We start from the raw sequence: 57,337 nt of genomic DNA, 5'->3' as shown, positions 1-57,337 counted from the left end.
GTCGGCGGGCACATCATGTTCGGCAGCCATGGCGACGATCCGGTCGCGCAATGGACCCTCTGCCATATCGCTATATTCGTTGAACATCGGTGCGATAAACACCGGTGCCAGCAACAGGCCGATAAAGGCAAAACTGGCGACCACGCCCGTGCCCCATATCCACCAGCTTTTCGGCGCACGGCGCACCAGCGCAAAAATTGCCACCACCAGCAACGGGAAAATGATCAGCGAGATGACAAGGCCGATAAGCTGTTCGGAAAACCATTGGCCGTAGCTCTGGCTCATCAGATCATATTGCTTTTCGCGGATATAGCCGGTGTAGATGGTCCAGGGCAGGGTCAGCACCCAGCTCACCAGCAGATAGGGCAGCGTGGTGAGCCAGGTGACCAGCCAGTGTCGCTTGGTGCGACGCTCGGCCCAGCTTCGGAAGCGTGATGTCATCCGGGTACCGAGCAACAGGAAATCGATCGCCATTGTGACCAGCGCACCCCAGAGGATCAGCCAGTATCCGCCCTCGAAATAGGCGTTGGATTTTTCCAGCGCCTCGCCCTGCAGCGTGTCGATATAGGCGCGGCTCGCCTGTTCGACATCAAAGGCCGGGGCGGTTGCTTCCTGGGCCAGAGCTCCGGAAATCGGGGCAAAGCCAGCAGCCAGCAACAGGCACAGCGCCAACAGCAATCTGGCGGGAAGGGGGTGCGGCATCTCTATTCCTCATATTTGTTGTCGCCCGGCATTGCATATCGCAATTGCAGCGGCGGTCAACGCGGCTTATGGCAGGGGCATGTCCGACAATCCGCACGCACCGAACAAGGAACTGGCCGAGGCCGCGACGCCGCCAACGCCGCCCACCATCTATCGCAAGGACTATCGCCCGCCCGATTGGCTGGTACCCGATGTTGCGCTGAGCTTTGATCTCGATCTTGCCGAGACGGTGGTGCAGGCCGAGATGACGGTTGAGCGCAATGGCGATCATGACCGGCCCTTGCGGCTGGAAGGCGACGGGATCGAACCTGTCGAAGTGCTGGTCGATGGCGTCGCCTCGAATGACTGGCGGCTGGACGAGGGCGCGCTGCTGCTGCCGCTGTCGGGCGATGCGCACAAGGTCAGCATCACCACCCGGATCCAGCCGGACAGGAATACCCAGTTGATGGGGCTTTATGCCTCAAACGATATGTTGTGCACCCAGTGTGAAGCCGAGGGGTTCCGGCGGATCACCTTCTTCCCCGACCGTCCCGATGTGCTCAGCCGCTACAAAGTCGAAATGCACGCCGATAAGCAGCGTTTCCCGGTGCTGCTGTCCAATGGCAATCTGGTACGCGAAGAGACGCTGGAGGATGGGCGGCATCTGGCCGAATGGCATGATCCCTGGCCCAAGCCGAGCTATCTCTTCGCACTGGTGGCAGGCAATCTGGTCGCCAATCGTGACAGCTTTACCACCATGTCGGGCAAAGAGATTGACCTGGCCATCTGGGTCCGCCCCGGTGGTGGTGATTTGGAGCGCACCGGCCATGCTATGACGGCGCTGAAAAATTCGATGCGCTGGGATGAGGAACGCTATGGCCGCGAATATGATCTGGCCGTGTTCAACATCGTCGCTGTTGGCGATTTCAACATGGGTGCGATGGAGAATAAGGGACTCAACATCTTCAATTCGCGCTATATTCTCGCCGATCCCGACACCGCAACCGATAGTGATTTCGACGCGATTGAGGGCGTGGTGGCGCATGAATATTTTCACAACTGGTCGGGCAATCGCGTCACCTGTCGCGACTGGTTCCAGCTGTCGTTGAAAGAAGGCTTTACCGTGTTCCGCGACCAGAGCTTCTCCGCCGATATGGGCAGCGCCCCGGTCAAGCGGATCGAAGATGTGCGGGTGCTGCGCGCGGCGCAATTCCCCGAGGATGGCGGCCCGCTGGCACATCCGATCCGCCCCGACAGCTATATGGAAATCTCCAATTTCTATACCGCCACGGTCTATAATAAGGGTGCCGAAGTCATCCGCATGATGGCCACGCTGGCCGGAGATGAGGGCTTCCGAAAAGCCACCGATCTCTATTTCGATCGCCATGATGGCGAGGCAGCGACGTGCGAGGATTTTGTCCGCTCCATGGAGGATGGTGCCGGGCTCGACTTGACGCGCTTCCGCCGCTGGTATGAACAGGCAGGCACGCCGCAGGTCACGGCCAGGCTGGACCATGACCCGCAAGCCAAAACCGCGACGCTGACGCTGAACCAGAGCGTGCCCGCCACGCCGGGGCAGGCCGACAAGCAGCCCATGGTGCTGCCGCTCAGGACCGCTCTGATCGACCGCGATTCTGGCCGGCATCCGGGCGAGCAGTTGCTGGTGCTGGAAGAGGTGGAGCAGAGCTTTACCTTTGACGGTTTCGATGCGCCGCCGGCGCTTTCGATCAATCGCGGCTTCTCTACCCCGGTGACCTTGTCGAGCGGGCAGGATGTCGAGGCCCTGGCATTTCTGGCGCGGCATGATGATGACAGCTTTGCCCGCTATGAGGCGCTGCAGCAGCTGGTGACCGACCGGCTGGTCGCCGAGGCCAGTGACAGTAGCGCTGGCGGGAGCGGCGAGGTGATCGACGATGCGGCGCTGGTGCAGATATTTGCCGATATCCTTGCCGATGACCGGCTCGAAGAGGCGATGCGCGGCGAGCTGCTGACGCTGCCGAGCGAGAGCTTTGTTGGCGAGCAGATGGCGGTTATCCGGCCCGACCGGGTGCACCGGGCACGGCAGGCGATGCGGGCCCATCTTGGTGCGGCGCTGGCTGATCAATGGCAGGCGATTTATGACCGGCTCGCGCCGTCGGGCTTTGCCATGGATGGCGCGGCGCGCGGCGCACGGCGGATGCGCGGGCTGGCGCTGGCCTATATGGTGGCCGGTGATGTCGGCGATGCTGCGGTCACCGCCTATGCCCATTTTACCGCGGCGGACAATATGACCGACCGCCAGACGGCTTTGGCGGCACTGGCGGGTATGGAAAATATGCTTCGTGAACAGGCACTTGACAGCTTTTACCAGCGCTATAAGGGCAATGCGCTGGTGTTGGACAAATGGTTCACCATCCAGGCGCTGTCTTTCCACCCGCAGGTGCTCGATCATATCGCGGCGCTGGCCGACCATCCCGATTTTACCCTGGCCAACCCCAATCGGGTGCGTTCGCTTTATGGGGCATTGGCGGGCAACCCCTCGGCCTTTCATGATGTCAGCGGCCGCGGCTATGCGCTGCTCGCCGATATGGTGATCGCGCTCGACCCGAAAAACGCGCAGACCGCGGCGCGGTTCATCCCGCCCCTGGGCCGCTGGCGGCGCTTCGATAAGGATCGCGCCGGGCTGATGCGTAACGCGCTGGAGCGCATACACAGCGTGGACAGCCTGTCGCGTGATACCACCGAGCAGGTGGTGAAGAGCCTGGGCTGAGCACCGCATCATGGCCAAATTGCTGCAATGCGCTGCGCTCGATGGCATGGACGGTATCGTCCATGGTTTTACCACGCGCGCCGGGGATCTGGGCGATCAGGGCAATGTCGGTCTTGGCGGCGGCGGCGACCTTGCGCAGGCCAGGACCAATCGCGGGCTGTGGGCCGGGGCAATTATTGCCGATGCGCCGCTGGTCGGACTCTATCAGATTCATTCGGCTGAAGTGGCCGCCGTCACCGCACCATGGAATGATGATATGCGGCCCGAGGCCGATGCGATGGTCACCGACCGGCGCAATATCGTGCTTGGTGTGCTTGGCGCGGATTGCGCTCCGGTGCTGTTCGCCGATGAGGCCAGCCATGTCGTCGGTGCCGCCCATGCCGGCTGGCGCGGGGCGCTGGCGGGGGTTACCGATGCGACGCTGGAGGCGATGGAAAGGCTTGGCGCGCGCCGCGACACGATTATCGCCGCGATCGGCCCGTGCATCGCGCAGAAAAGCTATGAGGTCGATGACGGTTTCTATCGCAGTTTCTGCGAGGCTGATGCCGGGAATGACCGCTTCTTTGCCCCCGGCAGGGACGCCAGGCATCACCAGTTCGATCTTGAGGGCTATATTGCCGCGCGGCTGTCGGCGGCGGGGGTCACGACTGTCGCCTGTATGGGCGAGGACACCTATGCCCAGCCCGACCGTTTCTTCAGCCACCGCCGCGCCACGCATCAGGGGGAGGATGACCATGGACGCCAGATGGGGATGATCGGGCTTGTCTGAAGATGGTACCGGACGCAACCGCGCAGAGACTATCGGCCTGATTGCCGGGCCGGTAGCGATGCTGCTGACGCTGGTGCTGGCGCCGCCCGCCGACATGTCTGCCGGGGCCTGGGCGATGGCTGGGCTGACGGTGTGGATGGCGACCTGGTGGATGACCCAGGCGGTGCCGCTCACTGCCACCGCGCTGCTGCCGTTTCTGGTGATGCCGCTGACCGGGGTGATGGACGTCAACACGGCGGCCTCGAAATATTATTCGCCGATATTGTTCCTCATCCTGGGCGGCGCGTTTCTCGCACTGGCAATCGAGCGCACCGGGCTGCACCGGCGGCTGGCGCTGGCGATTATCCGCCGCGCCGGCAGTGGCAACGGTAAGGGGCAGGGGGATTCCATGCGGCTGATCCTCGCCTTCATGATTTCCACCGCGATCCTGTCGATGCTGATCTCCAACACCTCGACGGCATTGATCATGGTGCCGATTGCGGTCGCGGTGCTGGCAGCAGGCGGAGTAAAAACCGGTGAAACCGATGGTTTTGCCGGTGCATTGCTGATGGGTATTGCCTTTGCCGCCTCGATTGGCGGGCTGGGGACATTGGTGGGCTCACCGACCAATGCCATCGCCGCCGGACTGATCAACGAGACGCTGGATATGGAGGTGACCTTTGTCAGCTGGGCCGCTTATGGCTTGCCTGTAGTGGTTCTGGGCATACCTGTTTGCGCGCTGATTCTGTCGCGGGTGCAGCATTTGGGTCAAGACCGATTCGATGTTGCGGTGGCGCGCGATGCCATTGGCGATGCAGGCGCGTGGACAGGGCCGGAAAAGCGGCTGGTCCCGGTGATCCTGTTCGTCGTGATCGGCTGGCTGCTGTTGCCGTTGATCAAGACCTATGCGCCGGAGAAATCGCTGCATGATGGCAGCATCGCAATTATCGGCGGCCTGTTGCTGTTCATCCTGCCCGATGGCACCGGGCGGCCGCTGCTGGTCTGGAAAGAGGCCAATCGCGCGCCCTGGGGCGTGATCATGATGTTCGGCGGCGGGCTGGCGCTGGCGGCGGGGATTATTGCCTCGGGTCTGGCCGACTGGCTCGGCGCCGCGCTCGAGCCGCTCAATGCGGTGCCGCTGCTGGTGGTCGCAGTGGCGCTGGTCGGGCTGGTGATCCTGGTGACCGAATTTGCCAGCAATGTCGCTACGGCCAGCGGGATCATGCCGGTGGTGGCCAGCCTGATCCCCGCTATGGGGGTCGATCCTGTGCTGCTCGCCATGCCTGCCGCGCTCGCCGCCAGCTGGGGCTTCATGCTGCCCTCGGGCACCGGTCCCAATGCCATAGCGTGGTCGAGTGAACACATATCGCTGCCGAAAATGCTGAAGGCCGGGTTTATACTTGACCTGGCAGGGATTCCTCTGATGATTGGCGCCGTATGGGGGGCGGCCATGATCCTTTAGGGCGCCATATTCGACGCAATTCAGGAGCGATCATGGCCATGACCATTGCTATTGATCTGGGGACAACCAACAGCGCCGTTGCCATGTGGCAGGATGGCGAAGCCAAACTGATCCCCAACAGTCTGGGCGACATGCTGACGCCCTCGGCAGTCAGCGTCATGGAATCGGGCGAGGTCATTGTCGGCCTTGCCGCGCGCGAACGGCTGTCGACCCATCCCGAGCTGTCGACCGCGGCGTTCAAGCGCTATATCGGCACCGACCGGGTGGTGAAGCTGGGCAAGACCAAGTTCCGCGCCGAGGATTTGTCGGCGCTGGTGCTGGCCAGCCTCAGGGAAGATGCGGAGCGCTATCTGGGGCAGCCGGTAGAGGATGCGGTGATTACCGTACCGGCCTATTTCAACGATGCCCAGCGCCGGGCGACACGCCGCGCCGCGCAACAGGCCGGTCTCGAGGTCGATCGCCTGATCAACGAGCCGACAGCCGCGGCGCTGGCCTATGGCATTCACGAGCTGGATGAGGAGGAACCGTTCCTCGTCTTCGATCTCGGTGGTGGTACCTTCGATGTCTCGATTGTCGAGATATTCCACGGCATCATCGAGGTGCGGGCATCGGCGGGCGACCCGCAACTGGGCGGAATCGATTTCAACGAGGCGTTGATGCATTATGCGCTGGAGAAGATGCCTGAACAGCTGGCCGCGCATCGTCAGCATGACAAATTCCAGTCGGCATTGCGCGAGGCTGCAGAGCGCACACGCCGGGCATTGAGCGAGAGCGCCGAGGCCGAATTGCGGCTCAACTGGCAGGGCGAGGCCTTTGCCATGACCCTCACCGAGGCCGAAATGCAGGCGCTGGCCAAACCCTTGATCGAGCGGCTGCGCGAGCCGCTGCTGCGGGCGCTGCGCGATGGCAATATCACCGCCGAAGCGCTGCGCGATGTGGTGCTGGTGGGCGGCGCGACACGCATGCCGATTGTCCGCAAGGAGGTAACGCGGCTGTTCGGGCGCTTCCCCAATCACCGCCTGCACCCCGATCACGCGGTGGCGCTGGGGGCCGCGGTGTTCACTGGGCTGCGCGGCAGCCAGGAGGGGCTGAAAGAGATACGGATGACCGATGTCTGTCCGTTCACCCTTGGCGTCGACACCACTGAACGTGATCGGTTCGGCAACTGGCACCAGGGCATTTTCGCCCCGATCATCGAGCGCAACCGTACCATCCCTACCAGCCGCGTCCAGCAGTTCAGCACGCTCAAGGACGGGCAGGAGCATGTCGAATTCGGCATTTACCAAGGCGAGGCACGCAATGTGTCCGACAATGTCAAGCTGGGTCAGGTCAAGGTCAAGGTGCCGCGCAAGCCGGCGGGCCAGGTCGCGATTGACTGCCGCTTCACCTATGATCCCAATGGCCTGCTGGAAGTGGATATCGAAGTGCCGGAAACCGGCCTGAAGAAGCAGCTGGTCATTGGCGGTGAGGAAGAGGAGCCTGGGGCGCTGGAAAAGCGGCGCAAGGCGCTGGCGAAGCTGAAAGTGCATCCGCGCGACAAGGCGGAAAATGCAGCGGTGATGGCGCGGGCCCAGCGCTGCTTTGAAGGGCTGATCGGCGAACAGCGCGATATTCTGGGGCGCTATATCCTCGAATTTGAAGGCGCAATGGATCATCAGGACGAGCGTGCGATCGAGGAGGTGCGCGGCGCGCTATCCGAGCTTCTCGACGCCATTGACGACCAAAATTACCTCTGATGGCTGGTTCGGGCGGGTCGATATGGGAAATATTGGGCGTTGCGCGCGATGCCGACCGTGCGACAATCCGCAAGGCCTATGCCGAGAAGCTGAAAACCATCGATGCCGATGCCGACCCGAAAGGCTTTATGGCGCTGCGCGATGCCTATGAGGCGGCAATCGACTATCTGCGCTATGCCGATTACGAGCCGGTCTTCCCCGAGGATGGAGTGGCACCCGAAGATGTCGGGCTGGTCCCGGACGACAGCACGGATGGTGACGATGTCAGCGATGCCGGCGACCAGTCCGAACCGGGCCCTGCGGCTTTGTCCAACCCGGAGGATGCAGGCCTTGCACCCGATGCCGCCGACGCAGAGTCCGATCCGGTCGAGCAGGGCATCGGGCTCTATTATGCGATTGCCGATATCCTTGAGACCGAGGACATGATCAATGGCGGCTATGCCACCGAGGGTCTGAGCGAGGAGGAAGAGTTCGACCTGCGCCACAAAGCCCGCGATTTCTGGGACTGGCTCGAACAGCAGCCGGTGAGCATGGCGGCGCGGTTCGAGGATCCGATGGCCAATTTGCTGGCCCAGACCGTGCCGCGCTCCGATACGCTGATTGAAAAGGCGGTGCAGTTTTTCGGCTGGAACAGCGCCACCGAGCAATGGGACCAGAGTGATGCCATCGCCCATCTGCGCAACCGTGCAGGCATCATCACCATAGCGCGCGAACTGGCCCAACCGGATGATCCGCTGCACGCCGCATGGGAGGATATTACCACAGCAGGGCCGATCAACATGAACGTCCGGCGCAAGGACATGAAGGCGCTGTTCCGGCTGACTGGCAAGCAGTATCCACAGCTAAGCGGTTATTTCGATGCCGACAAATATGACCATTGGCGGCTGCGTGTCGGCCCGGTCGAGGCCGCCAGCCATGAGACCCAGGGACCCAAAGGCAAGGCATGGATCGTGTTTGCCATTATCGGTGTGTTCCTGCTTGCCGGGCGCGTGACAAGCTTTATGAGCGCTGATCTGCCCAACGCCGCTGGCGACATGCCGCTGCTTTCTCCTCCCGCGCCGTTTGAGGTGACCATCGATTCCAGCGATGAAACGGTTATCAGCCGGGCGCTGGAACGGGTCTATAGCCCCGGTCTGACGCGGGTCGAAGTACAGCAGGACAACCCGCCCCTTTATGCCGATCTGGAGCAGGCGCTGGCGGGAGTACGCGAATCGGACGGCGACTTTGACGCCTATGTCAAAGAAGTGGTTCGCCTCGCCAGTGATCATTATGACTATGCGGTGGAATATGGCGATGCCGCCTTTTACCGCGATCATCTCTCCCTCGAGATCGATCTGTTACAACACTATTATGATGCGCGCCGCTGCGCTGATTTTCTCGACGATGATATCCCGCCCGACAAGCTCCCCACAGAATTTTCCGACCGTCGCCGTGAACTGGCGGCGCGCGGAGTGCGCGAGGTTGTCGAGGATGAGGCCAATATTGCCTTCACCCTGAGCGAGCGCGACAATGCCGAGTTGCTGCGCCGTATTTCCAGCAAGATCAACCGCCCGGTCTCGGACTTTTTGCGCGACGTGCGCGGCGAGCGCGGCGGGCGGGCGCAATGCATTGCGCGGATCCATTCGATGACTGTGCTGCGCGACTGGCGCAGCGATGCCAGATAGTAATTCTGCCGCCGGAACTCGCCTGAATTCCCTTGCCAAGAATCCGGCCTCCTTCTATTTTCTTCGCCATCAGGGAGATGCGTCGCTGCGGAGGTTAGGGACGGGTGCCCTGAACCCATAGTTTCGGCTCCCGCCTTCCTGGGAGCGCTTTCGGGCGGTGTCGGTCGGCCACGACCCACATATCCGGCAGCGCCCCATAGGGAGGATATCTGCATGACCGATTCTATCGAAACCCCGACCCCGCGCCGCAAACCCAAGCCGGCCATCGAAGAGATTGCCGGGCGCAAGTTGAAGCCCGCGACATTGATGATGGGCCATGGCTTTGACCCGGCTTTGTCCGAGGGTTCGCTCAAACCCCCTATCTTCCAGACCTCGACTTTCGCCTTTGAGAACGCCGCCGCTGGCAAGCGCCATTTTGAGGGCATTACCGGAAAGCGCCCCGGCGGTGCCGAGGGGCTGGTCTATTCGCGATTTAACGGCCCCAATCAGGAGATTTTGGAGGACCGTCTCGGCGTCTGGGATGGCGCGGAGGATGCGCTCGCCTTTTCCAGCGGCATGACCGCGATCTGCGTGATGATGCTGGCGCTGTGCGGTTCGGGCGATGTGATCGTCCATAGCGGCCCGCTCTATGCCGCCAGCGAGGGCTTTGTCGCCAAATGGCTGAGCAAATACGGCGTCACCTATGTCGATTTCCCCGCCGGTGCGACGCGCGAGGAACTCGACGCTGTGATGGAGAAAGCCAGGGCCCAGGCCGAAAGCCAGGGCGGTAAAGTGGCTTTGGTCTATCTCGAAAGCCCGGGCAACCCGACCAACGCGCTGGTCGATATCGAGGCGGTATCGGCTGCGCGCGATGCGGTGCTGGGCGCAGATGGCCCGCCTATCGCTATCGACAATACCTTTCTCGGCCCGCTATGGCAGCGACCGCTCGACCATGGTGCGGACATTGTGGTTTACAGCCTGACCAAATATGTCGGCGGCCATTCGGATCTTGTCGCCGGTTCGATTGCCGGGGCGAAGAAATGGATCGACCCGGTACGGGCACTGCGCAACACCATGGGCGGCATTTGCGACCCCAATACCGCATGGATGCTGATGCGCTCGCTCGAGACGGTGGAGCTGCGGATGCAGCGTGCGGGTGAGAATGCGGCCAAGGTCTGCGAATTTCTCGCGCAGCATCCAAAGGTCGAAGGGCTGGGCTATCTCGGCATGATCTCGGACCCTCGCCAGCAGGACATTTACGACCGCCATTGTCTCGGCGCGGGTTCCACCTTTTCGGTGTTTATCAAGGGCGGCGAGGAAGAGAGCTTCCGCTTTCTCGACAGTCTGAAAATCGCCAAGCTGGCGGTGAGCCTCGGCGGCACCGAGACGCTGGCCAGCCATCCTGCGGCGATGACGCATCTCTCGGTCCCGGATGACCGCAAGGCGCAACTGGGCATCACCGATAATCTGGTGCGGATATCGATCGGTATAGAGGATCCCGACGATCTGATCGCCGATTTCGATCAGGCCTTGGCGGCAGTGTAATCACAAGGGGCGGAGCCTGACGCCCGCCTCTCTACATCCTGTCCTTCAGCAATATCCATGCTGCCATGGCATTGAGACCGGTATAGCCAAGATAGGCGCCGACTGCGATGATGAAGCCCTGATTTGCAAAGCTCATCGCCGCCAGCAAAACGGTATATTCGAGCAGATACCCACCCCACCCGCCGGTTGCGCGCTCGAAAGCCATGCGCGTCGACTGGATTGCCGGGTGCCCCGACTCCATGACCGCCTTGTGCATCGCGAAATTGGCGATGCCGAGGAAGAACAGAATGATGACAGCGATCATGAGACTGAGATAAACGCTGGTCAGATGCTTGCCTAGAGCCGTTTTGAATTTGATAAGATTGTCATCGCGAGCAGAAAAGGCATCAGGGAGGGGAATGACATGGATATCAGCGGCAAGACGGTGGTGATTACCGGCGGTGCGACCGGGCTGGGTTTGGCCATGGCGAAAAGGCTCGGGGCCGAAGGCGCGCGGATGATCCTGTGCGAGCCGCGCGAAGAGCGGCTGCAACAGGCGTGCGAGGCGTTGGCTGAAGCGGGTGTCGATGCGAAATATTGTGTCGGTGATGTCACCAGGGCAGAGGATATGACCGGGCTCGCCGATTTTGCCTGGGGCAAAAATGGCCGTGCCGATATGTTTATCGCCAATGCCGGGGTCGGGGGCGGGCGGCAATTTGCGCTCGATATGGATATGGCCGAGGCACGGGCGTTGTTCGAGGTCAATTTCTGGGGTGTGTGGAGCGGCATCAGCGAATTCGGCAAGCGTATGGGTGCGGATGGCCAGCCCGGCGCGGTCTATGCCGTGGCGTCGGAAAATGCGCTGTTCAACGCCATGCCGATGACCGGTAGCGCCTATGTCGCCAGCAAGCATGCGGTGCTCGGCCTGATGGAGGTGATGCGCCGCGACGTGCCGGAAAATATCACCACCGGGGTCATCATGCCCGGCTGGGTCCAGTCCGAGCTGACCGACTGGGCCCAGGATCTCGCCATGCCCGCGGACCGCTTTGCCGAAACAATCGTGCCGCAGCTATTGGCGGGCGAATTTTACTGCGTCAGCCACGCCTATAATGCCGAACGCATGCGCGAACGCTGGGATGCGGTCTATACTGCGTTCGACAACTATGCGCCGCGCTATGATGGCGATGATGAATATGATGTACAGCTGGCCTTTGCCAGGATGCGGGCTGCGGGTGACGGGTAAGACCAATGTTGACAAAGATGGCCCATGCAGCAGCGCGTGGCGCACATATCGGGGCGCTTCTTGTGCTCTTGACACTGGCCGGATGCGCACCGCGGACAAGCTATTATGGCATTGACCTTACACAGGCTTCGACAACGCCTGGTCCTGAACTTGTAAGGCGGCGAAATGCGGAGCTGTTGAAGGATCTGCAGAGTTTCATCTGCGCGGCCGAACGCCAACAGCGTGCAGCGGTACCGGCGGACCAGAGTAGCTCCGATCAGCGGTCATCATCAGTGCCAGCGCCTGCCACTCAAAAGTCTGCCTGTGCCGAAGGGGATATGGAGTCCCCGGGGCGAGGCTATGGCTCCAGCTACCGCCTGTCTGCGTTGCCCGACCTTGCGCGTGCGGCGATGGGCGGTGACAAATGGGCACAGCTTGAGCTTGGCATCCGCTTCGAAGAAGGGATCGGTGTTGCGCGTGATGTCAAGAAAGCACGCAGTCTCTATGCCAAGGCTGCGACTGATAGTGGCGGCACGATCTGGGTCTATTCGCCGCCGGTCGGGAATGGCACCCGCGGTCAGGTCATTCCGGTCGATACAGGACCAAAGCGATATGGGCTGGCAGCGGCCAAGCGGCGGCTGAAAAACCTGGATTGAAAACGCTCTGAACAGGCTATGATTTCGGGATTGCGTCGTTCCTGTCGGCCCCACACTATTGAAACAACATCCTCGGATCAGCCAGTTCAAACCCCTCGCCGGGTTTGCCCGGGGTGGAGTAGAAGCCCAATGTCGGGCCGCCGCGCGAATAGCCGATCAGGTCGCGCAATTCGGGTTTCAGCTGTTTGGCGATTTCGGGCGGGCAGGAGAGATACTGGTTTTCCTCCTGCCGCAGCCAGTTGAGCGCATAATGGATCAGCACGCCGAGGCGGTTTTGCTGGGTGCGGTTGGCACCGCCGCCATGGATGACGGTGCCCGAATAGATCAGCACCGATCCGGGCTTCATCTCTGCGGGCACAATTTCATGCGGCTGGGCCTCGCGCTGGGCGTCCCATGTCTGCGATCCGGGCACCAGCTGGGTCGCGCCATTGTCTTCGGTAAATTCGGTGATCGCCCAGATGGTGCTGAGCTGGGTCTCGATTCGGCGCGGAATATAGCCGCCCCATAGACCGCGATCGCGGTGCAGTTGCTGCGCGCTCTCACCGGGGCCGATGCTGATCGCCTGGGTGAAATGCAGCTGATAATTGTCACAATGGGGGCCGAGAAATTCGGCGCACATGGCATTGACGATAGGATCAAGCGCCAGTTCGCGACAGGCGGGCGAGCGCGCCAGCAGGGCGCCCATGCGCCGCGTCTGGAAACCGCTGAAATCATCCGCGCCCTGTGCGGTTGCGCCGAGATACGGGTCGAGCTCTTCACGGATGGTGGCGATCTGGTCGGCCGACAGCACATCCTCGATGATCACCGCAGCATCGCGTTGCAGCACATCATGGATAGCCTCTGTGCTGGCGGTGGCGGGGAGATAGGCCAGCTCGGGCAATGTGGTCGCTGTGGTCATTGGGGCATCCTCTCTGTTATGGTTATGTCCCGTCCGGGAACAGGTGACCCAGCATATCGCGCAAGCATTGCTGCTGACGCTTGGCGGGCCATAATTCTGGGTGCAGCGTGGCGCACAGACCTATGCCGTCCATCGCCGCGATCACGGTGCGGATATCGTGCCGCGCCGTTTCATCATTCTCGCGCTCGATGGATTCGAGCAGCAGCGTTTCCAGTCGGGCATAGTAAAGCCGGTAATGCTCGCTGATCGCTTCGGAGGTCTGCGCCCGGCCACAAAAGGCGAGCCAGACGCTCCAGCTGCGCTGTCTGTCCTCGCTGGTCGGCAGGGAATTGATAAAGCGCTCAAGCCGCCAGCCATGCTCATAGGCCTCGACCTGTGCGAACAGCCGCTGCCATGAGGCGTTGAACGCTGCCATCAGCAGCGCATCCTTGTCCTCGAAATAATAGGTGACCGCGCCGGTGGTCACCCCGGCCTTGCGCGCGACATCGGTGAGCTTGAAGCGATCGAGCCCTTTTTCGTGGATGGCATCAATGGCGGCAGCGGCAATGGCCTGCGCCTTTTCGGGGAGCGATTCGGATAACATAATAATGGTGATTATGTTTTTTGCGTGGCGTTGTCAAATGGGGTTACAGCGACATAAAACACAAGGGCGACGATTGCGTATTGATCTGGCCAAAACTGCATTGTCATTGCGAGCGCAGCGAAGCAATCCAGAGCGGCACGCACCTGCTCTGGATTGCCGCGTCGCTTCGCTCCTCGCAATGACGCTCACCCCCAATAAAAAAGGGCGCCCCTTGCCAGGGCGCCCTTTTCCTTGTCGCTTGGACGCGAAGAGGGGGGTTATACGTCGAAGCGATCGAGGTTCATCACCTTGTCCCATGCGGCGACAAAGGCATGGACGAAGGCCTCATGCGCATCATCGGTGGCATAGGCTTCGGCCTGTGAGCGCAGTTCCGAGTTGGAACCGAAGATCAGATCGGCACGGGTGCCGGTCCATTTCTTCTCTCCACTGGCGCGGTCGCTGCCGACAAATTCCAGCTCATTCGCGTCGGTGGCTTCCCATTTGGTGCCAAGGTCGAGAATGTTGACGAAGAAGTCATTGGTCAGCAGGCCCGGACGATCGGTCAGCACACCATGCTGCGAACCGCCCGCATTGGCGTCAAGCGCGCGCATACCGCCAACCAGAACCGTCATTTCCGGCATGGTCAGCGTCAGCAGCGCCGCCTTGTCGACCAGCAACTCCTCGGTCGAGCGATAATCGCTGCCGGTGTGATAGTTGCGGAAGCCGTCATTGCGCGGCTCGAGCGGTGCGAAGCTCTCGGCATCGGTGTGCTCGTCGGTCGCGTCGGTGCGGCCCGGGGTGAACGGCACGGTGACGTCCACACCGGCATCCCTGGCGGCTTTCTCCACTGCGGCGCAACCGCCGAGGACGATTATGTCGGCCATCGAAACCGATGTGCCGGATGCGGCGCGCACGCCTTCCAGCACCTCGAGTGCCTTGGCCAGTTCCGCCGGATCATTGGCGGCCCAGTCCTTTTGCGGGGCCAGGCGAATGCGCGCGCCATTGGCGCCACCGCGATGGTCGGTTCCGCGATAGGTGGAGGCAGAAGCCCATGCGGTCGCTACCAGACGCGAGACCGAGAGACCGGAGTCGAGGATCGCCTGTTTCAGCGCCGCCACATCAGCATCGCTCAGCGCACCCTGCGCTGCCGGAACCGGGTCCTGCCAGATCAGGTCTTCTGCCGGCACCTCATTGCCCCTGTAGCGGCTTTTCGGCCCCATATCGCGATGGGTCAGCTTGAACCATGCGCGGGCGAAAGCATCGGCGAGCTGATCAGGATTGTCGCGGAAGCGCTCGGAAATCTTGCGATATTCCGGGTCGACCTTCATCGCCATATCGGCAGTGGTCATCATCAGCGGCTGGGTCTTGCCCGGGTCATGCGCCATTGGCGCTTCGGGTGCATCCTGGCCCGCTTTTGGTGTCCACTGATGGGCACCGGCAGGGCTCTTGGTCAGCTCCCACTCATAGCCGAGCAGAACTTCGAAATATTCATTGTTCCACTTGTTCGGTGTCGGTGTCCATGGGCCTTCAATGCCACTGGTGATCGCGTCATCGCCCTTGCCCGAGCCATGACTACTGATCCAGCCTTGGCCCATAGCGGCCATGTCTGCGCCTTCGGGCTCAGGACCGACAAGGCTGTCATCACCGGCACCATGCGCCTTGCCGAAAGTGTGGCCGCCGGCGGTCAGTGCAACGGTTTCCTCGTCATTCATCGCCATGCGGGCAAAGGTGACGCGGATGTCATGCGCCGAACGGGCCGGGTCAGGCTCACCCGAAGGGCCTTCGGGATTGACGTAGATCAGGCCCATATGCACCGCGCCGAGCGGATCGAACAGCTCACGCTCGCCTTCAAAACGGTCCTCGCCCATCCATTCGGACTCAGGGCCCCAATTGACTTCTTCCGGCTCCCAGACATCAGCACGACCGCCGCCAAAGCCGAAGGGTTTCAGACCCATATGCTCAATCGCGCAGTTACCGGCAAAGACCAGCAGATCGGCCCAGCTCAGCTTGCGGCCATATTTCTTCTTGATCGGCCAGAGCAGCATGCGCGCCTTGTCGAGATTGGCATTATCGGGCCAGCTGTTTAAGGGGGCAAAGCGCTGCTGCCCGGTGCCCGCGCCACCGCGGCCATCAAAGGTGCGATAGGTGCCGGCGGCGTGCCAGGCCATGCGGATGAACAGCGGACCATAATGGCCATAATCAGCCGGCCACCAGTCCTGCGAGTCGGTCATCAGCGCGAAAATATCCTGACGCACAGCATCGAGATCGAGGCTCTCAAATTCTGCGGCATAGTCATAGCCTTCTGCCATCGGATCGCTCTTTTCCGAATTGGCCTTGAGCGGGCTCAAATCCACATTATTGGGCCACCACAGCTGGTTGGTCATATGGCCGACAATGGCCTCGACACTGGTATGGCCCATCATCGGGCATTTGCTTTCGTCATTCATCTGGGCTCTCCATCATTATATGGGCTTAAGGGTGTTTCGGGGACGAGTCTTTCTCTCACAGTGAACATATCGCACCGAATGATTTATCGATCCAATCAATTTTATGAAAAGCGTTAAGTGATTTTATCGCTAAATCATTCGCTCTCTTGTGACGCCCTGCCTAACCTACAAATCTGACAGAGCTGCGACAGAATAACGCCTGCTTATCCGCTATCTATTTGACCGCGAAAACCCGATGGATCACCCCGCCATCGCCGGTACGCGATGTCGAAACCGCGATGATATTGTTGAGCCATGCATAGCGCGCATCGCCGGTCTCAAATTGCGGTGCAGTACGGAAATAATAGCGATGCGCGCCTGCCGGGTCATCGGCTTTGGACTGGTCCATCGCATATTCCAGATTTTCGGGTGGCGCATGGAAGCGACCATTCCAGTGGAGATAGAGCACCGCACCATCATCGGTTTCCAGGCAGAAGCGGACGTCGAGATGAAAAGCGCCATCGCCGCGCAGGCGTACCCAGTCGGCACCTGCGCCGGGCAGGACCTTGCCTTTGAGTTTCGGTCCGTCAAATGTGCCGCCTGTGACGATATATATAGCGCGATGTCCTTCCGGCCCCGGCCCGACTTCGATCGGTGCCGGATCGAGCGTGACGCGGGCTTCAAACAGGAATTCGGTTTCAATCTCGCTCATGACAATCTTCTCCCTCTTTATAAATATACATGCATCATGCATATAAATAGCAGGTACCATGATTGTCAAAATATATGCGGCATGTATATTTATGGGCATGGATAATAGAAACAAGATGCTGGAAAATCTTATCGGCGCTTTTGCGCTTACGGTCACCGACAAGGTGCAACAGGCGATTGCGACGCGCTTCGACAAGGCGGGGGAAACCCCGGCGGCGCTTACCGCCATTGGTGCGGCACCCGGCCTGACGATCGGCGATCTGCAACCGGTGCTGCGTCTGTCGCAACCGGGCACGGTGCGGCTGGTCGATCGGCTGGTGGCCGATGGCTTGGCGGAGAAACGCAGGGGCGAGGATGCGCGGCAGGTGCTGCTTTACCTCACCGCCAAGGGCAAACGCCTGCGCCGCAGCTTGCTCGACCTGCGCCATGAGGCGATCGCGGAATTAGCGCAAGGGCTGGATGCAACGCAGCGTGAAACCCTTACCGGTCTGCTTGACCGGATGTTGCGTGATTACCCGACATGCGCAATGGACAAATATCAGGCGTGCCGTTTATGCGATCAGGATGCATGCAAAGCCTGCCCGATCCCGGCGCTTTGAGGTTCACAAGTCACGCCGCTTCAGTTGGAAGATTGGCCCTCTTTTCCGAACAGCTCCGTTACCGATCCGCCATTGGCTGCTAATATGTCAGTCACCTTTTTACGGCCTTCATAATAGACGATCGCCGGATGCGAATGCCCGTTTGCTATGAGCGTCCGATATTGCGCTTCCGTCAGGCTCGATTCCTGCGCGACATAATCGGCATAGCCTTCGACCTTCCATGTCGGTTGCATGGCTTCTCCCAATATACCGAGATGGTTGCGCATCAGTGCATGTACGCGTTCATGCGCGATGATGGCGGAGAGACTGCGGACACCACCAATCTCTTTGCCGTTGCGCACAATGCCCTTTCGAATATCGGTGCGATTGACCGGAATGACATCGGTAAAGGGGCGGTTGACCGCGAAGGCATCAGATGCGCCCAGCGAAAGCCATGACCAGCGCCATCCGCCCTGTGTCAGGACAATGACACTGTCATAGTCTTCGGTGAATAACGGGCTTGTGCGCAACAGTGCGTCGGACTGCTCCAGATGGTCAGCCAACTCTGCGGTTATCGGCATCTCGGCATAAACAGTGGTATCGCCAATCTTCTGGTGATGCGGAAAGGCAAGCAGCTGCGGCGCAAAGAGTGGGGAAACCAGGGCCAGTGCCAGAAGCGTCGATAGGGCGCTGATCCATCTGCTCATAAGTGAGCGCTGCTCGTTTCCCTTTCTTCCCATGTCTCAAACCCCTTCCAGCAATCCTTCTTTCCGGATCTTCTCCTGCCACACCAGAGGCGCGAGGTGGTGGACGCTGTTGCCTTCGGCGTCGACGGCTACGGTGACCGGCATGTCTTTCACCTCGAATTCGTAAATCGCTTCCATGCCCAAATCTTCAAAGCCGACGACCTTGCTGCCTTTGATCGCGCGGCTTACCAGATAGGCGCTGCCGCCGACGGCCATCAGATAGGCCGATCCATGTTTCTTGATCGAGGCGACCGTATCCAGCCCGCGCTCCGCCTTGCCGACCATCGCCAGCAGGCCTTCACCGAGCATCATATCGGTGAACTTGTCCATGCGGGTTGCGGTGGTGGGGCCGGCGGGGCCAACCACTTCCTCGCCCACAGGATCGACCGGACCGACATAATAGATCACCCGGCCTTTGAACTCGACCGGCAGCTCTTCGCCCTTGTCGAGCATATCCCTGATCCGCTTATGCGCCGCATCGCGCCCGGTGAGCATCTTGCCGTTGAGCAGCAGCCGGTCGCCCTGCTTCCAGGAGGCGACCTCCTCCGGTGTCAGCGCATCGAGCTGCACCCGCCTGGCTTCCTTGCTCGGGGCCCAGTTGACATCGGGCCATTCGTCCAGCCTGGGTGGCTCAAGATAGGCCGGGCCGGAACCATCCAGAGTGAAATGCGCATGGCGGGTGGCGGCGCAATTGGGGATCATCGCCACCGGCTTGCCCGCCGCGTGACAGGGGGCGTCGAGAATTTTGACGTCGAGGATCGTCGACAGGCCGCCCAGCCCCTGGGCGCCGATACCCAGCGCATTGACCTTGTCATAGATTTCGATGCGCAGCTCTTCCATATCATTGCGCGGCCCGCGCTGTTTGAGCTGCGCCATATCGATATCGCCCATCAGCGATTGTTTGGCGAGCAGCACCGCTTTCTCCGCCGTGCCACCAATGCCGATGCCGAGCATGCCCGGCGGACACCAGCCCGCACCCATTTGCGGCACCATTTCCAGCACCCAGTCGACAATGCTGTCACTCGGGTTCATCATCTTGAACTTGGATTTGTTCTCGCTGCCGCCGCCTTTGGCCGCGACATCAATCTCCACCGTGCTCCCCGGCACCATCTCGACATGCAGCACCGAGGGCGTATTGTCGCCGGTGTTGCGCCGGGTGAAGGCGGGGTCGGCCAGGATCGAGGCGCGCAGCGGGTTTTCCGGATGGCGATAGGCCTGGCGCACGCCCTCATCGACAATCTCCTGCATCGAACGGCTGGTGTCGTCGAGCCGACACTCCATGCCCCAGCGGATAAAGACGTTGACGATGCCGGTGTCCTGGCAGATCGGCCGATGCCCCTCGGCGCACATCCGGCTGTTGGTCAATATCTGGGCGATGGCATCCTTTGCCGCAGCGCCCTGTTCGGCCTTATAGGCTTCGCCCAGGGCACGAATATAATCCATCGGATGATAATAGCTGATAAATTGCAGTGCATCGGCGACGCTTTCGATCAGGTCATCGGCTTTGATCAGGGGCATGGCGGATCTCCATCGCGCGGAATTGGGCAGGGGCTCTGCCCTGCTATTTGGCGGATAATGGCGTTACGGGCAAGCGAACGCCTGCCCATTGAACCTTTCTATCTCGATAGATTGTTTCGATAGACAGATACACTGTGGATAGTGTGCACGTGGATATTGCTGTCGGGTTTTCGACAGCCATGCAGAAAATTTCTCGAAACTGTCATTTTGCGCTTGCGATTTGGGAATGCCGCTCAACTCCACGCGTCGCGGCCTAACCGCATGAATCCGATGCGGTGAAGCGAATCGGGCATGCGACGAACCGAGTCCTTAAACTGTCATTTACCCTCTTGCGTTGGAAATCATTTCAGGCACTATAGGTGGTATAGAGCGGTTGGGGGCATACCAACTATAGTATGGCAGCCAATTTGGCTGACCACGCAAAACGGCTGCAAACAGCATTTTTGCGTCTACTTTGTTGCGTCCTGAAAGCCGCCATTCAAACGGGGTGCTTGGGGATAAGTTTTTACCCAGCCGTTCCGGTAAAATGCTATTCGGAGATTTCGCGCTCCGACTCGAACGAATGTGGAACATTGGGAGCGGTCATGGATTTTAGGGATACCACGGAAAGCGTCCTCGGCGAAGATGCTCAGGACAAGGGTGAGATTATGGCAGGTAGTGAAGCAAAAACGGACGGTGATGCCGAGGTAATGGAGCGTCCTCATGATGGCGCGATAAAAGCCGGCGGTGAACGTCCGGATCAGGGCAATGCGAGTGAGGCGATGCTGATAGAAGACAGCCCCGAAAAGACGGCCAAGAACGCGTCCGCCAAAAAGACGCCGGACAGCAAGAAGGTCAATGCGCGCCGGTTCACCATCAAGACCGACGATGCGCGCGACGACAATCTGACCGACTTCGGCAAGGAGACCCTGCGCGACCGCTATTTGCTGCCCAATGAGAGCTTTCAGGACCTGTTTGCCCGCGTCGCCGATGCCTATGCCGATGATCAGGACCATGCCCAGCGGCTCTATGATTATATCTCGAACCTGTGGTTTATGCCGGCAACCCCGGTGCTCTCCAATGGCGGCACCGGTCGCGGCCTGCCGATCAGCTGTTATCTCAACAGTGTCGATGACAGCCTGAATGGCATCGTCAACACCTGGAACGAGAATGTCTGGCTCGCCAGCAAGGGCGGCGGCATTGGCACCTATTGGGGCAGTGTGCGCGGCATTGGTGAGCCGGTGGGCCTGAATGGCAAGACCAGCGGCATCATCCCGTTTGTCCGGGTGATGGACTCGCTGACACTGGCTATCAGCCAAGGCTCGCTACGTCGGGGTTCGGCGGCTTGCTATCTTGATATCAGCCATCCGGAGATTGAGGAATTTCTCGAAATCCGCAAGCCTTCGGGCGATTTCAACCGCAAGGCACTCAACCTGCACCATGGCGTTTTGGTCACCGACGAGTTTATGGAAGCGGTGCGCGATGGCGCGGAATTCGAGCTGAAATCGCCCAAGACCGGTGAGGTGCGCGGCTCTGTCGATGCGCGTTCGCTGTTCCAGAAGCTGGTCGAGACACGGCTGGCCACCGGCGAGCCTTATATCATCTTCAACGATACGGTGAACCGGATGATGCCCAGGCATCATCGCGACCTTGGCCTCAAGGTTTCCACCTCGAATCTGTGTTCGGAAATTACCCTGCCCACAGGTCGCGACCATCTGGGTGAGGACCGCACGGCGGTGTGCTGTCTGTCCTCGCTCAATCTCGAAAAATGGGATGAATGGTCGGTCGACGACATGTTTATCGAGGATGTCATGCGCTTCCTCGACAATGTGCTGCAGGACTATATCGACCGCGCGCCCGACGAGATGCAGCGGGCGAAATATTCCGCTGCGCGCGAGCGTTCGGTCGGCATGGGCGTCATGGGCTTTCACAGCTTCCTGCAGGCGCGTGGCCTCGGCTTTGAAAGCGCTCTCGCCAAGTCGTGGAACCTCAAAATCTTCAAGCATATTCATGCCAAGGCGAGCGAAGCCTCGATGATGCTGGCCAAGGAGCGCGGCCCGTGCCCTGATGCTGCCGATCAGGGCGTGATGGAGCGCTTCTCCTGCAAGATGGCGATCGCGCCGACCGCATCGATTTCGATCATCTGTGGCGGTGCCTCGGCCTGTATCGAGCCGATCCCGGCGAATATCTATACCCATAAGACGCTGTCGGGCAGCTTCATTGTCAAGAACCCGCATCTGGAGAAAATCCTGCGCGAGAAATCCAAGGACAGCGCCAATGTGTGGAACTCGATCCTGGAGCAGGGCGGCAGTGTCCAGCATCTCGACTTCCTGACACCGGAAGAAAAAGAGAGCTTCAAGACCAGCTTCGAGATCGACCAGCGCTGGCTGCTCGAGCTCGCCGCTGATCGTACACCCTATATCGACCAGGCCCAGTCGCTGAATCTGTTCATCCCCGCCGATGTCGATAAATGGGACTTGCTGATGCTGCACTTCCGCGCCTGGGAGCTGGGCATCAAATCGCTCTATTATCTGCGCTCCAAATCGGTGCAGCGCGCCGGTTTCGCCGGTGGCGTCGAGGCGGACAACACCATCGACCCGAAACAGGTCGAGCTGGCGACCGCCGAGAGCACCGATTATGACGAATGTCTGGCATGTCAGTAGGACTGACAGGCTTCAATCTGTCGTCATCCCGGACCTGATCCGGGTCCGGGGCCGCATGCATCCGCCTTCATTGTCCCGGATTCCGGTTTTTGTGGGAATGGCAGCAGAAAGGCGTGCATGGTCGGCACATGAAGCGACCGGGCCTTATAGCGAAAACGTCAAGGGCTGAATGTAAACGTGCCGGAAACTGCTACCAACCTGGCTGACAGCATATTGATGGTGACGCCCAATTTTCCGCCTTTTGCCATGGCGGGGGCGGCGCGCACCGGGGCGCTGGCGCGGCACTGGGCGCAGAGCGGGCGGCAGGTGTCGGTGCTGGCGGCGGCCAATCCCGGCGCCCATGGCATCCACCAGCCGCTGGAAATGGACGGGGTGACACCGGAATTTCTGCCGATTGATCGCGACGGTCGCGATACCGGCGCGTCCGGGGGAACCACTGCCGACAAGAGCGGCGCGGAAAAGCCCAGAGCGACCATGCCCGGGCCGTTGCGGCGCATATTATGGGATTTGCAGGCCATGCCTGACCGCTACAATCCACACTGGGCCAATCGTGCGGCGGCGCGCGGCATCGCGCTGGCGCAGCAAAAGCCCCCGGCGCTTATCTATTCCTCCGGCCCGCCCAACAGCGCGCATATCGCCGCGGCGAAGATCAGGGCCGCCACCGGTCTGCCCTGGATTTCCGAGCAGCGCGACCTGTGGATCGACAATCCCTATACCAGCCATCACTGGCTCACCGAGATTTTCAACAATCGTATGGCACGGCGTATCCTGCCCGCTGCCAATGCCTTTGTCGGCGTTACCAAAGGCGCGGTGGCCGAATTGCAGCGCCATTTCGACGCGCCGGTCTGCCTTGCCTATAATGGCCTCGACCCCGATGACTTTGCCCCGGCAACAGGAGATGCCGCAACCCCCAAGCCCTATGATCCGGATCGGCTGACCATCATACATGCCGGGGTGATCTATGCCGGTCGCCGCGACCCGCGCGCACTGTTCGCCGCGATTGCGCTGCTTGGGGACGAACAGGCGGCGAAAGTCCGGGTGCTGTTCTTCCATGACGAATATGATTATGTCACCCGGCTCGCCAAGGACCATGGCGTGCTCGGCTCGGTCGAGTTTCGCGCGCTGGTACCGCGCGCCGAGATACTGGCGATCGAGCGCCGCGTCGATGCGCTGCTGGTGTGCCGCTCGCACGGTCCCGCCGGCAATGCCGTCATCCCCGGCAAGCTGTTCGAATATATCGGCGCGCGCCGGCCGATGCTGGCCACCGGGTCGGAGGAAGGCGAGGCGGTGGAGATCATTCGCGCCGACGGCTTTGGCCTGGTGTCGAACGACCCGCCGACCATCGCGGCGCAGCTCACCCAGTGGCTCGACCAGAAGGCGGCCAATGGCGGTCGCGTGCCCGACCTGCCCGAAGCCCCGACCCGCGCCTATGCCCGCGCGCTGCAGTTCGAGAAGATCGACGCGCTGATCGACCAGGTGCTGGGTGAGAAGGTGTCGCAGCCTGAAGCCGAAAGGGCCGTGGCGTGATGGAGTCTGTCTTGCTCTCACGGCCTGTTCGCTGGCGGTTCTGTTTCTCTCGCGGCTTATTCGCCTATCGGCGAATGCCTCCGAGGGGCGGCCTGACCGGCCGACGCGCGGTCGCGCTTGCGAACCCTGCGGGTTCGAGGTGCCGCAAAGCACGGGCCCGATTTTTGGCAATGCCGGAACCGAAAGGTTCCGCAAGGCCGACCGGCCGCCGGCCCTTAGGCCGCCCCCTCGGAGGCGTTCGCGCCAGCGAACAGGCGGTGAGAGAAAACAAAACCTCCACCCGGCGCTTGAGGCCGGACAAAAGACTCTATCCACAGCAACCCACAGTGAAAAGCACAGCGCACCAGCGCCCGCGCTTTCAATTTTCCGCAGAATCCCTATATTTTGAGATGTAATGAGGAGCCGTAACGATGTCCCTATTGGAAGCCCGCAAGACCTATAAGCCGTTTGAATATCCCTGGGCTTATGATTTCTGGAAACGCCAGCAGCAGATCCACTGGATGCCCGAGGAAGTGCCTCTGGGTGAGGATTGCCGCGACTGGGCGCAGAAGATCACCGAGCATGAGCGCAACCTGCTGACGCAAATCTTCCGCTTCTTCACCCAGGCGGATGTCGAGGTGCAGGATTGCTATCACGACAAATATGGCCGGGTGTTCAAGCCGACCGAGGTCAAGATGATGCTCACCGCCTTCTCCAATATGGAGACGGTGCATATCGCGGCATATTCGCACCTGCTCGACACCATCGGCATGCCCGAGAGCGAATATTCCGCCTTTCTCGAATATGAGGAAATGGCCGACAAGCATGATTATATGCAGCAGTTCAGCGTCGATAATGACGAGGATATCGCCCGCACCCTGGCGATGTTCGGCGGCTTTACCGAAGGGCTGCAGCTGTTCGCCAGCTTCGCCATGCTGATGAACTTCCCGCGCTTCAACAAGATGAAGGGCATGGGCCAGATCGTGAGCTGGTCGGTGCGCGATGAATCGCTGCATTGTGAGGGCATTATCAAGATGTTCCACACCTTCTGCGAAGAGCGCCAGTGCCTCACCAAGGCGGTGAAGGAGGATATTGTCGATATCTGCCAGAAGACCGTGCGGCTGGAAGATGCGTTTATCGATCTGGCGTTTGAGCTTGGCCCGGTTGAGGGCATGCGCGCAAAGGACATCAAGAAGTACATCCGCTATATCGCCGATTGGCGTCTCGGCCAGCTGGGCCTCAAGCCGATCTATATGATCGACGAACACCCGCTGCCCTGGCTCTCGCCGCTGCTAAACGGTGTCGAGCACGCCAACTTCTTCGAAACCCGCGCCACCGAATATTCCAAAGGCGCCACCCGCGGCAACTGGAACGATGTCTGGGAGACCTTCGACAACCGCAAAGCCAAAACCGGCGAAGCGGCGAATTGCGAGGCCGAGGATGAGGGGCCGGATATGTTCGACGCGGCCGAGGTTGCGGCGGAGTAAATTTCTACTTTGGCCTATCATTCTACTCCAATATCTCGAACATCGTTCGTTCTCACTGATCGGGACGCTTATCAGACTGCTTTAAGTATGTGCTCTAATTGGTTGGAGCGCACTGCAGGGGCAAAGCTACCCGAAGAAGCTGGCATGGGATTGGCGTTTGAATTTGCTGCTGAAAAAGCATTGGCAAAAATATCAGCTTCAAGCATTGACGATAATAAAGGCAAGGTATGGGCTGCAAAAGTCACCTACACAGGTGACAAGGCTGCTGATCGCCAGTGGGTTACTGACTTGTTTGTTGAAGCAAGAACGGGAGATGTAACTCGATTTGGTGCCCAGTTAGTGTGTCAACATGATTCCAAGGACACAGCTTTTGAGCCAAGCCGGCCTAGATTAGTACGGGATGTTATTGAAAAATTAGCTGCCGAAGCTGATGCTACCCAGCTATCAAATGATTTTATTGAAGTAAATGAAGATGGTGTTGAAGAGCTTGTTGATTTGTTGTGTCTTCCTGAAAGGAGGCTGCCTGTAGTTGTTGTGTCAACTGACGATGACTATGGTGCTCAATTCGAATTAGCAAAGCTAGCTTCGCGTATATCTGGTACCGCTCATCTCCGTAGCCTTAAGATAGAGCCTAGTTTTGAATTGACTCGGTTGGTTGGTAAGAAATTGTCAACCTTTAATGGTGGAGCTCGTATCTATCTTACCGGTTTAGACAGTCAACATGATGATCCGTACCGGCATCCTTTATGGTTACCTCCAAAGTCAGGGTGGAACCCAAACGCAGGCCGTGAGATTGCAAAGAAGGTGCTGCCATTAGGCTTTCGAGATTCTGAAAGTGGGACACGATTTTGGAGACTCGGTCTCTTAAGACAAGCTGCCTCTAGGGCCGCTGCTGATGCCATAAATCAGGAAGGAGAGGCAAAGCAAAGTGCAGAAATAGAGGCTCTGAAATTAGAACTAGCAAATACTATGGAGGAGAAAGAGACGGCAGAGTCGTTAATGGATGAAGAGGCTGCCAAAATTGATGTTTTAGAGAGTGAAAAGGCCTTGTTAAAAGAAGAAAACTACTCTTTACGACAAACAGTTGAAAGTCTGCAGAGCGGAGCAAATGCCGCCTCTATAGCAATCAATGAACACGACATTTATAATCTATACGAAGGCGAGCCATCACTAGAAACATCTCTGAATATAATATCAAGTATATTCCCTAATAGGGTGGTTGTCCTTCCTACTGCAATAGAAAGCGCTCGTGACTCTGCTATATTCAAGCACAAGAGAAAAGCGTTTCAAATGCTTTGGGATCTTTCAACTAGTTATTACTCGTCGCTACTAAACGGTAAGGGTGATGTGGATGCGAGGAAATGTTTTGGCAATAGTTACGCTCCAAAAGAGAAAGATACGATATCGCGAGAAGGAAAACAAAGACGTATATTCTCTTATAAGGGCCAATCTATTGAAATGATGAAACATTTGAAAATTGGAACTGCCGGCAACAAAACAGAGACGCTGCGTATCCACTTTGAGTGGATATCGACAGAGGGTAAACTTGTAATAGGTCATTGCGGAGCACATTTAAACTTTTGATCTTAAGTCGTAATGTTTGAGCTTCTATGAACACTAACTGACAACGATCATCCTGCTCCGAACCGTCATAGCGACCGGATGGCTACAGCAGCGCTTGAAATTTCTTCCCCGAGCCGCCCGGGTGACCGCAGAGACTAAACCCCGCCCAACAACACCCGCGAATACCAGCGGTGGAAGGGCATCAGCGCTTTGACCGTGGCGCGCTCTGGCTGGCCGACCCAGCTTCCGAACAGCAGCGTGGTGCTATCCCCATGATGCTGCACCGACAGCCAGCTTGCGGTGGTGCCGCGAAAATCCTGGAGCAGAATTTCCCGCTCACGCCGCTGCACGACATTCCATGCGGCAAAGCTCTGCGCCTCGGCGTTGGCCAGTCTGATCGCGTCCGCATCGGATGCGCCGCGCCCGATTAATCCGAGAATCAGGCGCTCGGGCCGAAACGCCCAACTGCCATAAAAGCGCGCGATAAAGTCGGCGAGGCTGACTTGGCCCGCAACGCACCGCGCAAAGCAGTCGCGATAGGCATGGGTCGGGCCAAATTCGGCCAGCAGGCTATCGGGTGGGACGGCGATCGAGTCTATCTTCGACATATCTAAGATATATCTTAAAACAATGCGCCATGCACGCAGTTTCTGCAAACCCTTTTCGCGCCACCCATGCGCCCTTACCGCCAATAATCATCCCGCTCCGAAGCGCGATAGTGGCCGGATGGCACCCAAACTGTCCTGCACCACGCCGCATAGCCTATCATCCGGGCCTGTTTTCTATCGCCCGTGCATCCGCCTGTGCCACCATTTCCCCTGGAGAGTGCTACCCCCTCGACCGCATGATGCCTGCGCGGCCACAAGCCGCTTAAATCACGCCGTTTTTTTCGCAGGACACAACCCAGGCCAACAGGGTGACAGGGTGTCACCCTGTGTCCCCTTTTGCCGGATTCACAGCCTTCCGCCGATTTTTGATCCAGCGCAAAGCGCGCGGGCGACTCGCCTGTCATGATGCGGGTATCAGAACAAAAACAGGAGAACAGCCCCATGTCCCATACGCCGCATGAACTGGCGGAGGAATTTCCCGCCGATGCCGCGATCATTCATCGGCTCAAGACCGAGGATGCGCATTTTGCGCGGCAGGCGGAGCGTTATCATGAGGTCAACCGCGCCATTCACCGCATCGAGGCGGAGATTGAGCCGTGTTCGGACGAACATGCCGAAGAGTTGAAAAAGCAGCGGCTGGCGCTGTGCGACGAGCTGGCCGCGATAATCGGCGCCGCACGGCAGGACGCCTGAGCAGCAATAAGGAGTCGAGATGATGAACTATATTGGCGAAATTGCAGAAAAGGCCCGCTTCCGCGCCGAGCAGGAGCAGCTGGAGGCGATGCTCGACGAGCTGGAAACCCGGCTGGCGCATATCGGCGAAGATCTGGCCGAGCCGCTCAACGCCGACAGTTCCGAACAGGCGGTCGAGATGGAAGATGATGCCGCGCTGCAGGGGCAGGGCGCGCTGATCACCCGCGAGATCGCCTCGGTCAAACGGGCACTGGAGCGGATTGAAAACGGCACTTATGCGATTTGCGTGAATTGCGGCAATCCGATCAACCCCAGGCGTCTGGCGGTGCGGCCAGAAGCGGCTCTGTGCATCACCTGCGCCTCGCAGGAATCGATCTGACTTGACTGGAGCATCCGGGCCGGACGGTGCACCCTCTGGCGAGACCGTCGCCTATAAGATCCTGACCGCCGATCAATGGGCGGCGTTTCAGGCGGCGGGGGAATTTGCCGGCGCGCCGATCGATCTCGCCGATGGCTATATTCATATGTCCGCGGCAGCGCAGTTGCAGGGCACGCTGGAGGCGCATTTTGCCGGGCAGAGCGGGCTGGTGATCGCCACCATCGATCTTGCACCGCTGGGCGATGATGTGGTGTGGGAGGCCTCGCGCGGCGGCGCGCTGTTTCCGCATCTTTATTACCGCTCTTTGCCCTTGTCCGTCGTCACCGAAACGCGCATCGTCGACACCTGACTTTTCCGGAGAGTATCGATGATCCGCCCCTTGTTCTGCTTCGCCGCCGGCCTGATGCTGACAGGCGCCCCGGTGCTGGCGCAACAACTGCCCGGGCTGCCCGAGGGCTTTATCCTCGGCCCGGTATTTGAGGATTTTGGCCCGCATGCCCCGGTCGACAGCGATGTGCCGCTGCCCGCCGATATACAGCTGGCCGTGGCCTTCGATGTCGCCAAAAGCGAGGAGGCCACGCTCAACCGCACGCTGACTTCGGCGGCGCGGTTCATCAACATGCATGTCGCCAATGGCGTGGCGCCGGAGAATATCCGCGTTGCGGTGGTGGTGCATGGTTCTGCGGTGTTCGACATGGCCGTGGACGCGGCCTATGCCCGGCGCTGGCCCGATCAGGCGAGCAACACCAATGCCGAACTGATCGCAGCGCTGATGCAGCAGGGGGTGGAAATCATCATCTGCGGCCAGAGCGCAGCGGCGCAGGGGCTGGAAAAGACCGAATTGCTGCCCGGTGTCACCATGGAGCTATCCGCCATGACCGCGCATGCCCGGCTGCAACAGGCGGGCTATACCCTTAATCCGTTTTAAATTTCGCACCGCCATACTATATCTGTTGTCACCGATGCTTTGGGGGACATTGCCCGCATGAGTGAAACGGATATGGCCAGGCCGCGCCGCACCATCTGGTCGCGGGCGCGCGAAATGGCCGAGCTGGCTCCTCCGGAGCGCAATCGCTATGTCGATTTCCTGCGCGCGCTATCGATCCTCGCTGTTGTCGTCGGCCACTGGCTGGTCGCTGCACCCTATATTGAGGATGGCGCGGTGCGTGGCGGCCATCTGCTCGGCATATTGCCATGGACACAATGGCTGACCTGGGGTTTTCAGGTGATGCCGCTCTTCTTTCTGGTCGGTGGCTTTTCCAATGGCGTATCCTGGTCCGCCAACCGCCGCAATGGAAGCAGCTATTCGCACTGGTTCTCCAGCCGTTTCCGCCGGCTGATCTATCCGGTGCTGCCGCTGTTCGCGATCTGGACCGGGCTGGCGATATTCGGCACGGTGATGGGGATTGAGCGCAGCATCGTCGCAATGGCGGCGGAACTGGCGCTGATCCCGGTCTGGTTCCTGTCGGTCTATATCATGGTCACCGCCGCTGTGCCGCTTTCGCATGCTGCCTGGACGCGCTGGCGCATGGGCAGCGTATTGGCGTTGATCGGCTGTGCCATAGCGGTCGATGTCGGTACTTATGGCTATGGCATCGGCTATATGAAATACACCAATTTCGCCTTTGTCTGGCTGGCGGTGCATCAGCTTGGCTACGCCTGGTGCGATGGCTATTTCGACCGGCCGCTGCGGGCGCTGGCCTTTGGTCTGCTCGGCTTTGCGGCACTGATGGCGCTGGTATTTGCCGGCCCCTATCCGGTGGCGATGATTGGCGTTCCGGGCGAACCGATCACCAATTCGATGCCGCCGACACTGGCGCTGCTGGCACTGGGCATCATGCAGACCGGCTTTGCACTGGCGTTGCAGCCATGGGCAAAGAAGATGCTCGACAATATCACGCTGTGGACCAGTGTGGTGCTGATCAACGGCATGATCATGAGTGTCTATTTGTGGCATTTGACCGGGTTTGTGCTGGTCATGGTCGGCGCCTGGCTGTTCAATGGCATCGGGCTGGATATTGTGCCCGGCAGCGGTGCCTGGTGGGCAGCACGACCGATATGGTTTGCCCTGTATATTGCCGCGACCTTGCCGCTGGTAATGGCGGTGGCACGGTTCGAGCAGGCAAAGGAAAACCCCAATGCTGCGGGCAAGGGTGATGTCCCCCATTGGCGTCTCGGCCTGGGTCTGGTGCTCGCCTGTGTCGGCCTTGCCTCGACCGCCGTACTCAGCATTGCTACACCGCAGGGGATATTGGGGGTAAGGCTGTGGATCGTCGTTTTGCCGTTTGTCGGCGGCGCCCTTGTGCGGTTTGGCAAGCTGTATGATTTCACCCAGAAGCTGCAGCGCTCGCGATAATGTGCCTCAGCACCAGTTTTCGCGACGGCCGTTCCAGCGATGTGCCAATCCCTCTTTGACCAGCGTGTCACCCAGGCTTTCGCCGCCGCGCGTCACCACCCATAATTCACGTCCATAACGGTCACGTTTGCGGTCAACGGATTTGAGCGAGAAGGGCCGGTTGTTGAGCAAATGGTGCAACCGCAGCTTGGCCTGCTCGCCCAGCCGGGCTTCCCTGGTGCAACCGGGCCTTCCGATTTCTGGTGTATTGATATCGGCAATGCGGATCTTGCGGCCCTGATACCAGAAGGTGTCACCATCGACGATGCAGTTGATGCGCGGCGACCGGGAACAGATGGCAAAGCGCGCACGCTCACCATCTACCGGTAGCTTGAGAGCCGTATCCGGGGCAGAAAACGGTATGATAACGCTAGCCTTGCCGCTCGGACCGCCATTGGCGAACCAGACGGCACTGAAAGCCGCGCTACACAAAGCTGCCGTGATGATGATAAATCGGGCCCACCCCATGGACGGCTTCCGGCGTGGCGGCACGGGCCGGCGGCCATCGCGCCTGCGGCGAAACCGAGAGACATTGTTAGACGCCATGCTGCAAGCCTAAGCCCGGCCGACTAAGGAAAGGCTAATGCCATTGCATCGAAAATCGAGACAATTGCCGACAGGGGTAAAAAGAACCTTAATGCGCAGCCCACCATATCGGCTTACCCGGTCGTAACCAGCAGAGGAGAGTCTGTATTCATGATTGCAGCCATTGCACCGGTTTCATGACCAGCGATGCCGGTGCTGCGATCGGTGGATATGGATGCAGCTCTGGTCGGTCCAGGCCTGCAATATGGGGTAAAGGCCATGATACCAGCCGATAATCTGGTGATCATCTATGCCAGCATTTCCTTTGCCGCCACGGCGTTGGCGGCGGTGCTGGCGACGCGCGACTGGCGTTTCCGCATGGCCGTCGATGGCTTCTTCGCCGAAGACGACGCGCAGCTTTCGCCCAAGCTGGCCCGGCTCAAAGAGGTCCAGCGGATGACCGAGATTGCCGATGCCGCCATTGCCGCGCGTCAACGCCGGGTGGAGCGCATCGCCCCGGACAGCTTCGGCCGCAGCCACAAAAAGACACCGGTTATCGATCGCCGCTAGGCCTCTAGTCTGGTATTTTCCCGGCTTCTCTCCGCCTCTGCGCAAACCCCAGCTTCCTACGCTTTTCTAATGCGCCAGCGACCGGTTGCGCCGTGTCCGCTCGCTGGCAGCAGCGACGTGACGGAGAGAAGGGAAATATTTTTTAAACCATGGCTGTTGACCCGCGCTTTACCAGCGCTGGGCATTCTCTGTTCAGCAACTGGGGAAATGGTGAGGAAATCAAGATGACACCTGATAATGCGTTTTATGCCTTTTCATCGATCTCGCTGGCCGCGATTCTGCTGGCCTTCATTATCGGGTTTCGTGATGTCCACCCGAGCGACATTCGCTATTTGCTGCAGCTACTCACCCCCGCATCCTGGGGTGCCCGGCGTGAGCTCAAGCACCAGCGGCTGGTGCGCAAGACCAAGATCGCAGATGAGGCAATGCAGGCGCGCGCGCGTGGTGAGCATTTCGTTCCGCCCAGTGATTATCGCGGCCGTTGATGCCCGCGGCGGTGAACCGCAAATGAACTGCGGTCGCGCCTCACTCCTTTCATCGTTCAGGCATTGCAGCTGGTCGCCGAAACGGCGGGCCTGACAGCCCGGTTTGTCATCCGTTCATCTCTGGCCGATTAGCCTTGCCGGGTTTTTGGCAGTGAAAGGATGGATGATGGCAAAGTTGAACAGCATTTCCGCAAGACATGTTCTTGCAGCAACCGCAGCTCTGGCAGTGACCGGGCTGTGTGTCCCCTCGGCGATGGCGGGGCACGGTTCCCGGGGTGCCGCTTCTTTCGATCCGGATGATGAGCTTGTGGTGCGCGGCTCACGGCTGCCCGTCGCTCCCAATAATGACAGCAACAAATTCTGGCTCGACTATCGCACCGATGTCAGCGAGGCCGAGCGGGAACTGGCCAGTGATCTCCGCCGCGCCACCGATGCCGAGGATCGGCGCGAAGCCTATGCCGAATATTATAACGAGCTGCGTGATGCCAAAAAGGACTATGCCGAGGAAATGACCGAGCGCGGCTATATCGTCCGCAATTTCAAACCGGATCGCCGTCGCCGCTATTCTCGGCGTTAATGCCGGTCCGGCTTATCGGGCTCCGCGATAGCTGTTTAAAGCGGGTCAGACCCGGCGGTACCATCGGTTGAGGCATCAGGCGCTTCGTCCTGCTCGGTCTCGGTCAGGTCGACAAAGGCGCCGAACAGGCCGATGACGTTGTTGCGAGCGTCAAAGCGGCAGATGCCGCGTGACAGCACGGTTCGCTCGTCATCGCCTTCGGTGACGATGCGGGCGCGATATTCGAAGTTCGATCCATCGGCCAGGGCCTTTTCGACCAGTTGCGAGACCCTTTGGCGGTCTTCATGATGATAGAAGCCGAGCGCTTGCCGTAATGTCGGTGGCCCCGCTTCTTTCGGGCGTTCATGGATGGCATAGACTTCATCAGACCAGGTGATCCGCTGGCTCGGATTGTCGAGTGTCCAGGTGCCGACACGACCGACCATGGCGGTCAGGTCATGCGATTTCTGGCGCTCCGCCATATCATCCTCGATGGTGTCGAGATGTGCCTGCATGGCACGCAGCCGCACCACCAGATAGATCATGCCCGCTATTGCGAGTGCGAGCAGGACAAGAAGCACAATCTCGAAAATACCGATACCCCTGGAATCACTCTGACCGATGTTAAATGGGCATTATTCGGCCAATGGCATGAAAAAATTGCTAAATGCCCGGAAATACGGCCATATATTGCGTTACATTTCTTCCGTTGCGGCTTTGTGGGTGTGGCCGTTCTCGACATAATGGGCGACGCCGAGACGCATTTCGGCGATTGCCGGTTCGGGCAGGTCGCGCAGATATTTTGCCGGACGCCCGGCCCAGAGCTGGCCTGCGGGCATGGTCTTGCCCGGGGTCAGCATGGCCCCGGCCGCGAGCATCGCATCGCTGCCAATAGTGCAGCCATCCATGACAATTGCACCCAGGCCGACAAAGGCGCGGTCCTCCAATGTGCAGCCATGCACCATCGCCATATGGCCGATCAGAACATCCTCACCGATCAGTGTCGGATAGCCTTCGGGGCGACCGGGACGGGGGCTGTCGCAATGGATGACAGTGCCGTCCTGCACATTGGTGCGTGCGCCTATGATAATGCGGTTCACATCAGCCCGAATGACGCAATTATACCAGATGCTGACCTCGGGGCCGATTTCGACATCGCCGATAATCCGGCAACCCGGAGCGATAAAGGCGCTGTCATGGATTTGCGGCGTCTTGCCATGGATCGGGATGATAGAGCTATCGGACATATCGGGCACCTTTGGCGGATAAGGGGAAGGATTTAGCCTTGCAGCAAGCGCGCCGCCACCGGGGCGTGATAGGTCAGCACCCCGGAACAGCCGGCGCGCTTGAAGGCGACCAGCTTTTCCATCAACAGCGCATCGCGGTCGCCCGCACCGACACTGGCGGCGGCCTCGAGCATCGCATATTCGCCCGACACCTGATAGGCGAAGACCGGCACATCAAAGGTCTGATGGGCACGGCAGATAATGTCGAGATAGGCAAGGCCCGGCTTGACCATCACGCTGTCGGCGCCCTCATCGATATCGAGCGCTATTTCACGCAGCGCCTCATCACTATTGGCCGGATCCATCTGATAGGTCTTCTTGTCGCCCTTGAGCAGCCCGCCCGAACCCACGGCATCGCGGAAGGGCCCATAAAAGGCACTGGCATATTTGGCAGCATAGGCCATGATTTGCACATTGGAATGGCCATCGCCTTCCAGCGCCTCTCTTATGGCGCCGACACGGCCGTCCATCATGTCGCTTGGCGCGATGATATCGGCACCCGCTCTCGCCTGGTTCAATGCCTGTCCGCGCAGCACCTCGACGGTGGCGTCATTGGTGACATAGCCCTGCCCGTCGAGCAGCCCGTCCTGGCCATGGCTGGTATAGGGATCGAGCGCGACATCGGTGAGTATGCCAAGATCATCGCCCACAGCGTCTTTGATCGCGCGGATTGCCTGGCACATCAGATTGTCCGGATTGAGCGCTTCCTCGCCGCCGTCGCTGCGCTTTTCCGGCTCGGTATTGGGGAACAGCGCGACACAGGGAATACCAAGAGCAACCGCCTCGCGGGCACGTTCGACAATTCGATCGACCGACCAGCGCGAGACGCCCGGCAGCGAAGCCACCGGTTCCTCATTGCCTGCGCCCTGGGTGATGAACAGCGGCCAGATCAGGTCTGCGGGAGACAATATGGTTTCGCGCACCATGTTACGCGACCAGTTATGAAGGCGGGTACGGCGCATCCGCACGGCAGGATAATGTGTCATATGAGCAGGATAGCCCAGCGCTTTGTGACAGGCCAGCCTAAGTTGTGCTTTGCGCGATCAGCCGGTCGATCTCGCGTTCGGGCTCTTCCGCCTCGGTGGGCGGCGCCAGGGCCTCCAATGCCGCACCCGGTTCGAGCGCCAGCAACTGGTCGCGGCGCGCCATGAATTTCTTCAGTTCATTGCCCGACAATGTCGCACGTGTCGTGAAGCGCACCGAGAGCGGGTTGATGGCCTTGCCGTTGCGATACAGCTCATAATGCAGATGCGGACCGGTGGAGAGACCGGTGGAGCCGACATAGCCGATAATCTGGCCGCGGCGTACCCGCTGGCCATTGGAGACGGCGATGCGGCTCATATGGGCATAGCCGGTAGCGAGGCCACCGCCATGGTTGATCTTGACGAACTTGCCAAGGCCACCCCTGCGCGCGGCATAGGTGACGCGGCCATCGGTGGCGGCATAAATCGGTGCCCCGCGCCTTGCCCTGAAATCGACACCGGCATGCATCCGGCGATAACCCAGTATCGGGTGACGGCGCATGCCATAGCGCGAGGAGACGGGGCCATTGACCGGACGCGCCAGCTCACCGCGCTGCTCGCCGACACCTTTGGGGTCAAACCACTGAAAGCGGCCATTTTGCTGCCAGTTGACCAGCTCGACTTTGGGCGTTTCACCGCGATGGAGCGCCGCATACATCAGCTTGCCGACCTGCCGTTCGCCGGTCTCGGCGCGCTTATAGGCGACGACAAAATCGAACTCGTCGCTGGCGCGGACATCGCGACCGAGCGAAATCTGACCTGAAAGTGCCTTGAGATATTCCTGGATGGCTTTGGGCGGGGCGCCGGCAGCGCGGGCCGAGCGGTACAGGCTGTCGCCAACCCTGCCGCGGATACGCAGCGGTGTGCTGTCGACGGTGATCGGCCTGCGGATCAGTGCAAAGTCATTGCCGCCGGTGTCGACATTGCGCACGATTTCGAGATTGAGATCGAACCGGGCACGAAAGGCCAGGCTGTCGACCGGGCGCGCGACATTGCGCGATGGACGACGACCGAGGACGATATCCAGCCGGGTACCGGGCTCAATATCGTCGAGTGCGATGGCATCTTCCACCAGTCCGGTGAGGATCTGCGCCTGGTCGCCGCCAATACCGGCGCGGCGCAGCACCCGACCGAAACTGTCGCCATTGCCCAGGGTCGCGGCGAGCGCAATGCTCGGGCGTTCCGGGCTGGAATTAAGCGCGATCACCGCGTCAGTGGCGCCCATTTTGCGGCCGGTGTCACTGCCCAGTGCCAAAGGCGCAATCAGCTGGGTGCGCCATTCATCGCGTTCCGATGTGGTCAGTGCGGTCGCCGGGCGGGCCTTAAGGCTGCTGAAATCGGGCCAGAAGCTGATCGCCGCGATCATCAGTACCAGCATGGTGACAAGGCCGCGAAACCATTGCGGGCTGCCGATATCGGCGCCGAGATCGGGAGCCCAGTCCACGCCGCGCAAACGGGCGATGATGTCGGCGCGCCAATTGCCTGTCAGGAGTGACGGATTGGCTTCAAGCGTTACGCTGTCGGCCATGGCGAGTTGCCCCGCGCCCATATCGGGACCGGTGTTGTGCGCAGCGCCATGCGGACCATCAGCGTGATACATGGCGGATGCCGGGCTCCATGGTCGAAAGGCTGCTATTGTGGATGGCGATTATCGCCATGCGGGATACCTCATAATTATGCGGAATCTTTGTGAAGAAAGTGGGTTAAAGTCAAATTAACACGCGAATCGCCTCGCGATGCTTGCGCCGGGCTGTGGCATTTGCCCGACAAACAGCTTTTCCGGTACTATTTCCGGCGAGTCGAGGCCTTTGTTGCCGGATATTATGGGCAGCCGAAAAGCCGGGTATTTCCTCATCTCCGCGCTTGCACTGACGGCGTTCAACCCCGACATAGAAGAGACAGTCATGGCCCATCGTGATCCGTCCTTCACCCGCCTGCCGGCCTCCGAAAAGGTTGTCGCCGTGCTCGGCCCGACCAATACCGGCAAGACGCATCTCGCGGTCGAACGTCTGTGCGGCCATAGTTCTGGACTGATCGGCTTTCCGCTGAGGCTATTGGCGCGTGAGGTCTATGACCGGGTATGCGCCGTAAAGGGACCGGAAGAAGTAGCGTTGATTACCGGTGAGGAACGCATCGTACCCGATGGCGCGCGCTGGGTATTGGCCACGGTCGAGAGCATGCCGATGAGCCGGGACTTCGCCTTTGTCGCAATCGACGAGGCGCAACTGGGCGCCGATCCGGAACGCGGTCATGTGTTTACCGACCGGCTGCTCCACGCCCGGGGCCGCGAAGAGACGATGATTCTCGGTTCGGACAGTCTGCGGCCGATGATCGAGGCGCTTTTGCCCGAGGCGGAAATCATCTCGCGCCCGCGCTTTTCGACGCTGAGCTATGGCGGCCACAAAAAGCTGTCGCGCCTGCCGCCGCGCACCGCGATTGTCGCCTTTTCGGCCGAGGAGGTTTACGCCACCGCCGAACTGCTCAAGCGCTTTCGTGGCGGTGCAGCGGTGGTGATGGGGGCTCTCAGCCCGCGCACCCGCAACGCTCAGGTGGACATGTTCCAGTCGGGCGAAGTCGATTATCTGGTGGCCACCGACGCTATCGGCATGGGCCTCAATATGGATGTCCATCATGTCGCCTTTGCGGCGCTGCGCAAATTTGACGGGCGCCGCCAGCGACGGCTGACCATCGCCGAAATGGCCCAGATTGCCGGGCGTGCCGGACGGCATCAGCGCAACGGCACCTTTGGCACGCTGGCCGCCTCGGGCAGCGAAGCTGCGCATTTGAGCGATGATGAGATTTCCCGGATAGAAGGGCATGACATGCCGCCATTGTCCTCGCTCTACTGGCGCGAGGCGGAGCCGGATTATCATAATGTCGCAGCGCTGATCGACAGCCTGCAGTGGCGGCCCGGGCATGACATGCTGCGCGCTGCACCCGAGGCCACCGATCTCGCGGTGCTGCAGCGACTGGTCGAACAGGGGGTAGTCACGGCCGATGCGCACGGCGCTGCTTTGGTGCAGCGGCTCTGGGCCGTTTGCGGCCTGCCCGATTTTCGCCAACTCGGGATTGATCATCATGCGCGCTTTGTTGCCGGACTGTGGCGCTGGCTCGAACAGGGGATGATCCCCGTCGATCATGCGGCGCGCAAGCTGGACGAGATCGACCGCACGACCGGCGATGTCGGTATGCTGGCCGGTCGTCTCGCCGCCATTCGCAGCTGGGCCTATATCGCGCACCGTGCCGATTGGGTTGCTGATCGCGCGGCGCTGGCGGCTCGCGCGGAGGATATTGAGGAGCGGCTGTCCGAAGCGCTGCACAAGGCGCTGACCGAGCGTTTTGTCGACCGGCGCGCGGCGATATTGATGCGACGATTGGCGCAGGACAGCAGCCTGATGGCGGTCGCTATCGAGGATGATGTGGTGCAGGTCGAGGGCGAGCCGATCGGACGTCTTGACGGTTTTCGCTTCGTTGTCGGCTCGGCTGCCAGGCTGGCCGACCGCAAATTGCTGCTGGCTGCGGCCGAGCGGCATCTGCCGCGGCTGTTGCAGGGGCGGGTGACGATGCTTGCTGGCGATGATGATAACCGCTTTGTGCTGTCCGATGCCGATGCGCTGTGCTGGCGTGATGCCCGGGTGGCGCGGCTGCAGCGCGGCGCGGCGATGCTGCGCCCGGCCATTGTGCCGGATCGTTCGCTAATGGCACTCGATGCCGCAGCACGCCAGCAGATCGAGGCGCGGTTGCAACGCTGGCTGGATGGCCGGATCGCGCATGATCTCAAACCCTTATTGGCGCTTGCGGGACTGGCTGACGATCCCGAGCAGCCGGCGACTTTGCGCGCCATGGCGCTGCAACTGTGCGAATCGGGCGGATGTCTCAGCCGCAAGGGCACGGTGCCGGAATTGCCGCAGGCGCTCGATCCCGATCAGAAAAAGCTGTTGCGGCGTCACGGCGTAGTGTTCGGCACCTATGACATTTTTGTCGCCCGGCTGAATGCCGTGCGGGCGCGGCAATTGCTGCGGCGGCTGGTGGCGCTGTGGGGGCGCAGAGACTTTGCCAAGGACGATGCAGGCGCGTCGCTGGCTCCGGTGCTGCTGGCTGCGGCACCGGATGATCCCGCTGCGGCGCATGCTGTGATGGGTTATCGCCGCTTCGGCGGACAGCGCTTGCGGGTCGATCTGTGCGAGCGCCTGGTCCGGGCGGCGCATGAGGGCCGTCATGGCAGTACCGATGCCTTTGCCATTGATGATGCGCTGGCGCGATCCATGGGTCTCAGTGAGACCAGCTTTGCCAAGCTGTTGCATGGTGCCGGTTTCCGCAAGACGGTGCCGCCTGATACCGGCGGAAAGTCCGATGAGGCTGCGACGGTCGAGAGCGGCGAGACAGGCATAATCGCCAATGAGGATGCACCTGTCGTGCAATATTGGCGCTGGAAGGGGTTGCGCGCCCGATCCGGAAAACCCGGCAGAAAAGCGCAGCGACCAGCGGATGCGGAAAGCGGAAAGAAGCAAATGGCGAAAGCCCGCAAGCCAGGCAGGAAATCGACTCGCAACCATCAGCCGGCGGCGACCGGGCATCCGGCCTTTGCGGTGCTCAAGGACATGATGAAATGAGCATGGCGGACCGGGACACGCTGCGGCTCGACCTGTTGCTGTGGTATCTGCGTTTTGCCCGCAGCCGTTCACTGGCCAAGACCATGGTACAATCGGGCAAGCTGCGGTGCAATGGTCGCCGCGTGGTCAAGGCGCATCATCAGGTCGGTATCGGTGATGTGCTCACTCTGATGCATCGCGGGCGGGTGATCGTTATTCGCGTCGATATCCTGCCGGGGCGGCGCGGTTCGGGATCGCAGGCAGCAGGGCATTACCACCATTTGTCCGGTCGCGATGGCCTGTCTGTGGCGACTGATAGAGAAAATGTATCGGCTGAAATATCAAGTGCAGTTGACGTGTCGGTAAAGTGACAATAGCAGAGCAAGCTGTTTATCGGACTTTAGGAGCTCCGCTGCGATGACCTATGTGGTTACCGACGCCTGTATCAAATGCAAATATATGGACTGTGTTGAAGTCTGTCCCGTCGATTGCTTCTATGAAGGCGACAATATGCTGGTGATCAACCCCAGCGAATGCATCGATTGCGGCGTGTGTGAGCCGGAATGTCCGGCAGAGGCAATCCTGCCCGATACCGAGGACGGGCTGGAGAAATGGCTCGAGGTTAACACCAAATATTCCGAGGAATGGCCGAACATCACGGTCAAGCGCGATTCTCCGCCCGATGCCGATGAATATAAGGGTGTCGAGGGCAAGTTTGAGAAGTTCTTCTCCCCGGACCCGGGTGAGGGTGATTAGGACCCTGCCTCTGGCATATTGGCCCGATTGTCATTGTACCGAATCGTCGGACGGAAACAGCTGGCCGGGCACCGTTCATAAAAACTGGCTTTTATGTGACGAATCTGTTAAAATGATATGGAAAGCGCGTGGAACCTACTCCGCGCGCTTTTTTGACACGGGATTTTAGGCCGCGCCTGTATCACTCGCAGCGGGGCCGGAATATGCAGATGAGCGCTATGACACAATGTGCCTGCCTTGCTGGTTTACCAGCGCATATTCAATCTCTCTGACACAGAAAGGTTAGTGAATGTCCGCCAAGGCTCTGTCCTTTGATGTAGGCGACTATGTCGTTTACCCGAAACATGGCGTCGGCCGCGTTGTCGAGCTTCAGAATGAAGAAATTGCCGGTATGCAGCTGGAACTCTATGTACTGCGCTTTGAAAAGGAGCGTATGACCCTGCGCGTGCCGGTCAACAAGGTTGAAAGCATCGGCATGCGCAAATTGTCCTCTGACAAGACGCTGCGCGAAGCGCTCGATGTGCTCAAGAGCAAGCCCAAGGTGAAGCGCACCATGTGGTCGCGCCGGGCCCAGGAATATGAAGCGAAGATCAATTCGGGCGATCTGGTATCGATCGCAGAGGTGACGCGCGACCTGTTCCGCGCCGATGACCAGCCGGAACAAAGCTATTCCGAGCGGCAGATTTTCGAAGCGGCGTCGAGCCGTCTGGCGCGCGAGCTGGCGGCCATGGAGAAGACTGACGAGCCGACGGCTCTGGCGAAGATCCTCGAGATCCTCAACGAATATGCCCCGCTTTATTATGAGAATGCCGAGGAATCCTGACCTCACGGCAATCATAATCAGGCATATACCAATTAAAGGGCGCCCCGATGATTGGTCGGGGCGCCCTTTTTTGTGCCTTTCCATATTGTGCAGGCAGGAGCATTGTATTACAACAGCAATACACAAGGAATCATCCTGTCCTGTCAGACAGGCTTTTGAAAAGGAACGGGCATGAAATTCTCTTTGCCGCTTCTGGGGAAGCTATCCGCGAGCGCTCTGGCCGCATTGGCGTTGAATGCCTGTGTCATCAGCATCGATGACGAAGATGTTCACAGCTATGCAGGTGAAGATGGCAATGCCCCGGTAATTGGCGAGACGGTGACTACCGCATTTTTTGACAATGTCACCCTGGAAGGTCCGGACAATATTGTCATCGTCCCGGGTGATACCCCGTCATGGATGGTTTCGGCAAATAGCCATGATGTGCGCAATCTGCGGATCAGTGTTGAGGGTGATACGCTGCGGATCAGGCGGTTGAGGGACCGTTATTATCGCAACCGCAGCTATGACCCGGCCAATATCATCGTCACCGCGCCCGTGCTCCGTGGCTTCTCGGTTGCCGGATCAGGCGACGCCACCATCACCGAGATGACTGGCGAAAGTGCAGCGATCAATATTGCCGGTCCGGGCAATGTAACTGTCGGCACAGTGAATGTCTCGCAGCTCGATGTGCAGATTGCCGGATCCGGTCAGGCGGTCATGGCTGGCGCTGCCGGCTTTCTGAACCTTTCGGTCGCGGGACCGGGCGATATGCGCGGGGCTGATCTCAATGTCAGCCGTGCTGCCGTATCCATCGCCGGATCGGGTGACGCCGAATTCGCTTCGGACGGTGAAGTCGACGCCAGTGTTATCGGGTCGGGGGATATTACCGTGCGCGGTTCTGCTATATGCAATGCGGATCGCAGCGGATCGGGCAGTATCAGTTGCGGTTGAACAGCTGGCCAGGCTGCCCTGAATTTGGAGACGAAATAATGCGCAAATTCCCATCCACGCTTCTCAGGATTTCCATAGCGGCGACCGCTGCTCTCGGACTGTCCGCATGCAGCCTTTCCATTGGCGATGACGATGATGGTGAGGCCCCGGTTGCCGGCGAGACCGTCACCAGCGGCAGCTTTGACGAGGTCAAGCAGGCCGGACCCGACAAGGTGGTGATCGTTCCCGGTGATACTGCAAGCTGGACCGTGGATGCCGATGCCGACACGGTCGAAAAAATGCGGATCAGCGTCGATGATGGTGTGCTGAAAATCCGCCGCAAAAACGAGATGTTCGGCTGGGTCAGCAGCGGTGACATAGCCACGGTGCGTGTCACCATGCCGGTGCTGCGGCGCTTTACCTCCGCCGGATCGGGCGCTGCGGATATTGCCGAGATGACCGGCGACAGCGGCGAGATCGCCATTGCCGGTTCCGGCTCGGTGTCGGTCGACAAGATAGATGTGTCGCGTCTCGAGCTTGATATTGCCGGTTCCGGCAAGGCGGCTCTGGCCGGCACCGCCGAACGCATGGAATTGTCGCTTGCCGGCTCGGGTGATGTTTCGGGCAAGCAGCTGAAGGTCGACAGGGCGGACGTGTCGGTCGCCGGCTCGGGCGATGTCGATTTTGCGTCCGACGGCGAGGTTGAGGCCAATATTGCCGGATCGGGCAATGTCACTGTCACAGGCTCGGCAAAGTGCACATCCAGGGCCATGGGCTCGGGTGAAATCAGCTGCAACAAGCCCGGCTGATGCGACAGCGGGCTTGACCGGCCACATCGTCACGGCGCATGGCTATGCGATGCGCATCCTGTTCTCCCGGTCCCTGTATTGCATGGCGATAGCCTGGGCCATGCTGCTGTCAGTGACAAGCAGTCCCGCCCATGCTGCGGAGCGCAGCTTCAGCACCGGGAATTTCACCGCTATCCGCATTGTCGGCGATATGGACATCCGTATCGTGAGCGGTCCACGCAAACAGGTCGTCGCCACCGGCTCGCATGTCGTGCTGAGCCGCTTTTCGGTGCGCACCAGCGGCCGTGTCCTGACCGTCATCATGCGCCAGGCACGCACCGCATCGGACGAGGAGCCGCCATTGCTGCAGATCACCGCGCCGGAGGTCACCGCGATAAGTTACCAGGGCAACGGTTTCGTCGATATCGAACAGCTGGTGGGCCGTAATGTTCGGCTTAGCCTGATCGGGGCCGCCTCGGGCCGGGTGCGTATGGTTGCCGCCCGCTCGCTGCTCACCAGCATGACCAGCTCGGGCAGCCTGGTGCTTGAGGGCGCCGCGGATCGGCATGATATCGCCATAGGCGGCTATGGCAATGTCGATGCCGTCGGCATGCAGGCCGAGAATGTCAATATTGTTGCCGAAGGCACGGTTGAACTGGTCATTCATGCGCGAGACAGCGCAACCGGCCTGGCCAGCGAGGGGGCAAAGGTAACGATTGTCGGCGGCGCGGATTGCGATGCCATATTGATCGCCGGGTCCGAACTGGTCGACACCGAGGTGCTTTGCGGCGAGGATGCCATCGCCGAAGACGAGCCTTGATCTAAATCCGCTCGGTCTCGACTGAGGCATCAGAGGCGCGCAGCGCGGCGATGATCCGCATCAAATGCTGCACATCCTGCACCTCGAGATCGATCTCGAAGCTGTGAAACGGTTCGTCGCGCTGCACCAGCCGCAAATTCATGATATTGGCTTGGTGGTGGCTGAAAATACCGGTCACTTCGGCCAGCGTGCCCGGTCGGTTGTGCAGCACCAGCCGCAGCCGCGCGGTAGCGCCGATCGAGCGCGCGTCCCAGGCCAGGTCGACCCAGTCGGCATCAATACCACTAACCAGATTCATGCAGTCTATGGTATGCACCTGCACCGGTTGGCCTGGCTGACGCAGGCCGACAATGCGGTCACCCGGTACCGGGTGACAGCATTGCGCCAGCTCATAGGCGACGCCCGGCGTCAGGCCGCGGATCGAGATGGCGCGGTTCTGCTTGCGCCAGTCGCCCTCATCGGTATCGGAGGTGCTGCCGGGTACCAGCGCCTCCATCAGGTCGCGGTCGGAAATCTTGTTGGTGCCGATGGCATGCATCAGCGCGTCCTCATCCTCGACATTGAGTCGCTTGATCGCCGCCTTCATCGCCTTTTTGCCAATCTTGCCCGGCAGCCGCTCGCATATTTCATCATAGAGCATGCGGCCAATGGCGCCGATTTCCTCACGCTCCTTGTGACGCACAAAGCGGCGGATGGCGGCGCGCGCCTTGCCGGTGACGACAAAGTTGAGCCAGCCGGGCTGGGGTTCCTGGCCCTCCGATTTCAGGATTTCGACGATATCGCCATTGTCGAGCTGGGTCCGCAGCGGGACGGTACGGCCATTGACCCGGGCACCGACGGCCTGGTCGCCGAGATCGGTATGCACCGAATAGGCAAAATCAACCGCAGTGGCACCGCGTGGCAACTGGTGCAGCGCACCCTTGGGGCTGAAGGCGAAAATCCGGTCCTGATACATCGCCATGCGCGTGTGCTCGAGCAACTCATCGGCGTCATCGGCATTTTCGAGGATGTCGAGCAGGTCGCGAATCCAGCCGGCCTGGCCATCGGGGCGGGCACCGCCCTGCTTATAGGCCCAGTGCGCCGCGAGACCGAATTCGCTCTCGCGGTGCATTTCCTCGCTGCGGATCTGAATCTCCACCCGCATCGACTGGCCATAGATGATGGCGGTGTGCAGCGAGCGATAGCCGTTGCGTTTGGGGGTCGAGATATAGTCCTTGAAGCGGCCAGGGATCATGTTCCACTTGCGATGGATGATCCCGAGCGCACGATAACAGTCTTCCTCATTGGCGGTAACAACACGGAACGCCATGATATCGGTCATCTGCTCAAAGCTGACCTGCCGCTCCGCCATTTTGCGCCAGATCGAATAAGGGTGCTTTTCGCGACCGCTGACTTTGGCTTGCAGCCCTTCATCGGCGAGCACCTGCTGCAGCGATTCGGCGATATTATCGACCGGTTCGCTGCCATCCTGTTTGATCTGCTCAAGCCGTTCGACAATGGTGGCATAGGCATTGGGCTCAAGCTGCTCGAACGACAGAAGCTGCATCTCGCGCATATATTCATACATGCCGACGCGCTCAGCCAGTGGCGCATAGATATCCATGGTCTCACGGGCGATGCGCTTGCGCTTTTCGGCGCTCTTGATGAAATGCAGCGTGCGCATATTGTGCAGCCGGTCGGCCAGCTTGACCAGCAGCACTCGCAGATCGTTGGACATGGCGAGCAGGAATTTGCGCAGGTTTTCCGCCGCGCGTTCATCGGCGGTCTGGGCCTCGATGCGCGACAATTTGGTAACGCCGTCGACCATGCCGGCGATTTCCGGGCCGAATAGCTGGTCGATCTCCTCAACCGTGGTCAGCGTATCCTCGACCGTATCGTGCAGCAGCGCGGTGACGATGGTTTCTTCGCCCAGCTTGAGGTCGGTCATCAGCCCGGCGACTTCGATCGGATGGCTGAAATAGGGGTCGCCGCTGGCGCGTTTTTGCGATCCGTGGCGCTGAACCGAGAAGACATAGGCACGGTTGAGCAACGCCTCATCCGCATCGGGGGCGTATTCCTTTACCCGTTCCACAAGTTCATATTGTCTGAGCATCGCCACCATTACGCTGATTTTCTGCGGCAAATGCAATAGAAAAGCCCGCGCAGCTGTCACATAATGCCTTGAGGGGAGTTAAGGCGTGGATGTGACGTGCCGCGCGGGCAAGTTTACTGCTGACTGACGAAAATTGGGAGAGCGCCGGCGCCAGCAGCTATTCGGTAAGAATCATTACCGGTCGTTGCACTCGGCAATGGCTTCGGCATCCATGGCTTCGCCACGGGTGCTGAATTCGGTGACTTCACCCATTTTGCGAACCAGACGGGCGCAGACATTGGCCGGACGGCTGGTGGCTTTGGGCGCGCGGCAGGTATCGCCGGAGCAGCGCCATACGACGCCGCGGATGATTTCGGTCTGCTTCTCGACCGGGGTGGCCAGCTTGGCTTCATAATAGACCGAGCTGCCAGCCTGGACCGGAGCGGCGAAGAAGGTGAAGGCGCTGACGGTTGCGATGGCAGCGGTGGTTGCACTGAGGAGACGTGACATGGCTTTTTCCTTTCGGTTTCGGGCCGGGTTATGCAGGCAAACATTTTCAGTTGCGAATCACTACCTAATATATTAGGTTTTAAGTTGCAACTAGAAACTGAAATTATTTTCGATAAAATTTTGTTGGCGCTGGCAGATTTTGCGCTAGATTGGAAAACCTGATGGGCAAGCTCCGTGAACCACTGTCTGAAATAGCCGAGAGCTGTGCTCTCCCTTCGGCTCTGGAAGCGATGGGCGAGCGCTGGTCATTTATGATCTTGCGCGGCTCTTTCAATGGGCTGCACCATTTCGAGGAATTTCTCGATCATCTCGGTATCGCCCGCAATATATTGTCGAACCGCCTGACCCGGCTGGTCGAGGCAGGGATATTGAAACGCGCGCCCTGCGCCGATGACCGCCGCAAGGTCGAATACCGGCTAACCGAAAAGGGCATGGCGCTGCTGCCGGTGATGATTGCGCTGCGCCAATGGGGCGAGCAATGGGGTACCGGCATTCCGTCCAACCCGGTGCTGTGCGACGAGCGCGACCGCAAGCCGATCGCCCAGGTCGCCATTCATGCGCATGACGGCCGCAAGCTCGGCCCGGAAGATTTGTGCTGGATCGACGAGAAGGATCTCGAAGAAGCGCATGACGGGGTGGTCACCGACAGCATCCACAAGCTCGCGGCCCGTTAATTCACTAATATGAGAATTTTTTGCCGCGCCTAGTCGTGCAGCGGTCGATGGCGCTGTACCGAAGCCGCAGACCGGCCCCTGGGATATTTTTGCAATATCGCCCTGGCCCGGCTGTCGAGATGTGCGCGCGCCGCGTCATGAATGGCGCTGGCGCTGCACAATATGCCGAATATCGGCGCATCGGCGTCGACAAATCGCATCTCCTGACCCAGCGCATCGGTGCATCTGGCCCCGCCTTCGCTTGCAATCAGCAGGGCCGCCGCCACATCCCAGGCATGGCCCCAGCGTAATGTCGCCACCAGATCGGCGCGGTTATCGGCGACCATCGCCATTCGCAGGGCAATGCTGTTGGGCTTTTCCACTGCGGTGAGCAGGCTGTCGATATCCGATAGCTGTGTTGTGGGCACCCGGGCACCGGCCAGGCTCTGCTGGCGGCTGGCCTCTATCCGATGGCCATTGAGCATCGCTCCGGCACCGGCCTCGGCAAGCCATGTCTCGCCGCGTGCTGGCGCGTGCAGCATGGCGATTTGCGGCTGACCGTCAATGCAATAGGCTACCGACAATGCCCAGCCGGGGCGGCCCCGGATGAAGTCGCGGGTGCCGTCAATCGGGTCAACAATCCAGGTTGCTGCGCCTGCTTGCGCTTCGGGCCGCGCCTGGCTCTCTTCTGAAAGCCATCCGGCTCCGGGATCGAGATCGCGCAAGGCAGTGCGCAAAAAGCGGTCGACCGCGATGTCACTCTCGGTAACCGGCTCATTGGGTGCCTTGTGCCAGCCTGCTACCGTTTCACCGGGCCGGAAGCCCCGCATCGCTATAGCACCGGCTTCCCGTACTATTGCCGATAATGCGCTGTGATCAATGTCCGGCAACGATCATCCCGTCTATCCGCAGTGTCGGTACATTGACGGCACGGCGCATCTCCAGATCATCGGCGGCGACCATTTCAGCAAACATCTGCTTCAGATTGCCGGCAATGGTGACCTCGCTCACCGGCTCGGCCAGTTCGCCATCGCGAATGGCAAAACCGCTGGCACCGCGACTGTAATCGCCGGTCACGGCATTAACCCCCATGCCGATCAGTTCGGTGACATAAAAGCCTTCGGCAATGTCGCCGATCAGTGTCTCGCGGCTGTCGCTGCCCGGCTCGATGTGCACATTGGTGGCCGATATGCCAGGACTGCCGCCGCTGCCCCGGCTGGCATGACCGCTGGTTGCCATATCCAGCTGTGCCGCAGCGGCGCTGTTGAGCAGCCAGCCGGTCAGCACCCCTTTGTCGATCAGTCGGTGCTGCTGTGCGGTGACGCCTTCGCCGTCATGCAGCCGCGAGCGCAACCCGCGTGGGCGATGCGGGTCATCGACAATGGTGATGGCGTCACTGAAAATCTGCTCGCCCAGATGATCCGCCAGAAAGCTGGCCTTGCGCGCCACTGCACTGCCGGTCAGGGCGGACATCAGGTGCGACACCAGACTGCCGCCAACACGGGGGTCGAAGACGACCGGCCGCTCACCACTTTTCATTGTCACCGGATTCATCCGCGCCACCGCACGCGCGCCAGCGCGCTGACCTATACTGACGGCATCCTCCAGATCGGAAAGATGGCGCGCCATGTGATAGGCATAGTCGCGTTGCATGTCGCTGCCGCTGCCGGCCAGTACACTGGCCGACATGGCAAAAACGCTGGAACGGTGAGCTGCAGCGAAGCCGTGGCTGGTGGCCAGCGCGATCAATCCGCCGCCGGCCTGTACCGACCCGCCCTCGGAATTGGTCACGCCCTTGACGCTGCGCGCGGCATCTTCGGCCGCCTCGGCCATGGCGCGCAGCGAAGCCGCATCCCATTGTGCCTTGCTGTCATCCACATCGAGATTGATGGCGTTGTCGCCGGGCTGATAGAGCCTCTCGTCGGGCGCCAGCCGGGCATAGGGATCCTCGGGTGCGGCTCTGGCCATATCGACGGCGCGTTCGGCAAGGCTTTGCAGCGAATCTTCGTCAAATCGTGTCGTTGAAACGCTGGCGACCTGCTGGCCGCAAAATACCCTGAGGCCAAGTTCGGCGCTCTCGCTGCGCTGAACATCTTCCAGCGCGCCGAGACGCACCTGTACATCGATGGAGCTTTCGGCGATGCATGCTGCATCGGCTGCGCTGGCCCCCTGTTTGAGCGCCATGTCGACGCATTGCTCCGCAGCGAGGCGGGCCTGATCTTCCTCTAGCATGGGCCGGGCATAGGCAAGGCCATGGGCAAGGTCAATTGACCAGGTGGAAACTGTTGTCAGGGCATGGGGTCAGGGTGCCAGGCGAGGACCTTAGAAGTCAGGCAAGGAAGGTGACGCCGAGGTGCCACAGCCCGGCAATGGCAAAGGGCAGGCCGATGGCGGTCAGCCACAGGCCGGTGGCATCGCGGCGAAAATGTGTTCCGATGACATGTTCGCCGATACGCTCAGCATCGGTATCGAAACGCTCCCAGCGTTTTTCGAAACGCCGACAGGCGGGAATCACAATGGCGATCAAAATGACAAGACCAAGATAGGGCAGCATCGAGTTGGAGCCGCCCTTGATTTCATGCATCACCACGAAAATCTGCAAAGCTGTATAGGCCAGCAGGGCATAGGCGATATGGTTGCTCATCCGGCGCGACCAGATTCCGGGTTCGCCGCTCGCCTCTATGGGCGATGCCACCACATCATGATGTGCTGAAGCGGACCCGCTGACTGCTTTTGCCATAGTTGCTCTCCCCATTGTGGCGCATGCGCCCGTATTGTTGTGCTGTGGCCGCGCCTGTGTTCCAATCATACCGGTGCGACAGGATAATTTTGCAACGCCTTTCGCGACAACCTTCCCAAGTTCCCGCTACGTCATGCACGCTTTCATGAATCGGTCACAAAGGCAAGGGCGTTCACCCTGAAATTTGGTGTTTGCGTTACAAAATGTAAAATGTAACATGCCCTGTATACGATATGATCTTCGGGCTTGCGTAAAATATCACAGCAGCGCCGGCTGCTCACAAGATTATTCCATGTTTTCAGAGCGTTTGCCGCTCGACCAGCCAGGGTTCAACAAGAGGGGGCATAATGGCAGCCAGTCTGGACAGTCCGCTGACTCTTCCCAATGGCGCGGTCATTCCGAACCGTATTGCCAAGGCGGCGATGACCGAAGGTCTGGCGCGCCCCGATGGCTGTCCGACACTGGCGCTCGACAAGCTGTACCGGCTGTGGTCCGAAGGCGGTGCCGGATTGCTGATCAGCGGCAACATCATGATCGATGGTGATCATCTGGAGCGTCCGGGCAATGTCATTATCGATGGGGAATCGATTGATGACGCATTGCCCATCCTTTCCGAATGGGCGCAGAATGCGACCGTGGGGGACAACCATTTCTGGGCCCAGCTCAGCCATAGCGGTCGCCAGACGACCAAATTGGTCAACCCGGAACCAAAGGCACCGTCGGCGGTCAAGCTGGCGCTGCCCGGCGGCCAGTTCGGCAGCCCGGTAGCGCTGACGGCCGAGGAGATTGGCGATGTCGTCACCCGTTTTGCCACCGCAGCCCGGATCACCAAGCGTGCTGGCTTTACCGGAGTACAAATCCATGCAGCGCATGGCTATTTGCTCTCCTCCTTTCTGAGCCCGCGCGCCAATGTCCGCACCGATGATTATGGCGGCTCGCTTGCCAACCGGGCGCGTATCCTGCTCGACACTGTCACCGCAGTCCGCCGCGTTGTCGGCGATGGCTTTCCGATCGCGGTCAAACTCAACAGCGCCGATTTCCAGCGCGGCGGCTTTGCCTTTGAGGACAGCCTGCAGGTCGCCCAGTGGCTTGCCGATGCCGGAGTCGATCTGCTCGAAATTTCCGGTGGCACCTATGAGCAGCCGAAGTTGCTCGGTGTCGAAGGTATCGAGGCCGAGGAGCCGCAAAATATTGCGCCCTCGACCGCGAAGCGCGAGGCCTATTTCGTCGATTTCGCCAAGGCGATGCAGGATAGTGTGTCGGTGCCGCTGATGGTCACCGGCGGTTTCCGCAGCCGCGCCGCCATGGACTATGCGCTGGAAAGCGGCGCGGCGGATATGATCGGCCTTGGTCGCCCCATGTGCGTCATGCCCGATGCCCCGGGACAGCTGCTTGCCGGCACGGTCGACCGCCTGCCGGCACCGGAAGCCGGTCTCAGGCTGCTGCCGCCATCGCTGAGCTGGTTGCGTTCGATCCAGATGCTCAAGGCGCTCGATACCTTTGCGGTGCAATACTGGTTTTATGGCCAGATTTATGCACTGGCGGAAAATGGCGAGATGGACCCGGAGCTGACACCGTTTCAGGCCTTCCGCATGGTCGAAAAGCGCAACAAGCAGTTGATGGCAGCAAGGAACCGGATCAAGCGCTAGAGACGGTTTTCCCCGTCCCGCGACCGGGAGAGAACGCTGTTACACCGCATCCGCTTCTTCGGCGCGCAGTGCCTTGCGGTCGAGCTTGCCGATCAGCGTCTTGGGCAGCTCATCGCGCACCACCACCGCAACCACCCGTTCATGCTTGCCGAGCTGCGGATTGAGCCATGCCATCAGCGTATCGCCATCGATCGCCTCGACATCATCTTCCATTGTTACAAAGGCCTTGGGCATTTCGCCGCGATATTCATCGGCGACGCCGATCACCAGGGCTTCCTTGATCGCGTCATGGGTGTAGAGAATTTTCTCGACCTCGCTGGGGAATACCTTGAAGCCGCCGACGGCAATCATGTCCTTGATGCGATCGACAATGCGGATATAGCCATCCTCGTCGATCTGGCCGACATCGCCGGTGCGCAGATAGCCGTTGATAAATACCTCGGCATCGGCATCGGGGCGGTTCCAATAGCCCTTCATCACCTGCGGACCGGAAAAGATGATTTCACCCGGCTCACCTTCGGCGACCTCCTTGGTCGGGTCTTCCTTATCGACCAGGCGAACCAATGTGCCGGGCAAGGGCTGGCCGATGGTGCCTGATTTGTTGAGACCCTCATAAGGGTTGGTGGAGACCACGCCGCTGGACTCGGTCAGGCCATAGCCTTCGACCACCTTGGCACCGGTCTTGGCCTCGAATTTCTGCTTCACCTCCGCGGGCAGCGGCGCGCCGCCGGAGATACAGGCGCGTAGCGGCGAGAAGTTGGTCTGTTCGATGCGCGGATTGTCGAGCAGCGCCTGATACATGGTCGGAACCCCCGGCAGAGCGGTGACCTTGGTGCGGTCAATCGCCTTCAGTGCCTGCACTGCATCGAAGCGCGGCAGGATAACCATCTCGCCACCATTGAGAACAGTGCGGTTCAGAACACAGGTATTGGCAAAGACATGGAAGAAGGGCAGCACGCCGAGAATCCGGTCCTCGCGATCATGATCGGGGTCGATGCGGTTGACCTGACGCGCATTGGCAGTGAGATTCTGGTGCGTCAGCATCGCCCCCTTGGGGGTGCCGGTGGTGCCGCCGGTATATTGCAGCAGCGCAATATCCTGGTCCGGACGAATAGCGACACGGGTATAGTCGCCATCATTGTCGATCAGGCTGGAAAAGCTGGTGATGCGGTTGTCATCGGGCCTTTTGGCCGTCTCCTTGCCCTTGAACAGGCGATAGAATAGCGACTTGCCACTGGGCAGGGCACCGGCAACCGATCCGACCACCAGCCGTTCGAGGCTGGACTTTTCCAATACTTCCAGGGCCGTTGGCAACAGCGCCGCCGCAGACAGGGTGAACAGCAGCTGGGTGCCGCTGTCCTCGACCTGGTGCGCCAGTTCATCGACGGTATAAAGCGGCGAGAAATTGACCACGGTGCAGCCCGCCGCCATCGCGCCATAATAGGCAGCGACATAATGCGGCACATTGGGCAGAAACAGGCCGATCCGGTCGCCCTTGCCCAGTCCAAGATTCTGCAGGCCCCTGGCGACGCGGCAGACGCCCGATGCGGTCTCGGTATAGCTGTATTTGCGTCCCATGAAATCGATCAGAGGTGCGCTGCCCTTGCGTCCGGCGGAACGGAAAAACATGTCGGGCATCGCCATCGGCGCGAAAAACTGGTCCCATTGTGTCGGATGATTGTAATGCGTTTTCCAGATGGGCGGCCTGTCATCATGTTCCGGGGCAATGGTCATGGCTTCGTTCATTCTCGCGCATTCCTTGAACAGTGTGCAATCATCGGGTCGGGCGGCCTGGCGGTTGCAGAACGCGCCACAAAGGGGGAAAGCACGGGCTGCAGGCCTAAGCTGCGTCTATGGCATGTTTGTCCTGAATCGCAAATATTCAGTAGGCACTGAACCAGGCTACGCCGTCACGGCTCTCGACATTGGCGCGCCCGGTTACCACCAGATGCCTGAGATGCGCCATCGCCTCGCCGGTGGCGAGACCGTAAACGCTGTCGTCAATCTTCCGGGCAAATAATATGCCGAAGGTATCGACGGCGCGCCTCGGCTTTTCGGCCAGTGCCGCTTCGAGCGCAGCGAGTTGGTCGTGATGCCCGCTGGCCAGCTTGTCGAGCCGCGCGTGCACGCCGGTAAAGGGGAAACCATGCGCCGGCAGGACCAGCATGTCCGCCCCCAGCCGGTTGCGGAACTTGGCGATGCTTTCAAGCCATTCACCCAGCGGGTCGGCCATCGGCTCGCTCAGCGATACCGAAACATTGGAGGTGATGCGCGGCAATATCTGGTCGCCGGCAATGACTACGCCATTATCCTCATCGACCAGGCAGCAATGTTCCGGGGTATGGCCACCGCCGGTGAGAATGCGCCAGTCGCGCCCACCGACAGTGATGACCTGTTCATCCTCCAGCCGCACATGGCTGAGCGGCAGTGGCGCCACCGCCTTGGCGAAATTGCCCCAACCGCGTTGCCGCATTTTCGCCAGCCGCTCTTCATCCCAGCCGGCAAGACGCATCTGCACGATTGCCTCTTCGGGCGGTGCATCGCGGACATCGCTGGTCAGCACCCGCGCCATCAGCCATTCGGTGCGATTCATCCACAGCCGCACATCCTGGCTTTCGCACAACCATCCGGCACAGCCGACATGATCGGGATGGAAATGGGTACAGATGACACGGGTTATGCGTTTGCCGGCCAGATCACCGGCAAGCAACGTCTCCCAAGCCTGGCGCGACGGCGGGATATTCAAACCGGTATCGACAATGGCGACACCGTCGCCCTGTTCGTCGCGATCGGCGAGCAGCCAGATATTGATATGGTTGAGTGATCCGGGGACCGGCAGGCGGGTCCAGCCGATATCGGGCAGCAGCGGGAAAAGCCTGCCATATTCGGGAGCGTGATGCCCCAGCGGATAGTGCAGGCCCTTATGTTCGTTTGGCTCCAGCCCGTGATCGGCCAGCGCTTCGAGAACCGAGGGCGTTACCTCGGAAGCTGCCGGGGCTGTGGGCCATAAGGGAGCGACATCTGCCAATGGTGTGCGTGATCAGGCGAGCGGATCACCCGAAGGCGCTTCGCCGCCGAGCAGATTCTGCGCCGCAGCTTCGGCCTCTGCCTCGCGGGCCGCCTTTTCCGCCGCCAGCTTGTCGGCTTCGCGCTGCGCCTGCAACTCTTCGATCAGCGCCGCCCGGTCTCCGCCCAGCTTGCTGTCTTCGGGAGTCTCGGAGGTGATACCGGCTTTCTTCGCTGCCTTGGCGACCACCGCATCGAGCTCGCGCTGGCTGCACAAGCCCAGTGTGACCGGGTCTTTCGGCTGAATATTGGCGATATTCCAGTGGCTGCGGTCGCGAATGGCGTTGATGGTGTTGCGCGTGGTGCCGATCAGCTTGCCGATCTGGGCATCGGAGATTTCCGGATGGTTGCGCAGCAACCAGGCAATGCCGTCGGGCTTGTCCTGCCGCTTGGAAACCGGGGTGTAGCGCGGGCCCTTGGTACGGTGCTTCTGCTCCGGCCCCTTGGTGATGGCCATGCTATATTCCGGGTCGGCCTGGGCCTTTTCGATCTCCTCCATGCTCAGCTCGCCCGCTTGTACCGGATCGCGCCCGGTATATTTGGTGCTGGCCAGATCATCGGCCATGGCCTGCACCTCCAATATGTGCAGACCACAAAATTCGGCGATCTGCTCGAAGGTCAGGCCGGTATTGTCGACCAGCCAGGATGCGGTGGCATGCGGCATCAGTGGATGGGCCATGATATCTTAACTCCTCGTGCCATGTGCTGCGCGGTTCATTGCTGGCCCGGGTAAAGCAGAATTTGCGAGGGCCAGACGGGCATGAAGCGGCATATGGACAAATGATATAAATAATAAGGGCCGCCCCGTGCAGGAGCGGCCTTTCGTGAGTTTGATGATAGGCGATATTGGCCGGGGCGACAAGTCCCGGCTGCGAGATTTATGCGTATACGGTCTAGGCAGCGGCGGCTTTTGCGGCGGCATCAAGCGGCTTGAGCGCACTGAGGAACTGGCGGGCGCTGGTCTCCCAGCTGAATGTCCGGCCATAGCGCGCCGCCGCATCGCGGTCGCAGCGCAAGGCTATGGCTATGGCGCGCTCGAGATCGTCATCGAGCACCCCGATACCGTCGCGGATGATGTCTTTTGGTCCGGCGACGGGATAGGCAGCGACAGGGGTGCCGCTGGCCAGTGCCTCGATCATCACCAGCCCGAAGGTGTCGGTGCGGCTGGGGAAGACAAAGATATCGGCATTGGCGTAATAGCCTGCAAGGGCACGACCCTTTTGCACACCGGCAAAATGCGCCTGTGGATAGGCCGCCTTGAGCGATTCCAGCGCCGGGCCATCGCCGACCACGACCTTGCTGCCGGGGTGGCTGGTGTCGAGAAACGCGCCGATATTCTTCTCCACCGCGACACGACCGACATAAAGCTGGATCGGGCGTGGCAGGTCGTCATAGAGGGCCGGTGCCGGCGTATCCGGGCGGAAACAGTCAAGATCGACACCGCGGCCCCAATGGGTCAGCCGTTCCAGCCCCTGCTCGGCGAGTTGGGCGCGGATCGAGGCAGTGGCGACCATGGTCTGTTCTGCCGGGCCGTGGAACCAGCGGATATAGGGCCAGATATAATCGGCAGAAATGCCGATGCGCCGTGCGACATAATCGGGGAACTGGGTATGATAAGCAGTGGTAAAGGGCAGGCCATGGCGCAGGCAATGACGCCGTGCCGCCAGCCCCAGCGGTCCCTCGGTGGCGATGTGGATGGCATCGGGGGCAAAGTCACAGATCTTGCGGCTGACCGATGCGGTGCGCGCCAGGGCCAGACGGATTTCCGGATAGCTGGGGCAGGGGACCGAGAGATACTGGTCGGGTGAAATCACGCAAATTTCGTGCCCGGCCTGACGCAGTCGGTCGGTGACCGCATTCAGGGTGCGCACGACGCCGTTCATCTGCGGCGCCCAGGCATCGGTGATCAGGGCGATACGCATCGGCGTGGTGTGCTGCTGTGGCATCATGCGGCCAGCGGTGCGCCGTCAGTCGGGGTCAGATCGGCCTCTTTCCCGGCCTTTTTCCGGGCGTTCATGATCTCGGCCCAGTGCAGGATTTCCATACTGCCGTCGAAATTCTCGACCAGCGCGGTACAGCCTTCGACCCAGTCGCCATCATTATAATAAGTGATGCCGTCAATCTCGCGGATTTCGGCGGTGTGGATATGGCCGCAGACAACGCCATCGACACCGCGCTTGGCCGCTGCGCTGGAAACCAGTTCCTCATAGCGCGAGATAAACTCGACCGCGTTCTTGACCTTGTGCTTGGCGGTCTTGGACAGCGACCAATAGGGCATGCCCAGCTTCTGCCGGCCCCAGTTTACCCAGCGATTCAGCCCCATCATGAAAGTGTAGAGCGCATCGCCGACAAAGGCGAGCCAGCGATGCGCCAGCATCAC

General features: G+C 60.1%; 54 protein-coding genes (2 of these 54 running past the window's edge). 30 read left to right on the top strand and 24 right to left on the bottom strand.

Annotated elements, in window-relative coordinates:
• A protein-coding gene (locus AAFX04_13040) for a M48 family metallopeptidase (GenBank protein ID MEO1046361.1) crosses the window boundary here: on the bottom strand, window positions 1-702 show its 5' portion. The gene continues 642 nt to the left of window position 1, outside the view; only the first 702 of its 1,344 coding nucleotides appear in the window; the start codon lies at window positions 700-702; its stop codon lies off the left edge, out of view.
• 79 nt (window positions 703-781) lie between these two features.
• On the opposite strand from AAFX04_13040, the gene pepN reads away from it, so the two are divergent.
• The 6 genes from pepN (at window position 782) to AAFX04_13010 (ending at window position 10,564) form a co-directional block, all read left to right on the top strand.
• The gene (gene pepN, locus AAFX04_13035) at window positions 782-3,430 is read left to right on the top strand and encodes an aminopeptidase N (protein MEO1046360.1); all 2,649 of its coding nucleotides are present in this window, start codon (window positions 782-784) and stop codon (window positions 3,428-3,430) included.
• Window positions 3,431-3,440: 10 nt separating this feature from the next.
• Entirely contained in the window at window positions 3,441-4,199 is a 759-nt protein-coding gene (gene pgeF, locus AAFX04_13030; GenBank protein ID MEO1046359.1) for a peptidoglycan editing factor PgeF, read from the top strand.
• Window positions 4,192-5,640: a DASS family sodium-coupled anion symporter gene (locus AAFX04_13025; GenBank protein MEO1046358.1), complete on the top strand. Its 1,449-nt coding sequence runs from the start codon at window positions 4,192-4,194 to the stop codon at window positions 5,638-5,640. The genes pgeF and AAFX04_13025 overlap by 8 nt, the downstream gene beginning before the upstream one ends.
• A gap of 32 nt (window positions 5,641-5,672) precedes the next feature.
• Entirely contained in the window at window positions 5,673-7,376 is a 1,704-nt protein-coding gene (locus AAFX04_13020) for an Hsp70 family protein (GenBank protein MEO1046357.1), read from the top strand.
• On the top strand, window positions 7,376-9,040 hold the full coding sequence (locus AAFX04_13015; GenBank protein MEO1046356.1) for a J domain-containing protein: 1,665 nt from the start codon (window positions 7,376-7,378) through the stop codon (window positions 9,038-9,040). Before AAFX04_13020 ends, AAFX04_13015 begins: the two co-directional genes overlap by 1 nt.
• Window positions 9,041-9,253: 213 nt before the next feature.
• Window positions 9,254-10,564, top strand: a complete 1,311-nt coding sequence (locus tag AAFX04_13010; protein MEO1046355.1) for a cystathionine gamma-synthase family protein — start codon at window positions 9,254-9,256, stop codon at window positions 10,562-10,564.
• A gap of 31 nt (window positions 10,565-10,595) precedes the next feature.
• Here the strand turns inward: AAFX04_13010 and AAFX04_13005 are convergent, their stop codons facing one another.
• A complete protein-coding gene (locus tag AAFX04_13005; GenBank protein ID MEO1046354.1) occupies window positions 10,596-10,868 on the bottom strand; it encodes a hypothetical protein in 273 nt (90 codons plus the stop codon).
• Window positions 10,869-10,967: 99 nt separating this feature from the next.
• On the opposite strand from AAFX04_13005, the gene AAFX04_13000 reads away from it, so the two are divergent.
• Entirely contained in the window at window positions 10,968-11,786 is an 819-nt protein-coding gene (locus tag AAFX04_13000) for an SDR family NAD(P)-dependent oxidoreductase (GenBank protein MEO1046353.1), read from the top strand.
• Between the two features lie 317 nt (window positions 11,787-12,103).
• Complete coding sequence (locus AAFX04_12995) at window positions 12,104-12,421, top strand: hypothetical protein (protein MEO1046352.1); 318 nt, start codon at window positions 12,104-12,106, stop codon at window positions 12,419-12,421.
• A 55-nt stretch (window positions 12,422-12,476) separates the two neighbouring features.
• Here AAFX04_12995 and AAFX04_12990 read toward each other — a convergent pair whose 3' ends face one another.
• The 4 genes from AAFX04_12990 to AAFX04_12975 form a co-directional block, all read right to left on the bottom strand.
• Complete coding sequence (locus AAFX04_12990) at window positions 12,477-13,319, bottom strand: phytanoyl-CoA dioxygenase family protein (GenBank protein ID MEO1046351.1); 843 nt, start codon at window positions 13,317-13,319, stop codon at window positions 12,477-12,479.
• Between the two features lie 22 nt (window positions 13,320-13,341).
• Window positions 13,342-13,902, bottom strand: a complete 561-nt coding sequence (locus tag AAFX04_12985) for a TetR/AcrR family transcriptional regulator (GenBank protein MEO1046350.1) — start codon at window positions 13,900-13,902, stop codon at window positions 13,342-13,344.
• Between the two features lie 257 nt (window positions 13,903-14,159).
• Window positions 14,160-16,328, bottom strand: coding sequence for a catalase/peroxidase HPI (gene katG, locus AAFX04_12980; protein ID MEO1046349.1), 2,169 nt, complete (start codon window positions 16,326-16,328; stop codon window positions 14,160-14,162).
• A 214-nt stretch (window positions 16,329-16,542) separates the two neighbouring features.
• The gene (locus AAFX04_12975; protein ID MEO1046348.1) at window positions 16,543-17,019 is read right to left on the bottom strand and encodes a DUF3237 domain-containing protein; all 477 of its coding nucleotides are present in this window, start codon (window positions 17,017-17,019) and stop codon (window positions 16,543-16,545) included.
• A 97-nt stretch (window positions 17,020-17,116) separates the two neighbouring features.
• On the opposite strand from AAFX04_12975, the gene AAFX04_12970 reads away from it, so the two are divergent.
• Window positions 17,117-17,617: a MarR family transcriptional regulator gene (locus AAFX04_12970; GenBank protein MEO1046347.1), complete on the top strand. Its 501-nt coding sequence runs from the start codon at window positions 17,117-17,119 to the stop codon at window positions 17,615-17,617.
• Between the two features lie 20 nt (window positions 17,618-17,637).
• Here AAFX04_12970 and AAFX04_12965 read toward each other — a convergent pair whose 3' ends face one another.
• Together AAFX04_12965 and AAFX04_12960 are read right to left on the bottom strand one after the other, a co-directional pair.
• Entirely contained in the window at window positions 17,638-18,303 is a 666-nt protein-coding gene (locus AAFX04_12965) for a hypothetical protein (GenBank protein ID MEO1046346.1), read from the bottom strand.
• A 36-nt stretch (window positions 18,304-18,339) separates the two neighbouring features.
• Window positions 18,340-19,860 (bottom strand): fumarate hydratase, encoded by a 1,521-nt coding sequence (locus tag AAFX04_12960; GenBank protein ID MEO1046345.1) that lies wholly within the window; start codon window positions 19,858-19,860, stop codon window positions 18,340-18,342.
• A gap of 761 nt (window positions 19,861-20,621) precedes the next feature.
• Here AAFX04_12960 and AAFX04_12955 point away from each other — a divergent pair.
• The 4 genes from AAFX04_12955 to AAFX04_12940 all read left to right on the top strand — a co-directional run bounded on the left by AAFX04_12955 (window position 20,622) and on the right by AAFX04_12940 (window position 27,079).
• Window positions 20,622-22,502, top strand: a complete 1,881-nt coding sequence (locus AAFX04_12955; protein ID MEO1046344.1) for a ribonucleoside-diphosphate reductase subunit alpha — start codon at window positions 20,622-20,624, stop codon at window positions 22,500-22,502.
• Window positions 22,503-22,679: 177 nt separating this feature from the next.
• Complete coding sequence (locus tag AAFX04_12950; protein MEO1046343.1) at window positions 22,680-24,029, top strand: glycosyltransferase family 4 protein; 1,350 nt, start codon at window positions 22,680-22,682, stop codon at window positions 24,027-24,029.
• 410 nt (window positions 24,030-24,439) lie between these two features.
• Window positions 24,440-25,495: a ribonucleotide-diphosphate reductase subunit beta gene (locus AAFX04_12945; GenBank protein ID MEO1046342.1), complete on the top strand. Its 1,056-nt coding sequence runs from the start codon at window positions 24,440-24,442 to the stop codon at window positions 25,493-25,495.
• Window positions 25,496-25,597: 102 nt separating this feature from the next.
• A complete protein-coding gene (locus AAFX04_12940; GenBank protein ID MEO1046341.1) occupies window positions 25,598-27,079 on the top strand; it encodes a hypothetical protein in 1,482 nt (493 codons plus the stop codon).
• 134 nt (window positions 27,080-27,213) lie between these two features.
• On the opposite strand, the gene AAFX04_12935 is transcribed toward AAFX04_12940, so the two are convergent.
• Complete coding sequence (locus AAFX04_12935; GenBank protein ID MEO1046340.1) at window positions 27,214-27,666, bottom strand: hypothetical protein; 453 nt, start codon at window positions 27,664-27,666, stop codon at window positions 27,214-27,216.
• Between the two features lie 441 nt (window positions 27,667-28,107).
• Between AAFX04_12935 and AAFX04_12930 the strand changes: the two genes are divergently transcribed.
• From AAFX04_12930 to AAFX04_12910, 5 genes are read left to right on the top strand one after another with little or no spacing between them, the layout of a single operon-like run.
• Entirely contained in the window at window positions 28,108-28,359 is a 252-nt protein-coding gene (locus tag AAFX04_12930; protein MEO1046339.1) for a DUF465 domain-containing protein, read from the top strand.
• A gap of 19 nt (window positions 28,360-28,378) precedes the next feature.
• Complete coding sequence (locus AAFX04_12925; GenBank protein MEO1046338.1) at window positions 28,379-28,738, top strand: TraR/DksA C4-type zinc finger protein; 360 nt, start codon at window positions 28,379-28,381, stop codon at window positions 28,736-28,738.
• Window position 28,739: 1 nt separating this feature from the next.
• On the top strand, window positions 28,740-29,087 hold the full coding sequence (locus AAFX04_12920) for a DUF952 domain-containing protein (protein MEO1046337.1): 348 nt from the start codon (window positions 28,740-28,742) through the stop codon (window positions 29,085-29,087).
• Between the two features lie 18 nt (window positions 29,088-29,105).
• Complete coding sequence (locus AAFX04_12915) at window positions 29,106-29,666, top strand: DsrE family protein (GenBank protein MEO1046336.1); 561 nt, start codon at window positions 29,106-29,108, stop codon at window positions 29,664-29,666.
• A gap of 57 nt (window positions 29,667-29,723) precedes the next feature.
• Window positions 29,724-31,094 carry an acyltransferase gene (locus AAFX04_12910; protein MEO1046335.1) on the top strand — a complete coding sequence of 457 codons (1,371 nt, stop codon included), beginning with the start codon at window positions 29,724-29,726 and terminating at the stop codon, window positions 31,092-31,094.
• Between the two features lie 6 nt (window positions 31,095-31,100).
• Here the strand turns inward: AAFX04_12910 and AAFX04_12905 are convergent, their stop codons facing one another.
• Window positions 31,101-31,601, bottom strand: coding sequence for a thermonuclease family protein (locus AAFX04_12905; protein MEO1046334.1), 501 nt, complete (start codon window positions 31,599-31,601; stop codon window positions 31,101-31,103).
• Window positions 31,602-31,865: 264 nt separating this feature from the next.
• On the opposite strand from AAFX04_12905, the gene AAFX04_12900 reads away from it, so the two are divergent.
• The 3 genes from AAFX04_12900 (at window position 31,866) to AAFX04_12890 (ending at window position 33,290) form a co-directional block, all read left to right on the top strand.
• Window positions 31,866-32,228: a hypothetical protein gene (locus AAFX04_12900; protein MEO1046333.1), complete on the top strand. Its 363-nt coding sequence runs from the start codon at window positions 31,866-31,868 to the stop codon at window positions 32,226-32,228.
• Window positions 32,229-32,452: 224 nt separating this feature from the next.
• Complete coding sequence (locus AAFX04_12895; GenBank protein ID MEO1046332.1) at window positions 32,453-32,713, top strand: hypothetical protein; 261 nt, start codon at window positions 32,453-32,455, stop codon at window positions 32,711-32,713.
• 163 nt (window positions 32,714-32,876) lie between these two features.
• The gene (locus AAFX04_12890; protein MEO1046331.1) at window positions 32,877-33,290 is read left to right on the top strand and encodes a hypothetical protein; all 414 of its coding nucleotides are present in this window, start codon (window positions 32,877-32,879) and stop codon (window positions 33,288-33,290) included.
• Window positions 33,291-33,325: 35 nt separating this feature from the next.
• Here AAFX04_12890 and AAFX04_12885 read toward each other — a convergent pair whose 3' ends face one another.
• From AAFX04_12885 to AAFX04_12870, 4 genes are all read right to left on the bottom strand, one after another.
• A complete protein-coding gene (locus AAFX04_12885) occupies window positions 33,326-33,814 on the bottom strand; it encodes a PAS domain-containing protein (protein ID MEO1046330.1) in 489 nt (162 codons plus the stop codon).
• Between the two features lie 150 nt (window positions 33,815-33,964).
• A complete protein-coding gene (locus AAFX04_12880; protein ID MEO1046329.1) occupies window positions 33,965-34,516 on the bottom strand; it encodes a gamma carbonic anhydrase family protein in 552 nt (183 codons plus the stop codon).
• Window positions 34,517-34,548: 32 nt separating this feature from the next.
• On the bottom strand, window positions 34,549-35,541 hold the full coding sequence (gene hemB / locus AAFX04_12875; GenBank protein MEO1046328.1) for a porphobilinogen synthase: 993 nt from the start codon (window positions 35,539-35,541) through the stop codon (window positions 34,549-34,551).
• A 37-nt stretch (window positions 35,542-35,578) separates the two neighbouring features.
• Entirely contained in the window at window positions 35,579-37,177 is a 1,599-nt protein-coding gene (locus tag AAFX04_12870; protein ID MEO1046327.1) for a M23 family metallopeptidase, read from the bottom strand.
• Window positions 37,178-37,400: 223 nt separating this feature from the next.
• Between AAFX04_12870 and AAFX04_12865 the strand changes: the two genes are divergently transcribed.
• From AAFX04_12865 to AAFX04_12835, 7 genes are all read left to right on the top strand, one after another.
• On the top strand, window positions 37,401-40,190 hold the full coding sequence (locus tag AAFX04_12865; GenBank protein MEO1046326.1) for a helicase-related protein: 2,790 nt from the start codon (window positions 37,401-37,403) through the stop codon (window positions 40,188-40,190).
• Window positions 40,187-40,540, top strand: coding sequence for a S4 domain-containing protein (locus tag AAFX04_12860; GenBank protein ID MEO1046325.1), 354 nt, complete (start codon window positions 40,187-40,189; stop codon window positions 40,538-40,540). The genes AAFX04_12865 and AAFX04_12860 overlap by 4 nt, the downstream gene beginning before the upstream one ends.
• Window positions 40,541-40,586: 46 nt before the next feature.
• On the top strand, window positions 40,587-40,925 hold the full coding sequence (gene fdxA, locus AAFX04_12855; GenBank protein MEO1046324.1) for a ferredoxin FdxA: 339 nt from the start codon (window positions 40,587-40,589) through the stop codon (window positions 40,923-40,925).
• 289 nt (window positions 40,926-41,214) lie between these two features.
• Entirely contained in the window at window positions 41,215-41,748 is a 534-nt protein-coding gene (locus tag AAFX04_12850; GenBank protein ID MEO1046323.1) for a CarD family transcriptional regulator, read from the top strand.
• Window positions 41,749-41,919: 171 nt separating this feature from the next.
• Window positions 41,920-42,681 carry a head GIN domain-containing protein gene (locus AAFX04_12845; protein ID MEO1046322.1) on the top strand — a complete coding sequence of 254 codons (762 nt, stop codon included), beginning with the start codon at window positions 41,920-41,922 and terminating at the stop codon, window positions 42,679-42,681.
• 38 nt (window positions 42,682-42,719) lie between these two features.
• Window positions 42,720-43,469 carry a head GIN domain-containing protein gene (locus AAFX04_12840; protein ID MEO1046321.1) on the top strand — a complete coding sequence of 250 codons (750 nt, stop codon included), beginning with the start codon at window positions 42,720-42,722 and terminating at the stop codon, window positions 43,467-43,469.
• Between the two features lie 13 nt (window positions 43,470-43,482).
• Complete coding sequence (locus AAFX04_12835) at window positions 43,483-44,268, top strand: DUF2807 domain-containing protein (GenBank protein ID MEO1046320.1); 786 nt, start codon at window positions 43,483-43,485, stop codon at window positions 44,266-44,268.
• Between the two features lies 1 nt (window position 44,269).
• Here AAFX04_12835 and AAFX04_12830 read toward each other — a convergent pair whose 3' ends face one another.
• The gene (locus AAFX04_12830; GenBank protein MEO1046319.1) at window positions 44,270-46,360 is read right to left on the bottom strand and encodes a bifunctional (p)ppGpp synthetase/guanosine-3',5'-bis(diphosphate) 3'-pyrophosphohydrolase; all 2,091 of its coding nucleotides are present in this window, start codon (window positions 46,358-46,360) and stop codon (window positions 44,270-44,272) included.
• 174 nt (window positions 46,361-46,534) lie between these two features.
• Window positions 46,535-46,849: a hypothetical protein gene (locus AAFX04_12825; protein MEO1046318.1), complete on the bottom strand. Its 315-nt coding sequence runs from the start codon at window positions 46,847-46,849 to the stop codon at window positions 46,535-46,537.
• A gap of 161 nt (window positions 46,850-47,010) precedes the next feature.
• Between AAFX04_12825 and AAFX04_12820 the strand changes: the two genes are divergently transcribed.
• Entirely contained in the window at window positions 47,011-47,523 is a 513-nt protein-coding gene (locus AAFX04_12820) for a helix-turn-helix domain-containing protein (protein ID MEO1046317.1), read from the top strand.
• Window positions 47,524-47,552: 29 nt separating this feature from the next.
• Here the strand turns inward: AAFX04_12820 and AAFX04_12815 are convergent, their stop codons facing one another.
• The 3 genes from AAFX04_12815 to AAFX04_12805 all read right to left on the bottom strand — a co-directional run bounded on the left by AAFX04_12815 (window position 47,553) and on the right by AAFX04_12805 (window position 50,242).
• Entirely contained in the window at window positions 47,553-48,392 is an 840-nt protein-coding gene (locus AAFX04_12815; protein MEO1046316.1) for an inositol monophosphatase, read from the bottom strand.
• On the bottom strand, window positions 48,379-49,734 hold the full coding sequence (locus AAFX04_12810; protein ID MEO1046315.1) for a metallopeptidase TldD-related protein: 1,356 nt from the start codon (window positions 49,732-49,734) through the stop codon (window positions 48,379-48,381). Before AAFX04_12810 ends, AAFX04_12815 begins: the two co-directional genes overlap by 14 nt.
• A gap of 97 nt (window positions 49,735-49,831) precedes the next feature.
• Window positions 49,832-50,242 (bottom strand): hypothetical protein, encoded by a 411-nt coding sequence (locus tag AAFX04_12805; GenBank protein MEO1046314.1) that lies wholly within the window; start codon window positions 50,240-50,242, stop codon window positions 49,832-49,834.
• Window positions 50,243-50,589: 347 nt separating this feature from the next.
• Here AAFX04_12805 and AAFX04_12800 point away from each other — a divergent pair, with 347 nt between their 5' ends.
• On the top strand, window positions 50,590-51,891 hold the full coding sequence (locus tag AAFX04_12800; GenBank protein MEO1046313.1) for an NADH:flavin oxidoreductase/NADH oxidase family protein: 1,302 nt from the start codon (window positions 50,590-50,592) through the stop codon (window positions 51,889-51,891).
• Between the two features lie 39 nt (window positions 51,892-51,930).
• On the opposite strand, the gene AAFX04_12795 is transcribed toward AAFX04_12800, so the two are convergent.
• The 5 genes from AAFX04_12795 to AAFX04_12775 all read right to left on the bottom strand — a co-directional run.
• A complete protein-coding gene (locus AAFX04_12795; protein ID MEO1046312.1) occupies window positions 51,931-53,637 on the bottom strand; it encodes a long-chain fatty acid--CoA ligase in 1,707 nt (568 codons plus the stop codon).
• Window positions 53,638-53,773: 136 nt separating this feature from the next.
• On the bottom strand, window positions 53,774-54,919 hold the full coding sequence (locus tag AAFX04_12790) for an MBL fold metallo-hydrolase (protein ID MEO1046311.1): 1,146 nt from the start codon (window positions 54,917-54,919) through the stop codon (window positions 53,774-53,776).
• Window positions 54,920-54,931: 12 nt separating this feature from the next.
• A complete protein-coding gene (locus AAFX04_12785) occupies window positions 54,932-55,636 on the bottom strand; it encodes a cell cycle transcriptional regulator TrcR (GenBank protein MEO1046310.1) in 705 nt (234 codons plus the stop codon).
• A 214-nt stretch (window positions 55,637-55,850) separates the two neighbouring features.
• On the bottom strand, window positions 55,851-56,879 hold the full coding sequence (locus tag AAFX04_12780) for a glycosyltransferase family 1 protein (protein MEO1046309.1): 1,029 nt from the start codon (window positions 56,877-56,879) through the stop codon (window positions 55,851-55,853).
• Between the two features lie 23 nt (window positions 56,880-56,902).
• Window positions 56,903-57,337, bottom strand: the final stretch of a protein-coding gene (locus AAFX04_12775) for a UDP-2,3-diacylglucosamine diphosphatase (protein ID MEO1046308.1). It continues 525 nt past the right edge of the window; 435 of the gene's 960 nt are visible here — the last part of the coding sequence; its start codon lies beyond the right edge, outside the window; its stop codon occupies window positions 56,903-56,905.

Source organism: Pseudomonadota bacterium (genome assembly GCA_039818985.1).
GTDB lineage: Bacteria > Pseudomonadota > Alphaproteobacteria > Sphingomonadales > Sphingomonadaceae > Alterisphingorhabdus.
Note: the sequence above shows the minus strand (reverse complement) of the source record. Positions and strands in the feature narration are given on the sequence as shown.

Excerpts from the sequence above, each read along its gene's own strand:
- AAFX04_12935 (MEO1046340.1), bottom strand. The coding sequence starts at position 27,666 with ATGTCGAAGATAGACTCGATCGCCGTCCCACCCGATAGCCTGCTGGCC.
- AAFX04_13005 (MEO1046354.1), bottom strand. The coding sequence starts at position 10,868 with ATGATCGCTGTCATCATTCTGTTCTTCCTCGGCATCGCCAATTTCGCG.
- AAFX04_12845 (MEO1046322.1), top strand. The coding sequence starts at position 41,920 with ATGAAATTCTCTTTGCCGCTTCTGGGGAAGCTATCCGCGAGCGCTCTG.
- AAFX04_12860 (MEO1046325.1), top strand. The coding sequence starts at position 40,187 with ATGAGCATGGCGGACCGGGACACGCTGCGGCTCGACCTGTTGCTGTGG.
- AAFX04_12840 (MEO1046321.1), top strand. The coding sequence starts at position 42,720 with ATGCGCAAATTCCCATCCACGCTTCTCAGGATTTCCATAGCGGCGACC.
- AAFX04_13010 (MEO1046355.1), top strand. The coding sequence starts at position 9,254 with ATGACCGATTCTATCGAAACCCCGACCCCGCGCCGCAAACCCAAGCCG.
- AAFX04_12780 (MEO1046309.1), bottom strand. The coding sequence starts at position 56,879 with ATGCGTATCGCCCTGATCACCGATGCCTGGGCGCCGCAGATGAACGGC.
- AAFX04_12895 (MEO1046332.1), top strand. The coding sequence starts at position 32,453 with ATGACACCTGATAATGCGTTTTATGCCTTTTCATCGATCTCGCTGGCC.
- AAFX04_12905 (MEO1046334.1), bottom strand. The coding sequence starts at position 31,601 with ATGGGGTGGGCCCGATTTATCATCATCACGGCAGCTTTGTGTAGCGCG.
- AAFX04_12925 (MEO1046338.1), top strand. The coding sequence starts at position 28,379 with ATGATGAACTATATTGGCGAAATTGCAGAAAAGGCCCGCTTCCGCGCC.
- pepN (MEO1046360.1), top strand. The coding sequence starts at position 782 with ATGTCCGACAATCCGCACGCACCGAACAAGGAACTGGCCGAGGCCGCG.
- AAFX04_12965 (MEO1046346.1), bottom strand. The coding sequence starts at position 18,303 with ATGAGCAGATGGATCAGCGCCCTATCGACGCTTCTGGCACTGGCCCTG.
- AAFX04_12795 (MEO1046312.1), bottom strand. The coding sequence starts at position 53,637 with ATGAACGAAGCCATGACCATTGCCCCGGAACATGATGACAGGCCGCCC.
- AAFX04_13020 (MEO1046357.1), top strand. The coding sequence starts at position 5,673 with ATGGCCATGACCATTGCTATTGATCTGGGGACAACCAACAGCGCCGTT.
- AAFX04_12930 (MEO1046339.1), top strand. The coding sequence starts at position 28,108 with ATGTCCCATACGCCGCATGAACTGGCGGAGGAATTTCCCGCCGATGCC.
- AAFX04_12825 (MEO1046318.1), bottom strand. The coding sequence starts at position 46,849 with ATGTCACGTCTCCTCAGTGCAACCACCGCTGCCATCGCAACCGTCAGC.
- AAFX04_12830 (MEO1046319.1), bottom strand. The coding sequence starts at position 46,360 with ATGCTCAGACAATATGAACTTGTGGAACGGGTAAAGGAATACGCCCCC.
- AAFX04_12865 (MEO1046326.1), top strand. The coding sequence starts at position 37,401 with ATGGGCAGCCGAAAAGCCGGGTATTTCCTCATCTCCGCGCTTGCACTG.
- AAFX04_12885 (MEO1046330.1), bottom strand. The coding sequence starts at position 33,814 with ATGATCTATCTGGTGGTGCGGCTGCGTGCCATGCAGGCACATCTCGAC.
- AAFX04_12880 (MEO1046329.1), bottom strand. The coding sequence starts at position 34,516 with ATGTCCGATAGCTCTATCATCCCGATCCATGGCAAGACGCCGCAAATC.
- AAFX04_12915 (MEO1046336.1), top strand. The coding sequence starts at position 29,106 with ATGATCCGCCCCTTGTTCTGCTTCGCCGCCGGCCTGATGCTGACAGGC.
- AAFX04_12820 (MEO1046317.1), top strand. The coding sequence starts at position 47,011 with ATGGGCAAGCTCCGTGAACCACTGTCTGAAATAGCCGAGAGCTGTGCT.
- AAFX04_12870 (MEO1046327.1), bottom strand. The coding sequence starts at position 37,177 with ATGTATCACGCTGATGGTCCGCATGGCGCTGCGCACAACACCGGTCCC.
- AAFX04_12800 (MEO1046313.1), top strand. The coding sequence starts at position 50,590 with ATGGCAGCCAGTCTGGACAGTCCGCTGACTCTTCCCAATGGCGCGGTC.
- AAFX04_12975 (MEO1046348.1), bottom strand. The coding sequence starts at position 17,019 with ATGAGCGAGATTGAAACCGAATTCCTGTTTGAAGCCCGCGTCACGCTC.
- AAFX04_12890 (MEO1046331.1), top strand. The coding sequence starts at position 32,877 with ATGATGGCAAAGTTGAACAGCATTTCCGCAAGACATGTTCTTGCAGCA.
- AAFX04_12805 (MEO1046314.1), bottom strand. The coding sequence starts at position 50,242 with ATGGCAAAAGCAGTCAGCGGGTCCGCTTCAGCACATCATGATGTGGTG.
- AAFX04_12785 (MEO1046310.1), bottom strand. The coding sequence starts at position 55,636 with ATGGCCCATCCACTGATGCCGCATGCCACCGCATCCTGGCTGGTCGAC.
- fdxA (MEO1046324.1), top strand. The coding sequence starts at position 40,587 with ATGACCTATGTGGTTACCGACGCCTGTATCAAATGCAAATATATGGAC.
- katG (MEO1046349.1), bottom strand. The coding sequence starts at position 16,328 with ATGAATGACGAAAGCAAATGCCCGATGATGGGCCATACCAGTGTCGAG.
- AAFX04_13015 (MEO1046356.1), top strand. The coding sequence starts at position 7,376 with ATGGCTGGTTCGGGCGGGTCGATATGGGAAATATTGGGCGTTGCGCGC.
- AAFX04_12850 (MEO1046323.1), top strand. The coding sequence starts at position 41,215 with ATGTCCGCCAAGGCTCTGTCCTTTGATGTAGGCGACTATGTCGTTTAC.
- pgeF (MEO1046359.1), top strand. The coding sequence starts at position 3,441 with ATGGCCAAATTGCTGCAATGCGCTGCGCTCGATGGCATGGACGGTATC.
- AAFX04_12900 (MEO1046333.1), top strand. The coding sequence starts at position 31,866 with ATGCCGGTGCTGCGATCGGTGGATATGGATGCAGCTCTGGTCGGTCCA.
- AAFX04_13000 (MEO1046353.1), top strand. The coding sequence starts at position 10,968 with ATGGATATCAGCGGCAAGACGGTGGTGATTACCGGCGGTGCGACCGGG.
- AAFX04_12910 (MEO1046335.1), top strand. The coding sequence starts at position 29,724 with ATGAGTGAAACGGATATGGCCAGGCCGCGCCGCACCATCTGGTCGCGG.
- hemB (MEO1046328.1), bottom strand. The coding sequence starts at position 35,541 with ATGACACATTATCCTGCCGTGCGGATGCGCCGTACCCGCCTTCATAAC.
- AAFX04_12990 (MEO1046351.1), bottom strand. The coding sequence starts at position 13,319 with ATGACCACAGCGACCACATTGCCCGAGCTGGCCTATCTCCCCGCCACC.
- AAFX04_12960 (MEO1046345.1), bottom strand. The coding sequence starts at position 19,860 with ATGCCCCTGATCAAAGCCGATGACCTGATCGAAAGCGTCGCCGATGCA.
- AAFX04_12955 (MEO1046344.1), top strand. The coding sequence starts at position 20,622 with ATGCTGATAGAAGACAGCCCCGAAAAGACGGCCAAGAACGCGTCCGCC.
- AAFX04_12945 (MEO1046342.1), top strand. The coding sequence starts at position 24,440 with ATGTCCCTATTGGAAGCCCGCAAGACCTATAAGCCGTTTGAATATCCC.
- AAFX04_12985 (MEO1046350.1), bottom strand. The coding sequence starts at position 13,902 with ATGTTATCCGAATCGCTCCCCGAAAAGGCGCAGGCCATTGCCGCTGCC.
- AAFX04_12995 (MEO1046352.1), top strand. The coding sequence starts at position 12,104 with ATGGAGTCCCCGGGGCGAGGCTATGGCTCCAGCTACCGCCTGTCTGCG.
- AAFX04_12810 (MEO1046315.1), bottom strand. The coding sequence starts at position 49,734 with ATGCTAGAGGAAGATCAGGCCCGCCTCGCTGCGGAGCAATGCGTCGAC.
- AAFX04_12970 (MEO1046347.1), top strand. The coding sequence starts at position 17,117 with ATGGATAATAGAAACAAGATGCTGGAAAATCTTATCGGCGCTTTTGCG.